The organism is Streptomyces sp. NPDC006283, from assembly GCF_040613325.1.
GTDB lineage: Bacteria > Actinomycetota > Actinomycetes > Streptomycetales > Streptomycetaceae > Streptomyces.
Window position 1 is genome coordinate 1 of record NZ_JBEXRZ010000010.1, and the last position, 57,671, is coordinate 57,671.

At 71.2% G+C, this 57,671-nt stretch carries 43 protein-coding genes (1 of these 43 running past the window's edge); 16 read left to right on the top strand and 27 right to left on the bottom strand.

Annotated features, from left to right (window positions below; translation table 11 throughout):
* The 3 genes from ABZ070_RS04000 to eccD all read right to left on the bottom strand — a co-directional run.
* A partial coding sequence (locus ABZ070_RS04000) for a polyribonucleotide nucleotidyltransferase (RefSeq protein ID WP_356629629.1) occupies positions 1 to 2,140 on the bottom strand: 2,140 nt, incomplete at its 3' end.
* Between the two features lie 271 nt (positions 2,141 to 2,411).
* The gene (gene rpsO / locus ABZ070_RS04005) at positions 2,412 to 2,702 is read right to left on the bottom strand and encodes a 30S ribosomal protein S15 (protein ID WP_356629631.1); all 291 of its coding nucleotides are present in this window, start codon (positions 2,700 to 2,702) and stop codon (positions 2,412 to 2,414) included.
* 222 nt (positions 2,703 to 2,924) lie between these two features.
* Positions 2,925 to 4,403, bottom strand: a complete 1,479-nt coding sequence (gene eccD / locus ABZ070_RS04010; RefSeq protein ID WP_356629633.1) for a type VII secretion integral membrane protein EccD — start codon at positions 4,401 to 4,403, stop codon at positions 2,925 to 2,927.
* A 186-nt stretch (positions 4,404 to 4,589) separates the two neighbouring features.
* On the opposite strand from eccD, the gene eccCa reads away from it, so the two are divergent.
* From eccCa to ABZ070_RS04030, 4 genes are all read left to right on the top strand, one after another.
* Entirely contained in the window at positions 4,590 to 8,543 is a 3,954-nt protein-coding gene (eccCa, locus tag ABZ070_RS04015) for a type VII secretion protein EccCa (RefSeq protein ID WP_356629635.1), read from the top strand.
* A gap of 21 nt (positions 8,544 to 8,564) precedes the next feature.
* Positions 8,565 to 8,864, top strand: coding sequence for a YrhB domain-containing protein (locus ABZ070_RS04020; RefSeq protein ID WP_356629637.1), 300 nt, complete (start codon positions 8,565 to 8,567; stop codon positions 8,862 to 8,864).
* A 771-nt stretch (positions 8,865 to 9,635) separates the two neighbouring features.
* Positions 9,636 to 9,992 (top strand): SseB family protein, encoded by a 357-nt coding sequence (locus tag ABZ070_RS04025; protein WP_356629639.1) that lies wholly within the window; start codon positions 9,636 to 9,638, stop codon positions 9,990 to 9,992.
* A gap of 62 nt (positions 9,993 to 10,054) precedes the next feature.
* Positions 10,055 to 10,300 carry a DUF397 domain-containing protein gene (locus ABZ070_RS04030; protein WP_356629641.1) on the top strand — a complete coding sequence of 82 codons (246 nt, stop codon included), beginning with the start codon at positions 10,055 to 10,057 and terminating at the stop codon, positions 10,298 to 10,300.
* Between the two features lie 63 nt (positions 10,301 to 10,363).
* Here ABZ070_RS04030 and ABZ070_RS04035 read toward each other — a convergent pair whose 3' ends face one another.
* The 4 genes from ABZ070_RS04035 to eccB all read right to left on the bottom strand — a co-directional run bounded on the left by ABZ070_RS04035 (position 10,364) and on the right by eccB (position 13,994).
* Positions 10,364 to 10,660: a WXG100 family type VII secretion target gene (locus ABZ070_RS04035; RefSeq protein WP_356629643.1), complete on the bottom strand. Its 297-nt coding sequence runs from the start codon at positions 10,658 to 10,660 to the stop codon at positions 10,364 to 10,366.
* A gap of 58 nt (positions 10,661 to 10,718) precedes the next feature.
* Positions 10,719 to 11,057, bottom strand: coding sequence for a WXG100 family type VII secretion target (locus ABZ070_RS04040; protein WP_356629645.1), 339 nt, complete (start codon positions 11,055 to 11,057; stop codon positions 10,719 to 10,721).
* A 138-nt stretch (positions 11,058 to 11,195) separates the two neighbouring features.
* Positions 11,196 to 12,440 (bottom strand): type VII secretion-associated serine protease mycosin, encoded by a 1,245-nt coding sequence (mycP, locus tag ABZ070_RS04045; protein ID WP_356629647.1) that lies wholly within the window; start codon positions 12,438 to 12,440, stop codon positions 11,196 to 11,198.
* Between the two features lie 9 nt (positions 12,441 to 12,449).
* Positions 12,450 to 13,994, bottom strand: coding sequence for a type VII secretion protein EccB (eccB, locus tag ABZ070_RS04050; protein ID WP_356629649.1), 1,545 nt, complete (start codon positions 13,992 to 13,994; stop codon positions 12,450 to 12,452).
* A gap of 221 nt (positions 13,995 to 14,215) precedes the next feature.
* On the opposite strand from eccB, the gene eccE reads away from it, so the two are divergent.
* The 8 genes from eccE (at position 14,216) to ABZ070_RS04090 (ending at position 25,947) form a co-directional block, all read left to right on the top strand.
* On the top strand, positions 14,216 to 15,511 hold the full coding sequence (eccE, locus tag ABZ070_RS04055) for a type VII secretion protein EccE (RefSeq protein ID WP_356629651.1): 1,296 nt from the start codon (positions 14,216 to 14,218) through the stop codon (positions 15,509 to 15,511).
* Positions 15,511 to 16,230, top strand: a complete 720-nt coding sequence (locus ABZ070_RS04060; RefSeq protein ID WP_356629653.1) for a hypothetical protein — start codon at positions 15,511 to 15,513, stop codon at positions 16,228 to 16,230. Before eccE ends, ABZ070_RS04060 begins: the two co-directional genes overlap by 1 nt.
* Before the next feature lie 284 nt (positions 16,231 to 16,514).
* The gene (locus ABZ070_RS04065; RefSeq protein ID WP_356629655.1) at positions 16,515 to 19,826 is read left to right on the top strand and encodes an SCO5717 family growth-regulating ATPase; all 3,312 of its coding nucleotides are present in this window, start codon (positions 16,515 to 16,517) and stop codon (positions 19,824 to 19,826) included.
* 199 nt (positions 19,827 to 20,025) lie between these two features.
* Positions 20,026 to 21,918 (top strand): ABC transporter substrate-binding protein, encoded by a 1,893-nt coding sequence (locus ABZ070_RS04070; protein ID WP_356629657.1) that lies wholly within the window; start codon positions 20,026 to 20,028, stop codon positions 21,916 to 21,918.
* Between the two features lie 3 nt (positions 21,919 to 21,921).
* A complete protein-coding gene (locus ABZ070_RS04075) occupies positions 21,922 to 22,971 on the top strand; it encodes an ABC transporter permease (RefSeq protein WP_356629659.1) in 1,050 nt (349 codons plus the stop codon).
* Entirely contained in the window at positions 22,968 to 23,939 is a 972-nt protein-coding gene (locus ABZ070_RS04080) for an ABC transporter permease (RefSeq protein ID WP_356629661.1), read from the top strand. Before ABZ070_RS04075 ends, ABZ070_RS04080 begins: the two co-directional genes overlap by 4 nt.
* Complete coding sequence (locus ABZ070_RS04085; protein ID WP_356629663.1) at positions 23,936 to 24,940, top strand: ABC transporter ATP-binding protein; 1,005 nt, start codon at positions 23,936 to 23,938, stop codon at positions 24,938 to 24,940. The genes ABZ070_RS04080 and ABZ070_RS04085 overlap by 4 nt, the downstream gene beginning before the upstream one ends.
* A gap of 14 nt (positions 24,941 to 24,954) precedes the next feature.
* Positions 24,955 to 25,947, top strand: coding sequence for an ABC transporter ATP-binding protein (locus ABZ070_RS04090; protein WP_356629665.1), 993 nt, complete (start codon positions 24,955 to 24,957; stop codon positions 25,945 to 25,947).
* 221 nt (positions 25,948 to 26,168) lie between these two features.
* Here the strand turns inward: ABZ070_RS04090 and ABZ070_RS04095 are convergent, their stop codons facing one another.
* The 9 genes from ABZ070_RS04095 to rimP all read right to left on the bottom strand — a co-directional run bounded on the left by ABZ070_RS04095 (position 26,169) and on the right by rimP (position 37,960).
* Positions 26,169 to 27,125, bottom strand: a complete 957-nt coding sequence (locus tag ABZ070_RS04095) for a bifunctional riboflavin kinase/FAD synthetase (RefSeq protein WP_356629667.1) — start codon at positions 27,123 to 27,125, stop codon at positions 26,169 to 26,171.
* Positions 27,026 to 30,757, bottom strand: a complete 3,732-nt coding sequence (locus ABZ070_RS04100; RefSeq protein ID WP_356629669.1) for a serine protease — start codon at positions 30,755 to 30,757, stop codon at positions 27,026 to 27,028. The genes ABZ070_RS04095 and ABZ070_RS04100 overlap by 100 nt, the downstream gene beginning before the upstream one ends.
* A gap of 203 nt (positions 30,758 to 30,960) precedes the next feature.
* Complete coding sequence (truB, locus tag ABZ070_RS04105; RefSeq protein ID WP_356629671.1) at positions 30,961 to 31,860, bottom strand: tRNA pseudouridine(55) synthase TruB; 900 nt, start codon at positions 31,858 to 31,860, stop codon at positions 30,961 to 30,963.
* A complete protein-coding gene (rbfA, locus tag ABZ070_RS04110) occupies positions 31,857 to 32,300 on the bottom strand; it encodes a 30S ribosome-binding factor RbfA (RefSeq protein ID WP_356629673.1) in 444 nt (147 codons plus the stop codon). Before rbfA ends, truB begins: the two co-directional genes overlap by 4 nt.
* A 27-nt stretch (positions 32,301 to 32,327) precedes the next feature.
* Complete coding sequence (locus ABZ070_RS04115) at positions 32,328 to 32,621, bottom strand: DUF503 domain-containing protein (RefSeq protein WP_264247582.1); 294 nt, start codon at positions 32,619 to 32,621, stop codon at positions 32,328 to 32,330.
* 180 nt (positions 32,622 to 32,801) lie between these two features.
* On the bottom strand, positions 32,802 to 35,864 hold the full coding sequence (gene infB, locus ABZ070_RS04120; RefSeq protein ID WP_356629675.1) for a translation initiation factor IF-2: 3,063 nt from the start codon (positions 35,862 to 35,864) through the stop codon (positions 32,802 to 32,804).
* A 151-nt stretch (positions 35,865 to 36,015) separates the two neighbouring features.
* Entirely contained in the window at positions 36,016 to 36,294 is a 279-nt protein-coding gene (locus ABZ070_RS04125) for a YlxR family protein (protein WP_356629677.1), read from the bottom strand.
* Between the two features lie 131 nt (positions 36,295 to 36,425).
* Positions 36,426 to 37,433 (bottom strand): transcription termination factor NusA, encoded by a 1,008-nt coding sequence (nusA, locus tag ABZ070_RS04130; protein WP_356629679.1) that lies wholly within the window; start codon positions 37,431 to 37,433, stop codon positions 36,426 to 36,428.
* A gap of 2 nt (positions 37,434 to 37,435) precedes the next feature.
* A complete protein-coding gene (gene rimP / locus ABZ070_RS04135) occupies positions 37,436 to 37,960 on the bottom strand; it encodes a ribosome maturation factor RimP (RefSeq protein WP_356629681.1) in 525 nt (174 codons plus the stop codon).
* 152 nt (positions 37,961 to 38,112) lie between these two features.
* On the opposite strand from rimP, the gene ABZ070_RS04140 reads away from it, so the two are divergent.
* From ABZ070_RS04140 to ABZ070_RS04150, 3 genes are read left to right on the top strand one after another with little or no spacing between them, the layout of a single operon-like run.
* Complete coding sequence (locus ABZ070_RS04140; protein ID WP_356629683.1) at positions 38,113 to 38,655, top strand: hypothetical protein; 543 nt, start codon at positions 38,113 to 38,115, stop codon at positions 38,653 to 38,655.
* Positions 38,655 to 39,101, top strand: coding sequence for a DUF4439 domain-containing protein (locus ABZ070_RS04145; protein WP_356629685.1), 447 nt, complete (start codon positions 38,655 to 38,657; stop codon positions 39,099 to 39,101). The genes ABZ070_RS04140 and ABZ070_RS04145 overlap by 1 nt, the downstream gene beginning before the upstream one ends.
* 23 nt (positions 39,102 to 39,124) lie before the next feature.
* A complete protein-coding gene (locus ABZ070_RS04150; RefSeq protein WP_356629687.1) occupies positions 39,125 to 39,988 on the top strand; it encodes an aminoglycoside phosphotransferase family protein in 864 nt (287 codons plus the stop codon).
* Positions 39,989 to 40,201: 213 nt separating this feature from the next.
* On the opposite strand, the gene ABZ070_RS04155 is transcribed toward ABZ070_RS04150, so the two are convergent.
* The 11 genes from ABZ070_RS04155 to ABZ070_RS04205 form a co-directional block, all read right to left on the bottom strand.
* Positions 40,202 to 41,896, bottom strand: a complete 1,695-nt coding sequence (locus ABZ070_RS04155; RefSeq protein WP_356629689.1) for a proline--tRNA ligase — start codon at positions 41,894 to 41,896, stop codon at positions 40,202 to 40,204.
* Positions 41,897 to 41,961: 65 nt separating this feature from the next.
* Positions 41,962 to 42,543 carry a GNAT family N-acetyltransferase gene (locus tag ABZ070_RS04160; protein ID WP_356629691.1) on the bottom strand — a complete coding sequence of 194 codons (582 nt, stop codon included), beginning with the start codon at positions 42,541 to 42,543 and terminating at the stop codon, positions 41,962 to 41,964.
* 50 nt (positions 42,544 to 42,593) lie between these two features.
* Entirely contained in the window at positions 42,594 to 43,439 is an 846-nt protein-coding gene (locus ABZ070_RS04165) for a GNAT family N-acetyltransferase (RefSeq protein WP_356629693.1), read from the bottom strand.
* 128 nt (positions 43,440 to 43,567) lie between these two features.
* Entirely contained in the window at positions 43,568 to 44,737 is a 1,170-nt protein-coding gene (gene ispG / locus ABZ070_RS04170) for a flavodoxin-dependent (E)-4-hydroxy-3-methylbut-2-enyl-diphosphate synthase (protein WP_356629695.1), read from the bottom strand.
* A 181-nt stretch (positions 44,738 to 44,918) separates the two neighbouring features.
* Positions 44,919 to 46,220, bottom strand: a complete 1,302-nt coding sequence (locus ABZ070_RS04175) for a site-2 protease family protein (RefSeq protein ID WP_356629697.1) — start codon at positions 46,218 to 46,220, stop codon at positions 44,919 to 44,921.
* Positions 46,217 to 47,467, bottom strand: coding sequence for a 1-deoxy-D-xylulose-5-phosphate reductoisomerase (gene dxr / locus ABZ070_RS04180; RefSeq protein ID WP_356629699.1), 1,251 nt, complete (start codon positions 47,465 to 47,467; stop codon positions 46,217 to 46,219). The genes ABZ070_RS04175 and dxr overlap by 4 nt, the downstream gene beginning before the upstream one ends.
* Before the next feature lie 117 nt (positions 47,468 to 47,584).
* Entirely contained in the window at positions 47,585 to 49,543 is a 1,959-nt protein-coding gene (locus ABZ070_RS04185) for an acyl-CoA dehydrogenase family protein (protein ID WP_356629701.1), read from the bottom strand.
* A gap of 177 nt (positions 49,544 to 49,720) precedes the next feature.
* On the bottom strand, positions 49,721 to 51,166 hold the full coding sequence (locus tag ABZ070_RS04190) for an aldehyde dehydrogenase family protein (RefSeq protein ID WP_356629703.1): 1,446 nt from the start codon (positions 51,164 to 51,166) through the stop codon (positions 49,721 to 49,723).
* A gap of 131 nt (positions 51,167 to 51,297) precedes the next feature.
* Positions 51,298 to 52,266, bottom strand: a complete 969-nt coding sequence (locus ABZ070_RS04195; RefSeq protein WP_356629705.1) for an EamA family transporter — start codon at positions 52,264 to 52,266, stop codon at positions 51,298 to 51,300.
* A gap of 496 nt (positions 52,267 to 52,762) precedes the next feature.
* On the bottom strand, positions 52,763 to 54,340 hold the full coding sequence (locus tag ABZ070_RS04200) for a PucR family transcriptional regulator (protein ID WP_356629707.1): 1,578 nt from the start codon (positions 54,338 to 54,340) through the stop codon (positions 52,763 to 52,765).
* Positions 54,341 to 54,514: 174 nt separating this feature from the next.
* A complete protein-coding gene (locus ABZ070_RS04205; RefSeq protein ID WP_356629709.1) occupies positions 54,515 to 56,626 on the bottom strand; it encodes an ATP-binding protein in 2,112 nt (703 codons plus the stop codon).
* Between the two features lie 339 nt (positions 56,627 to 56,965).
* Here ABZ070_RS04205 and gabT point away from each other — a divergent pair, with 339 nt between their 5' ends.
* Positions 56,966 to 57,671: the 5' portion of a 4-aminobutyrate--2-oxoglutarate transaminase gene (gene gabT / locus ABZ070_RS04210; protein WP_356629711.1), read on the top strand. 629 nt of this gene lie beyond the right edge of the window; 706 of the gene's 1,335 nt are visible here — the first part of the coding sequence; its start codon is at positions 56,966 to 56,968; the stop codon falls past the right edge of the window.

Consider the following 57,671-nt stretch of genomic DNA (forward strand, 5'->3'; position numbering starts at 1 on the left):
CGCTGGTCGAGGCCCTGGTGAACACACTGGACGTCGAGACGGGCGCGGACACCCTGGACACGCCCGAAGGCCGCGCGCGCTTCGACCTCACCGAGTGCGAGATGTGCAGCAGACCGTCCTTGCCCGGGAGCAGGGACACGAACGCACCGAAGGTGGTCGTCTTCACGACCGTGCCCAGGTAGCGCTCGCCGACCTCCGGCATGGTCGGGTTGGCGATGCCGTTGATCGTGGCGCGGGCGGCCTCTGCGGCCGGGCCGTCGGCGGCACCGATGTAGATGGTGCCGTCGTCCTCGATCGTGATGTCGGCGCCGGTGTCCTCCTGGATCTGGTTGATCATCTTGCCCTTGGGGCCGATGACCTCGCCGATCTTGTCCACGGGGATCTTGACGGTGATGATCCGCGGGGCGTTCGGGGACATCTCGTCCGGGACGTCGATGGCCTCGTTCATCACATCGAGGATGTGGAGGCGGGCGTCGCGGGCCTGCTTCAGCGCGGCGGCCAGGACCGAGGCGGGGATGCCGTCGAGCTTGGTGTCGAGCTGGAGCGCGGTGACGAAGGTCTTCGTGCCGGCGACCTTGAAGTCCATGTCGCCGAAGGCGTCCTCGGCACCGAGGATGTCGGTGAGCGCGACGTAGTGCGTCTTGCCGTCGATCTCCTCGGAGATCAGACCCATGGCGATACCGGCGACGGGGGCCTTCAGCGGCACACCGGCGTTCAGCAGCGACATGGTGGAGGCGCAGACCGAGCCCATGGACGTCGAACCGTTGGAGCCGAGGGCCTCGGACACCTGACGGATCGCGTACGGGAACTCCTCGCGCGTCGGCAGCACCGGCACGATGGCGCGCTCGGCGAGAGCACCATGGCCGATCTCACGGCGCTTGGGCGAGCCCACGCGGCCGGTCTCACCGACGGAGTACGGCGGGAAGTTGTAGTTGTGCATGTAGCGCTTGCGGGTCACCGGGGAAAGGGTGTCCAGCTGCTGCTCCATGCGGAGCATGTTCAGCGTGGTGACGCCCAGGATCTGGGTCTCGCCACGCTCGAACAGCGCGGAACCATGCACGCGCGGGATGGCCTCGACCTCGGCGGCGAGCGTACGGATGTCCGTGATGCCGCGGCCGTCGATGCGGACCTTGTCCTTGATGATGCGCTCGCGGACCAGCTTCTTGGTCAGCGCGCGGTAGGCGCCGGAGATCTCCTTCTCGCGGCCCTCGAAGGCCGGGAGCAGCTTCTCGGCGGCGAGCTCCTTGATGCGGTCGAGCTCGGTCTCGCGCTCCTGCTTACCGGCGATGGTGAGCGCCTGGGCGAGCTCGCTCTTGACGGCGGCGGTGAGCGCATCCAGGACGTCGTCCTGGTAGTCGAGGTAGACGGGGAACTCACCGGTGGGCTTGGCGGCCTTGGCGGCGAGGTCCGACTGCGCCTTGCACAGCACCTTGATGAAGGGCTTCGCGGCCTCGAGACCGGCGGCGACGACCTCCTCGGTCGGCGCCTCGGCACCGCCCTTGACGAGCTCGATCGTCTTCTCGGTGGCCTCGGCCTCGACCATCATGATCGCGACGTCGCCGTCCTCCAGGACGCGACCGGCGACCACCATGTCGAAGACGGCGTCCTCGAGCTCGGTGTGCGTCGGGAAGGCGACCCACTGGCCCTTGATCAGCGCGACACGGGTGCCGCCGATCGGACCGGAGAAGGGCAGGCCGGCCAGCTGCGTGGAGCAGGAGGCGGCGTTGATCGCGACCACGTCGTACAGGTGGTCGGGGTTGAGAGCCATGATCGTCTCGACGATCTGGATCTCGTTGCGCAGGCCCTTCTTGAAGGAGGGGCGCAGCGGCCGGTCGATCAGGCGGCAGGTGAGGATCGCGTCCTCGGAGGGCCGGCCCTCGCGGCGGAAGAAGGAGCCGGGGATCTTGCCGGCCGCGTACATGCGCTCCTCGACGTCCACCGTGAGGGGGAAGAAGTCGAGCTGGTCCTTGGGCTTCTTGGAAGCGGTGGTGGCCGACAGCACCATGGTGTCGTCGTCCAGGTACGCAACGGCGGAGCCGGCGGCCTGCTTGGCCAGGCGGCCCGTCTCGAAGCGGATGGTGCGGGTACCGAAGGCGCCGTTGTCGATGACAGCCTCGGCGTAGTGGGTCTCGTTCTCCACCAGCGGTTTCTCCTACATTCGTCTTTTCGTCCCCGCGCCCGTGTGGCCGGGGACCGTGGCGGAGAAGCGCGCCTTGTGTGCGGGCCGGTCTTCGATCGAAGCACCCGGGGTGATTGCGTCCGGGGGCCACTACCGAGGACCGGCGGCGAGGAGGCGGCTTCTCGCGCGATGTGGCGTTGTGCAGACCAGACTAATTGCCGTCCGGCACATCGCGCACGTACAGCAAAGGGAGCGGCCCCCTAAGAGTGGGAACCGCTCCCTTCACGGCGTCTTACTTGGCACCGCCGGCCGCACCGCGGCGGATACCGAGCCGGTCCACCAGCGTACGGAAGCGCTGGATGTCCTTCTTGGCCAGGTACTGCAGCAGACGGCGGCGCTGGCCGACCAGGATCAGCAGACCACGACGGGAGTGGTGGTCGTGCTTGTGCGTCTTGAGGTGCTCGGTCAGGTCCGAGATGCGGCGGGAGAGCATCGCAACCTGAACCTCGGGGGAGCCGGTGTCGCCCTCCTTGGTGCCGAACTCGGTGATGATCTGCTTCTTCGTAGCGGCGTCGAGAGACACTCGGTACTCCTCAATGGTTTCGATGCGCCCGCGAGTGCCCCTGGTCTCTGTCTCAGGGGAGCTTCCGTGACTCGGAGGCGGAGGTCCGTCGAGCGCTCCTCCCAGGTGATCCGGGGGGCGCGAACACAAACGGCCGTTGCACAGCGTACCAGCCTGGCGCAGCGCAGCCGCAGCGCCCGCCCGGCAGCCGCAGCGCCCGCCCGGCAGCCGCAGTGCCCCCGCCTAGCTGGTGAGCGAGCGTGCCGCGTTGTAGACGTCGAGAACGGCAAGGCAGAGCGGGACCAGTGCGAGCAGTACCGCGCCCTCCGCGATGTCGAGGAGGCGGCCCCAGAAGGGCGAGAGGCCCTTCTTCGGGATGACCAGGCCGATCGCGGTGATCAGCGCGGCGCCCGCGGCAACTGTGGCGGTCAGCCAGATCGTACGGATGTCCAGGCCTCCCCGGTCGCCGTACATCAGGAGGTCCTTCACCAGGTCGACCGGCGGGTTCAGCGAGAGGCCGAGCACCAGCAGGGCGATCGCGGCGATGCCCGCGACCAGGGCGCACGCCACCTGGGAGGTGTAGCGGAAGAGGCGGGCGCGCAGCAGCATCGCGAGGCCCGCGGCCAGCGCCAGCAGCTGGCCCCACACGTTGCTGGAGAAGCCGAGCACGGCGGCGCAGCCGACCACGACGGCGGCGCAGCCGCCGACCAGGCCGAGCAGCATCTCGTGGCCCCGGCGGGCCTGCGCGGCGATCCTCTCGGCGTCGACCGGCTCCGCCTCGGGTGTCTCGTTCGGGTCGGCGTAGGCGTCGCCGTCGAATTCGTCGGCGGCGCTGCGGGGGGAGGCGTAGCCGATGGGCAGCCGGGCGAAACGGGCGGAGAGGCCGGGCAGGAACGCGACCAGACCGATGGCGACGGGAGCGACGACGGCCGCGGTCCGTGTCGCGGACGACTCGGTCAGGATCGCCAAGAAGGTGGCGATCGTGCCGGTCACGGCGAGGAACGTGGCCGCGACGAACGGCGCGTCGCCACTGGGGGTGAGGGCGACGAGGACGACCGAGGCGACCAGGACGGTCACGCAGCCGAGGAGGAACTGCAGGCGGCCCGGACCGTGGCCCGCGTCCGCGCCGATGATTCCGGAGCCCGCGATGAGCAGCAGCGGCAGCGCGCCCAGTCCGAGACCGACGGCTGTGGCACGGTCGGCGTAGACCCGCGCCCGTACGCCCGCGAAGGCGGTGAGGAGCACACCGGCGGCACCCGCGATGATGCCGGGCAGGCTGTGCATGTCGTGGCGGACCGGATCGGCGAACCAGAGCACGAAGCCCATGAGGACGAGCAGCAGGACGCCACCGACGAGGCCGGCTCCGCGCAGCAGGTCGTCGCTCCACAGGTGCCGGTCACGGACCACTGCGGAGGCCACGGCGTCCGAGACGTCGTCGAAGACCGCGGGGGGCAGCGACTCGGCGAAGGGACGCAGGCTCAGCACTTCTCCGTCGAGCACCTGCTGGGCGGAGAGCGAGCGCGCGCCGTCAAGGACCGTGCCGTCCCGTCGGACCAGGTGGTAACCGGTCGGTGCGCCCGTCGCCTGGGTCTGACCGGTCAGGCGCAGGATCTCCGGATAGACGTCGGCGACGGCGATGTCCTCGGGGAGGGCGACATCGATACGGCTGTCCGGCGCCACCACTGTGACGCGGCAGAAGCCGGTCGCTGCGGTCGTACTCACGTGTGTGGACCCCCTGATTCGCGGTTGCGCACGATGCGCGCGCCACCCTACCGGGACACACCCGATGGGTCTGCAAGTAGGATCACCGTCGCGCGGAGGGGAGCGCGCCGAACACCCGGTCCTGGGAGTGTCGGTGGCGGAACCGGCCCATCCGTCTTCCGTCCGTCTCGAGGGATTGATGCTCCGGTGAGCCAGATCGTCGTGAAACGCCCGCCGAGGTCCCTGCCACCCGAAGTTCCCATGGGGGAACTGACACTGGAGGCACCTCCGGAGCTGCCGCGTGGCCAGCAGGAGGGCATGCTGATGCAGATCCTGCCGGTCCTCGGCATGGGCTCGTCGGTGGTCTTCTTCTTCTCGCCGCAGGCGCCTCCGTTCATGCGCATCATGGGTGTTCTGATGCTGGTATCGACCGTTGCGATGGTCGTGGCCCAGGTCGTCAGATACCGCAGGGGTACGCAGGGGCAAATGGCCGATGTCCGGCGGGACTACCTCAAATACCTCGCCCAGACCCGGCGTACGGTGCGCAAGACCGCGCGCAAGCAGCGCGACGCACAGCTCTATCTGCACCCCTCCCCCGAGCAGTTGTGGTCGGTGGTGGCCGAGGGTTCGCGCCTGTGGGAACGACGGGTGGGCGACAAGGACTTCGCGCAGGTGCGCGTCGGCCTCGGGGCGCAGCAGCTCGCGACACCCCTGATCGCACCGGAGACCGCGCCGGTCGACGAGTTGGAGCCGCTGGCGGCCGGTGCGATGCAGCAGTTCCTGGCCACCCACGGGTCGCTGGACGGGCTGCCGATGGCCGTCTCGATGCGCGCCTTCTATCACGTGACCGTCTCGGGCGAGCCCGAGTCGGCACAGTCCGCGGCGCGGGCGCTCGTCTCCCAACTGGTGACGCTGCACTCGCCCGACGACCTGATGCTCGCCGTGGTGGCTGCGCCGGGCGCGGTCGCGCGGTGGGACTGGACGAAGTGGCTGCCGCACACACAGGTGCACGGTCAGGTGGACGGTGCGGGCAGCAAGCGGCTGTTCGGTGACGACCTCGGGGAGCTGGAGCAGCTGCTGCACAGCCGGCTCGACGGCCGGCCGCGGTTCAGCCGCGAGAACCAGCCCGTGATGGACCAGCCGCACATCGTCGTTGTCCTCGACGGCGGCATAGTCCCGCCCGACTCGCTGTTCGCGGCGGCCGAGGGGCTGCAGGGCGTCACCATCGTCGAAGTGGTCTCCGGCGATCTGGACGAGCCGCGTGGCGGGCTGTCCGTGGTGGTAAGGCCGGGCCGGCTCCGTCTGGAGTCCGGGTCTCGGGTGGCGTACGAGGGCGTTCCCGACGGCATTTCGCTGCCGGCGGCCGAAGCGCTCGCGCGTCAGCTGGCTCCGCTGCGGATGGGCGGAGGCGACGACGACGAACCGCTGCTCGCCAACCTCGACTTCACCGATCTGCTCAACCTGGGCGACGCCGCCGGAATCGACGTGGCCCGCACCTGGCGGCCCCGTTCGGTCGCCGAACGGCTGCGGGTCCCGATCGGTGTCGGTGAGGACGGCCAGCCGGTCATGCTGGACCTCAAGGAAGCCGCGCAGGAGGGCATGGGCCCGCACGGCCTGTGCGTCGGCGCGACCGGTTCCGGAAAGTCGGAACTGCTGCGCACCCTGGTACTCGGCCTCGCGGTCACCCACTCCTCGGAAACGCTCAACTTCGTCCTCGCGGACTTCAAGGGTGGTGCGACGTTCGCGGGCATGTCGCAGATGCCGCACGTCGCCGCCGTCATCACCAACCTGTCGGACGACCTGACGCTGGTCGACCGCATGGGCGACGCGATCCGCGGTGAACTGCAGCGCCGTCAGGAACTGCTGCACAAGTCGGGCAACTACGCCAACATCCACGACTACGAGAAGGCACGCGCCGCCGGCGCCGCGCTGGAGCCGCTCGCCTCGCTGGTGCTGGTGCTCGACGAGTTCTCCGAACTGCTCACCGCCAAACCCGACTTCATCGACATGTTCATCCAGATCGGCCGGATCGGCCGTTCGCTGGGTGTGCATCTGCTGCTCGCCTCGCAGCGTCTGGAGGAAGGCAAGCTGCGGGGTCTCGACACCTACCTGTCGTACCGGATCGGTCTGCGGACGTTCTCGGCGGCCGAGTCGCGCACGGCGATCGGCGTGCCCGACGCCTACCACCTGCCGTCGGTGCCCGGTTCCGGCTACCTCAAGTTCGGCACCGACGAGATGACCCGCTTCAAGGCGGCGTACGTGTCCGGTACGTACCGGACCGGCGGGCCGGACCTGTCGGTGGGCCAGCTGCCCATCGAGCGGCGGCCCGCGGTGTTCACCGCGGCGCCGGTGCCGGTCGTGTACGCGGCTCCCGACCCGGCCGCGGGCGCCGGACCGAGCAGGTCCGACGACGAGGCACTCGCGGACACGGTCCTCGACGTGATCGTGCGCCGCCTGGAAGGACAGGGCGTGCCGGCGCACCAGGTGTGGCTGCCGCCGCTCGACCAGGCGCCGACGCTGGACCAGCTGCTGCCCGACCTCGCGCCGACCGCGGACCGCGGTCTGACCGCGGCCGAGTACACACGGCCCGGTGGTCTTGTCGTCCCGCTCGGCCTGATCGACAAGCCGTTCGAGCAGCGCCGCGAGGTGCTGTACCGGGACTTCTCCGGCGCAGCGGGTCACATGATGGTCGTCGGCGGCCCGCAGTCCGGCAAGTCGACGCTCATGCGGACCCTGATCTCGTCGTTCGCACTCACGCACACGCCCAGCGAAGTGCAGTTCTACGCGCTCGACTTCGGCGGCGGCGGCCTGTCGTCCCTCTCGGACCTGCCGCACGTCGGTGGCGTCGCCTCACGTCTCGACCCGGAGCGGGTGCGGCGTGCGGTCGCAGAGGTGCTGGGTGTGCTGAACCGGCGCGAGGAGTTCTTCCGGGCCAACGGCATCGACTCCATCCAGACGTACCGGCGCAAGCGCGCCGCGGGCGAACTGCCCGGCGAGGCATGGGGAGACGTCTTCCTCGTCATCGACGGCTGGGGCGGGTTCAAGAACGACTACGAGATGCTCGAGCCGATCGTCTCGGACCTCGCGGCACGTGGCCTCGGCTACGGCATCCACGTCGTGATCACCGCCGCCCGCTACATGGAGGTGCGCGCGGCGCTCAAGGACCAGATGCTCGGCCGGCTCGAGCTGCGCCTCGGTGACGTGATGGACTCCGAGTTCGACCGCAAGGTCGCGGCGAACGTCCCCGCGGGCGTTCCGGGCCGTGGCCAGGTCCCGGAGAAGCTGCACTTCATGACGGCGCTGCCGCGCATCGACTCCGTCAGCAGCTCCGGCGATCTCGCGGAGGGCGCCGAGGCGTTCGTGCAGGCCGTGAAGGGCCACTGGCCGGGGCCGGCCGCACCGACGGTCAGGCTGCTTCCCCGCCGGCTGCCCGCGGAGCAGTTGCCCAAGGGCTTCGAGTACCCGCAGCACGGCGTCGCCATCGGCATCGACGAGACGAATCTGGAGCCGGTGTTCGTCGACTTCGAGACGGACCCGTTCCTCATGGTCTTCGGCGAGAGCGAGTCGGGGAAGACCAACCTGCTGCGGCTCGTCGCCAAGCAGATCTGCGAGCGGTACACACCGGAGCAGGCGCGCATCGTGGTCGGCGACTACCGGCGCACCATGCTGGAGGCGGTCCCGGCGTCCCACCTGCTCGAGTACGCGCCGATGGCATCGGCCATGGAGATGCACATGGACGCGATCTCCACCGTCATGGAACGGCGGGCGCCGAAGCCGGACATCACGCCGCAGCAGCTGCGCGACCGGAGCTGGTGGAGCGGCCCGCAGCTGTTCGTCCTGATCGACGACTACGAGCTGGTCGCCACGAACTCGGGCAACCCGCTGGCGAAGCTGGCGGAGCATCTGCCCTTCGCACGTGACGTCGGTGTCCGCTTCATCGTCGCCCGCAACGCCGCGGGCGCCTCGAGGGCCATGTACGAGCCGTTCATGCAGCGCATGAAGGAGCTGGGCGCCCAGGGCGTCGTTCTCTCCGGAGACCCGAGCGAGGGCGACATCATGGGCAACGTGCGCGCCCGTCCGATGCCTCAGGGCCGCGGCACCTTCGTGTCGCGCAAGAGGGGCAACCCGCTGGTGCAGCTCAGCTGGTACCCCGGGCAGTAGGCAACATCGACAGGACATCGCATGCTCACCCAGGACGACGCCCTCGCGGCGGCACGCACCTACCTCGCCGAGGTTCTGGCCGATCGGCCCTACACGATTGTGCTGCTGTCGGAGCTGAGCCAGGAGCACCCGATCGCGTGGCTCATCAGGTTCGACTCACAAGAGCACCTCTCCACCGGTGACCCGACCAAGGCGCCGTTCACTCGGGTGGTGGTCGTGCCCAAGGACGGATCCCCCGTGCACTTCCCACCGTCGCATCTGCCGGTTGCCGAATACCTCGAGCTGCTCGTCCGCGGCGAGTGGCCGCCCCACAAGGCCTGATGCATGAAATTCGAACCGCAGCAGGCCGCCTTCAATGGCTCAACGCCACCTATCATGGCCTCGTCGAACTCGCCGCCCCCCACCCGGTGGCCGAGGACGCCCGGACCTGCCTCTTCGCCTGCCGGACGGTCGCACAGCCCGGCTATCCGCGTATCCCGATGCTCGCGGCTCGCTCGTCGTCCCCAAGGACGGCGGCGTGCAGAGACCTGCCCGGGGCGCTGCGGGACGTACGGATCCGTCTGGAGGGCAGTGGCTGGCTGCTGGCCGTCAACGGGGCCCGGGCAGAGGTGCGGCAGAGTGGGATGCTGGCCGGCAGCGGGAGCGACCGGGCGTATGTGCTGAGGCCCGGTGAGCCCGCCGATCCCGAGAACACGGTCGGTCTCTTCGACGACGCTCCGGTCGAGAGTGTGCTGAGCGTCCAGCAGCAGGAGGCCGCGTACCGAAGGCTGATGGACGAGTGGGACCGTCGGGCGGCGGAGCGGCGTGCCGCGGCAAAGGTGCAACCTCGGCCGCAGGCCCAGCCCCGACCCCAGCCGCAGGTCCCGCCGCAGCCGCAGTCCCGGCGGGGGGCGGAGCGGCCCGTGCCGGAGCTCTCCGAGGAGCTGCGGGCGCAGGCGCGGCGGGCGCCGGGCACGTGGCTGTACTCGATCGACCCGATGTACGACCCGGCCGGGGAGGTGCCTCCCTTCGCCGTGATCGGGGCCTGGCAGGTGGACGCCCAGGGGGAGCCCGGAGCGTTCCAGCACAACCCGAACTACCGCCCCTCCCCCCGTGAGTCTGGGCTGGCCGCGGCCGACCGACCCGGTGGACGCGTCCCTGCAGCTCGCGGCGAGCGGGCACGGTCCCGACGAGGCGGTTCCCGAGGCGCTCGCGGCGGCGACGGTGTACCTGCCGGACGAGGGCGCGGACATCGCCGTCTACACGGACGCCGACGGCCGGTTCGTCCCGGTGCTCACCCACGCCGACCACGCTCCGGCGAGCGTTCCGCGGCTGCGCCCGGTGAACGGTGCGGAGTTGGCCCGGCTGCTCCCGCCCGATCTGGCGCTCAAGCTCAACCCCGGTGGTCGGGTCTCCGTACGGGTTCCTGTCTCCGACGTAAGGGCCGCGGCGGAGCGGCTCGGCCACTAGGCTGAGCCACACGCTTGATCACAGCACGAGGCTCGTTCACAGCACAGATAAGGATCGCGCCGATGGCCGACGCCAGTGAGAAGGAACGTCAGAAGGACGAGCTGTACGCCCTCGACATCTCCGGGGTGGAGTGGCTCGGGGCCCCCGGCACCAGTCCTGATGAGGAGCGCGTCGAGATCGCGCATCTTCCGGGCGGCGCCGTGGCGATGCGGTCGTCGCTGGACCACGACACGGTGCTGCGCTACACGGAGGCCGAGTGGCGGGCCTTCGTCCTGGGCGCGCGGGACGGCGAGTTCGACCTCAGGTAGCCGACACGACGAAGGGGCTGCCCGCGGTGTCGCGGGCAGCCCCTTCGTCGTGCGATCGGCCGGTCAGCCCATCATCATGCGGAACCGGGCGGCGTTGCCCTTGTCGGTGTCCTGGTAGCCGACGACGGCGTCGCCGAGCAGACGGGCGATCGTCTGCAGGTCCTGGTTCATGCCGTCCATGTCGGTGGCGAGCTGGCGCTGGATGGCCACGTAGGCCTCCTTGGCCTCACCCTGCCACTGGCCGGCGACGCGGTTGACGTGCCCCAGTAGGGTGCGGAGTTCTCCGTCCAGGTCCGACGCGGTCTTGAGCGTGTCGCGGGCGGCCTGGGTCACTGTGTCGTAATTGACGGCAGTCGTCATTGTGTGCTCCTGGTGGCGAAGTTCGGCGAAACGAGTTCAGGCGGTCGGATCTGCCGGATCAGACGTCGAGAATGGCGCTGGTGTTGCCCTTGGCGTTCTCCATACCGGCGAACGACGACAGGCGCTTGCGCTCTTCCTCGTCGAAGCCGTCGGCGCTGATCTTCACCATGCGCTCGAGGTTTTCGAGGCTCTGCTGAAGGTTGCTCAGACGACGGTTCACCCGCGTCTGCACCGCGTCGTACTGCTGGCTCGCCGCACCCTTCCAGCCCGCCTGGATGGCGTCCACCACGCGGTTCAGGGAGGTGATCCGGTTGCCCAGCTCGATCTGGAAGCTCTGGATCTTGCCACTGAGTTCGGTGATATCACCGGTGGTTACGTCGAGATTCTTGTCCGACATCGTGCCCCTTCTTCCTGCGACAGTGACTGTAGACGGAAGCCGTTCGGATGCCGCCCCCGTGCCGGACCTATGGTCCGACGGTCACTCTATCCACTTGGTACTACAGTTCCAACTGCAAAGCGCCTACGGTCGTTTGGCTCAGCTCGACCGTTTTTGCGTGGTGTCCCTGATGACCGTCGCCGTGCCGGCGATCACCGCCACCAGTACGACGCAGATACCCACCGCGTAGGTTGCATAGCGCGCGTTGCGTTCCTGCGCCGTCTCCGTCATGGCCAGGTGGGCCGGTTCCGGCGCCGGCGGTTTGGCCGGGCCCGGGTCCGGGCGGGGGGCGGGCTGCGGTTTGTCGTCACCGCTCAGCGCGCGTACGGGGTCGATCACGCCCCAGCCGACGAAATTGTCGTGGCCGTTGATGCTGCGGGTGGCCGTCTGCTCGATCTCGGCGATGATCTCGGCCGGCGTCCACTTCGGGTGCTTGGCCTTCAGCAGCGCCGCCACACCGGCGACATAGGGCGCGGAGAAACTGGTGCCGTTGTCGATGCACTGCCCGTTTCCGGGGACGGTGGAGACGACGTCGACGCCCGGGGCGGCGACACCGACGAAGTCGCCGGCCTGCGAGAAGGCGGCGCGCTCGTTGTTGCGGTCGGACGATGCCACGGCGAGGACGCCCGGGAACGCGGCGGGGTAGGTGTTCTTGAGTTCGCCATCCATGCCGTCGTTGCCCGCAGAGGCGACGACAACGGTGCCCGCCCTGATCGCCCGCTGCACCGCCCTGTTGAGGACCGAGTCGAGCCCGAGCGGCTTGGTGGTGTCCTGGGAGATGTTGATGACGTCCGCACCCTTGGCGATGGCGTGGTCGATCGCCGTGGCCATGGTCCGGTCGTTTCCGCTGTTGTTCTCGTCGTTCTGCCGGATGGGGATGATCGTCGCCTCGGGTGCGATCCCGACGAAGCCGGTGCCCTTGCGGGGGCGTGCCGCGATGATGCCGGCGACCTTGGTGCCGTGGCCCACCAGGTCGACGGTGCCGTTGGTCTTGCCGCGCTTCTCGTCCCCGCTCTTCTTGTCGGGTTTGAGGAGGTCCTTGCCTGCGGAGGCGTCGACGGCCGGTTTCAGCTGGATGTTGTCGTTGTCGACACCGGTGTCGATCACGGCGACCCGCACGCCTTTGCCCTTGGTGTCCTGCCACAGCTCGTCGAGCAGGACCCGTTGGAGCGGCCAGGGAGTGCCCTCGATCTGCTCCTTCATGGGGAAGGTGCACTCGCCGCTGCCGTTGACGGAGAGTTCGTGCGGGTCATCGGCCGCCAGTGCGGCCGAAGGCGCGAGCGTGAGCGCGGTGAGCATCGACGCGGCGGCGAGCGCCGCGGCCCTGCGGAGCGGTTGCGACATCGGCCCCCCTCACGAACCCTGCGGCTGGCGTGCGCTGTTGGTGTCCAGACGTGGTCCCTTGGAGACGAACTCCGACCAGGTGATCGGCACCAGCGAAGGGACGATCTTTCCGTATCCGAGCCGGATCTGCGCCTGGCTGGGCTCAGGACGGCCGTCCTGCTGCTGCCCTCCCTGCTCCCCCGCACCGATGTCGGAGCGGTCGGAGTCGCTGTCGCCGTTCGCCTGGACCGCGTACCGCAGTCCCGTGTCGGTCACGAGGAAGAGAGAGCCGTCGGGCTTGGTCTGCTTGCCCTGCACCTGGGTGTAGAGCAGACCGGACCCCGGGGTGACGTAGGTGCTGGTGCCGCCCGCGGTGATCTCCGCGGGATAGGCGGACCCGGCCCAGGTGGAGAGCGTCGTACGGCCCTTGTCGTCGACCTTGCGGAGCACACTGCAGACGGTGTCACGGCCGCCGGTCGCGGAGTTGACCTGCTCGGCCTTCTCCTTCGGCCAGCGCTTCTCCGCGGCGAAGTCCTCCGGTTCGGGGGTGAAGGAGGCGGCGTCGACGACCGTCGCCTCGCCGCCCATGTCGAGCTCGTCCGTCTGGGGGGAGTTGATCAGAAGCCAGGCGGTGAAGTCCGACACCGGCCGGACCTTGCCGGCGAGGACGACGTAGTGCTGGGGGCCGGCACCCGTCTGTGCCTGGAGCACCATGCCCACCTTGTCCTGTTCGGCGGTCAGGCCGCCGCCGACACCGGCCGGTGCGCCCACGTCGCCGGGGATGACGGGGAAGTCGATCGGGCTTCCCTCGTGCAGAGTCGCCAGCCAGTCGTCGGTCACCGGCTGCGGCTGCGTCCGGTCGTCGACCAGCGCGCGTGTGAGGAAGTCCGCGTCGTCCTCGGTGCCGCGGACGAGGTACTTGGTGCCTGTGGCGTCGACGAGGTAGCGCCCGGTCTTCCCCTCGACGTACAGAACCTGACCACCCGCCAGTTTGCTCTTGCCCTCGGTCCTCTTGAGGTCGCGGTCGGCGAAGATGAATGTCGCCTTCTGCACGGAGGCGCCTTCACCCGCGCCCGGCTGCTCGCACACCGCCCAGCGCTTGGCCTTGCCCGCTTCCTTCTCGCTGGGCAGCCGGTCGGGTGCGTAGGGGATGCCGAGGATGGGACCGCGTGGGGGCTTGCCCGAGTCGAGGATGTCGTCGGCGACCTGGATGACCTTGAACTGGTCCGGCGTGAGGAGCAGTCGGGCGGAGGCCAGATTCAGCACCGGGTGCAGCAGGACCTTCTTGTCCTTGCCCTTGCCGGTCTGCAGCACCACATAGCGGGTGGTGGAATCCTTGCCGACGATCACTCTGGTGCCCGGCGTCGCCCAGTCCTTGGGTGCCTTGGGCTTGAACATGCCGAAGGCTCCGAAGCCCGCCAGGATCAGCACGCCCACGATCATGCCCGGGAGGATCGCGCGCAACGGCCGGGGCGCGCCCTCCTCCGTTCCGGACGGAGAGGGTTGGAGGAATGCCGCCACCGTGCGCTTCTTCGCAAAGGTGTACGCGTTGAGCTCATCCCGCCGTGATGCCATGAGTCCCCATTGGTAAAGAAGGCACTGTCTCCCCGCGGGGCCCTTGTGGTGAGTCCGGTCCCCGGGCCCTGCCTGTCGGACCGGCCCCCTACTATGCCTGTTGATCGATGGTGCTTGTGGGGCGGGTAGGGTGATCCAGCCGCCGGAAGCCTTGCTGGGCGGGGCTGGACAGGGGTGATCGGGATGAATTGGGGCCTAATGAACCGGGGGGTGCCGGAATAATGGCTTCCGCGACGCGCGCGCGGCCCACGGCTCGCAGACAGTCCTCGGCACCGCCCGCGACCGCTTCCTCCGGACCGGGCACTCCGCGCCTGCGTGCCCGGCCCGGTCACTTCGGGACGTTCCGACTGCAACAACTCGTGCTGGTGGAGACAGCCGGCGCCCTGCTGTTGGTGGCGTGGGTCGTCGACCCACTGCTCCTCGTGCCCGCGGGTGTACTGGCGGCTCTGCTGGTGCTGCTGGCCGTGGTGCGCCGGCACCGCCGTTCGCTGCCCGAGTGGCTCTCCATGGTGTTCGCTCTGCGCGCTCGTACCAGACGGGCCAAGTCCCTTGTCATCCCGCCGGACACGGAGCCGGGCCTGGCACCGGTCGTCGAGTGCGACCCGGCGCTGCGGACCTACACCTACAGCGACCGCGACCGCCGTCCGGTCGGCATGATCGGCGACGGCACGTTCCTGACCGCCGTGCTCCAGATCGAGGCGGACGCGACAGCGCTGCGGCCCGAACGCACGGCGCGGCCGCTTCCGATGGCCCTGATCAGGGACGTCCTGGACGTGGACGGCATCCGGCTCGAGTCGGCCCAGATCGTGCAGCACACACAGCCCGCGCCCGCACCCCATCTGCCGCAGCAGTCGATCGCCGCACGCAACTACGCGCCGCTGCAGGCCCAGACGGGCTCACCGGCGCTGCGGATCACCTGGGTCGCGCTGAAGCTCGACCCGGAGCTGTGCCCGGAGGCGGTCGCCGCCCGCGGCGGCGGCCTCGAAGGCGCACAGAAGTGTGTGGTGCGCGCCGCCGACCAGTTGGCAAGCCGCCTCACCGGAGCCGGTTTCCGTGCCATCGTGCTGACGGAGCAGGAACTGACGGCTGCCATCGCCACCTCGTCCTGCGCCAGCCCGATGGCCATCGCCCAGGCAGGCCGGTCCGACGCCCCCGTACGGCGCACCCAGGAGACCTCGCGCACCTGGCGCGTGGACGACCGCAGGCACACCACGTACTGGGTCGGCCGCTGGCCTCAACTCGGCGGCGGCGGCGCTCCGATGCCCCAGCTCGTCGCACTCCTGACCTCGATCCCGGCGCTGGCGACGACGTTCAGCCTGACGCTCGGCCAAGGGGATCGTCAGGGCGTGAGCGTCACCGGCCACGTCCGGATCACAGGACGCAGCGACGAGGAACTGGTCGCCGCCCGCCATGAGCTGGAGCGCGCCGCTCGTGGCGTCAAGACCGGGCTGGTGCGGCTCGACCGCGAACAGCTGCCGGGAATGCTCGCCACACTGCCGCTCGGGGGTGCCCGCTGATGTCCGCTTCCACCGCGAAGCCACGCCTTGGTTTCGGCCTCATCGGCCCCCGCCGCGACCGGCATGCGATGACCGTGGACCAACTGGCGGCACTCACCCTGCCGGTCGGCGACGACGGCGTGGTCATCGGTGTCGACGCCGAGGGCAGGCCCGCCGTCCTCGGCATCAACCGCCCCACGCCGTACGACGTGACACTGATCGGCGGACTGTGGACGGCGCAGGTCCTGGCGCTGCGCGCCGCGGCGACCGGCGCCCGGGTCACGGTCGAGACGGGCCGCGCACCCGCGTGGACGTCCCTCGCACAGGCAGCAGGCGGCGGACAGCAGTGCATCTCGTTGCACGACGTGGGGCGAGTGCCGCCGCAGGGCGCCTCCGCCGGCAGCCCTGTCGTCGTGATCCGTGACTGCGGAATGCGGCCGCCGCGCGGGCGCGTCGTCTCGGCGCCATGGCAGTCGGTGCTGACGCTGCTGCCCTATCTGAGCCCGGTCGCACCGCGTTTGATGGAAAAGTCCGGCCTGGTCGGCATCCAGCGCGTCTCGCCGGACGAGGCCCGGCAGATCGGGCGCATCATGCATCTGCCCCGGGTGGAGTCCGAGGCGCTTTCGACGCTGGCGGACGGGGTCACCCTCTGGTGCACGCCCAAGGACAGGCGCTTCGTCATGACGCAGGCCACCGACGCCGAGACCGGATTGTTGGGCAGCGCCCGACGGATGGACTGAGCGGCCCCGGTCCGTACGCAGTTGTACCGGTTTGACGCGCCGGATTCCTCACGCTCTGCCGTACCCGGGTCACCTGGGGGCAGGGCGTGACGTGCGCGAGCGCAGCCCACCGCCGGACGGGCCTGCCGGAGTGGTGTTGTTGGCGATTAGGCTGGGTCGGGGCGCGGCAGGAGAACCTACGGGAGGACCGTCCGCGTCCCAAGGGGAGAGCCGGGCCGATCCGAAGAAGGCGGTGGCCCCCACCCACGACGGCACAAGGGTGCTCGACCACACCAGGAGGCAAAGTGAACGGCGATCGGGACGACATCCACGGGGGCTGGAACATTCCCGTCGACGAGTCCGACGCGGAGCCCGCCGAGCTGACGGGTGAGTTCACCATCGACTACACCCCGCCTGCCTGGTACACGCAGAACGCGTCGGGTGACACCTCGGGCGGCGGCGCCGGACAGACGCCCCCGCCGCCTCCGCCGCAGGGTGCGCCCTTGGCGGTGCCGGGGCTGCCGGCGGGCAGCGGCTACGAGCCGAACTGGGCGCCGTCTGCGCCTGCGCCCGTGGCTGCGCCGCAGGAACCCGTGCCCACGCCGCAGCAGCCCGTGCAGCCGCCGGAGCCCGCTCCGGCCGGTGAGCCCGGGTCGGCCGCCGAGCCGGCTCCGGCCGGTGAGAACGCGAGCGCCCCGCAGGCTCCGCAGGAACCGGATTTGTCGTGGGAGTCCTTCGGAGGCGGAGATCTGGAGAGCGGCGCCACCATGCGCTTCTCCCCCGCCGCGCTGAGGCGCGAGATGGCCGAGCGGGCCGCCGCTGACGCTGCCGCAACGGACGCCGCAGGAACGGACGCGGCAGGAACGGACGCGGCCATCGCCGAGGGCACGTCGGAGCCGGACCCGGTGGCGTCGGCGCCCGTCGCCGCGCCCTTTGACGGTGCAGGCACCGACTCCGCCCCCACGGCCAGGGACAACGGCGACGGGGCCGGGGACGGGACCGGAGACGAGGAGACCGCGGCCCCGGCAGCGGACGTCGAGGACGACAGGCCCGGGGACGGCCACGACGCCCCCGAGGAGGCCGCCAAGGCCGAGGTGTCCGACACGTCCGTGCCTTCCGAGGGAACCGCTGACGCTGACGGGTCCGCCGACACCTCGGTGGCAGGTGACGACGACAACGACGGCGACAGCACCGTCGACGACGGCGACGCCGTTGCGACCGCCGGTCCGGCGGTCGGTGAAGGCGGCCCCTCCGACGCCGCTCCCCTGACCGCCACGCCTCAGGACGCCGTCCCCGCCGCGGCCGAGCCGCAGGACGCTCCCGCCGGCGGGCAGCCCTGGGCGCCGGTTCCACCGCCCGCCGCACAGGGCGGCGGACTACCGCCGCTGCCCCCGGCGTTCCAGCCGGCCGCGCCGACCGCCGCGCCGCAGTGGCCCGCGCCGAACACCGATCAGCCGGCGCCCACGCAGGCGCAAGCGCAGGCACCCGCTCCGGCGCAGTCGCCCGGCCATGGCTTCCCGCAGCAGCCGGGACAGCCCGCCCAGCCTGCCCCGTCGCAAGGCGGGTACGGGTTCCCGCAGACGAGCCAGGCCGTGCCCAACCAGGCTGCGCCCCAGGGCGGTTACGGCTTCCCGCAGCAGACAGGACAGCCGGGGCAGCCCGGCCCCGCTCCGCAGGGTGGTTACGGCTTCCCCCAACAGGCCGGCCCCCTACCCGGACAGCACGCCCAGCCCGGACAGCCCGCACACCCCCAGCCGGACCCCAACACCCCCGCCCCGCAAGGCGGTTACGGCTTCCCGCAGCAGACCGGACAGCCGGGGCAGCCCGGCCCCGCTCCGCAGGGTGGTTACGGCTTCCCGCAACAGGCCGGCCCCCTACCCGGACAGCACGCCCAGCCCGGACAGCCCGCACACCCCCAGCCGGGCCCCAACGCCCCCGCCCCGCAAGGCGGTTACGGCTTCCCGCAACAGGCCGGCCCCGTACCCGGACAGCCGGGGCAGCCCGGCCCCCACGCGGCCGCACCCCTGCCGCCCCAGGCGCAGTCGCCGCAGGCGCCCGACCCGGCCGCGCCCGCCAACCCGCAACTGCCCCCGCAGCAGGGACACCCGCAGGCCGGGCAGATGGCGCCGCAGGGGCAGCCGCAGCCGTCCGGCCCTCCGGTGGATCCGCGCACCGGTGGTGCCTGGCCCACGCCGGTCACCCACGACCAGCGCGAGCGTTCCGTTCCGGGCGCTCCGCTGGGATACACGGCCGCGGTCGAGCTTTCCTCCGACCGGCTGCTGCGCAACAACAAGCAGAAGCCCAAGTCGAGCCGTAACCCCTCCAGTGCCGCCCGCTTCAAGCTCGGTGGGAAGAAGGAGGAGGCGGAGCGGCAGCGCAAGCTCGATCTGATCCGTACGCCGGTGCTGTCGTGCTATCGCATTGCCGTCATCTCGCTCAAGGGCGGCGTCGGCAAGACGACGACCACCACGGCTCTCGGTTCGACGCTGGCGACGGAGCGGCAGGACAAGATCCTGGCGATCGACGCCAACCCGGATGCCGGCACGCTCGGCCGCCGGGTGCGCCGTGAGACCGGGGCGACCATCCGTGACCTGGTCCAGGCGATCCCGTACCTCAACTCGTACATGGACATCCGCAGGTTCACCTCGCAGGCGCCCTCCGGTCTGGAGATCATCGCCAACGACGTGGATCCGGCCGTCTCGACGACGTTCAACGACGAGGACTACCGGCGCGCGATCGACGTGCTGGGCAAGCAGTACCCGATCATCCTCACCGACTCGGGTACCGGTCTGCTCTACAGCGCGATGCGCGGTGTGCTCGACCTCGCCGACCAGCTGATCATCATCTCGACGCCGTCCGTGGACGGCGCGAGCAGTGCCTCGACGACGCTGGACTGGCTGTCGGCGCACGGGTACGCCGATCTGGTGCAGCGTTCCATCACGGTCATCTCCGGGGTCCGCGAGACCGGCAAGATGATCAAGGTCGACGACATCGTGCAGCACTTCCAGACCCGCTGCCGCGGTGTGGTCGTCGTTCCCTTCGACGAGCACCTCTCGGCGGGCGCCGAGGTCGATCTCGACATGATGCGGCCCAAGACCCGCGAGGCGTACTTCAACCTCTCCGCGCTGATCGCCGAGGACTTCGTGCGCGCCCAGCAGCAGCAGGGGCTCTGGACGGCGGACGGGAACCCGCCGCCCCAGGCGGCGCCGCCGATGCCGGGCCACGACCAGGGCCAGGGCCAGGGCCAGTGGCAGGGTCAGTGGCAAGGACAGGGCCACCCCCAGGGGCAGCCCCAGCCGTACCCCCAGGGGCAGCCGATGCCGGGACAGCCCGGTCCGGGCGTTCCCGGACAGCCGGTGCCCGGCCACCCGTATCCGCCGCAGCAGCCGCAGCAGCCGTACGGCGCCCCGCAGCAGGGCCACCCGCCGCAGGGATGGCAGCAGCAGCCTCCCTCGCAGGCCCAGCCGCCGGTGAATCCTGCCGGTCCGCCGCCCGCGGCGGGCGGCGGACCCGACGCTCAGGGACATGTTCCGCCGGGACATGTCCAGCCGGGTCAGGTTCCCCCGCCGGGCTGGCAGCAGCAGCCTCCGCAGGCACCGCCAGCCCCTCAGCAGTAACGCGACAGAGGTCTGAACCAATGAGGGCCCGCACCGTTTACACGGTGCGGGCCCTCGTCCTATTCCCGCAGCCCACACGGGGTTTGAGCGGCCGTTGACGCGGCATGACCACCCTGATAAACCTTCGCTTCACCAGCTGGCGAACCAAAGATCACCAACCCGCCCTCTCCGTGCGAGTAATGACGCGAGGTCACTGTCCATGGTCACAACGGCATCTCCCCAGAGCACCCGGCAACGCCCCCGCTTCCGATTGGTCCTCGCCACTGGCGCCGCGGCCTCCGCATTGGTGATGGCGGGGGCCGTCGCCCCCCAGGCCCAGGCCCAGCCGCAGGACCGCTCCCTGGCCGGATCACAGGCCCGGCCGCAGGCCAGGGCGGCCGCCGACGACGGCAAGCAGGTTCTCACCGTCGCCGTGTCGCAGAGCATCGACTCGCTGAGCCCGTTCCTGGCGCAGCGTCTGGTCAGCACCACGATCCACCGTCTGGCCTACGACTACCTGACGAACTACGACGTCAAGGACGGCCGCACCGTCCCTGGTCTGGCCACCGCGTGGGAGCCGTCCCCCGACAAGCTGACGTGGACGTACACCATCCGCGACGACTCCAAGTGGTCGGACGGCAAGCAGGCCACCGCCGAGGACGCGGCCTGGACGTTCAACAAGATGATGACGGACGAGAACGCGGCCACCGCCAACGGCAGCTTCACGGCCAACTTCAAGAAGGTCACGGCGCCCGACCCGAAGACACTGGTCATCGAGTTGAAGAAGCCTCAGGCCACCATGACGGCACTCGACGTCCCGATCGTGCCGAAGCACGTGTGGGAGAAGGTCGACGACTTCTCCAAGTTCAACAACGACAAGCAGTTCCCGATCGTCGGCAACGGCCCGTTCGTCATCACGGACTTCAAGGTCGACCAGTATCTGAAGCTGAAGCCGAACAAGGACTTCTGGCGTGGCGCGCCCAAGTTCGACGAGCTGGTGTTCAAGTACTACAAGGACGGCGACGCCGCGGTCGCGGCCCTGCAGAAGGGCGAGGTCTCCTTCGTCCAGGGCCTGACCCCGGCGCAGGCCGATGCGCTGAAGAGCGCCAAGAACATCAAGGTCAACGACGCCCCCGGCCGCCGTTTCTTCGCGCTCGCCACCAACCCCGGCGCCCAGGCGGCGGACGGCACGAAGTTCGGCAACGGCCACAAGGCGCTGCTCGACCCGGTCGTGCGCAAGGCTCTCTTCCACGCCACCGACCGCACGGCCATCGTCGACAAGGTCTTCCAGGGCCACGCCGTCGAGGGCGAGGGTTACATCCCGCCGCGCTTCCAGTCGTACTTCTGGAAGCCCGACGCGAGCCAGAAGATCGCCTACGACCCGGCGAAGGCCGCGCAGCTCCTCGACGACGCCGGTTACAAGAAGAACGGGCAGGGCAAGCGGCTCGGAAAGGACGGCAAGCCGCTCGACTTCCGCATCCTCTGCCACGCCACCGACCCGAACGACAAGGCGATCGGCAAGTACCTCCAGGAGTGGTGGGGCGAGCTGGGCATCGGGCTGAAGGTCGACTGCCTCGACAACGTCTCCGACCCCTGGCTCAAGGGCGACTACGACCTGGCCTTCGACGGCTGGTCCGTCAACCCCGACCCGGACTTCGTCCTGTCGATCCACACCTGCGCGGCGCTGCCCGCCACGTCCAAGGACAGCGGCGCGACGGACAACTTCATCTGTGACAAGCAGTTCGACGAGCTGTACGCGAAGCAGGCCGTGGAGTACGACGCGGCCAAGCGCGCCGACGTCGTCAAGCAGATGCAGTCGCGGCTGTACGACACGGGCTACATGAACGTCCTCGCGTACCCGAACGCCGTCGAGGCGTACCGTACGGACCAGATCAAGTCCATCACGACGATGCCGGAGGCAGCCGGCAACATCTACGGCCAGGACGGCTACTGGAGCTGGTGGTCGGCCGAGCCCGCAGCGGCGGAAGGCGCCTCCGACAGCGGCTCCTCCACGGGCGTGGTGATCGGTATCGGCGCGGCCGTGGTTCTCGCCGCCGCTCTCGGGCTGTTCGTCGTGATGCGTCGCCGTTCCACCGCGGAAGACCGTGAATAGTCGATGAGCACCACAAGTACGACCAGTACGACCGCTGTGGCGCGGGTCCCGGAGGCCCGCGCCGCGAGCGGCAGCGCACGCGCCTATCTCCAGTACGTGGCGGGGAAGCTGGGCGGTGCGGCGATCTCGCTGCTCGCCGTCCTCGTCACCAGCTTCTTCCTCTTCCGGATCATCCCGGGCGACCCGGTCAAGGCCATGACCCACGGCATGCCGACGTCGGCGGAGCAGATGGCGACGCTGCGCCGTCAGTTCGGTCTCGACAAGCCGATGTGGCAGCAGTTCACCGACTACTGCACCAGTGCCCTGACGGGCGACCTGGGCATCTCGTACCAGTTCCACGCCCCCGTGGGTGACCTGATCGCCCAGAAGGTACCGGCGACGCTGCTGCTCACCGGGGTGGCGGTCGTCGTCTACTCGGCGATCGGGCTCTGGCTGGGCACCCGATCGGCCTGGCGGCACGGCAGTCTGGGTGACAAGCTCAACACCGGTGTGGCGCTGACCCTGTGGTCCGTGCCGGGTTTCTGGCTCGGCCTGCTGCTGATCATCACCTTCTCGGTGGGGATCGGCCCCGTACCCGGCATCTTTCCCACCGGCGGCATGGAGTCGGGCAACGAGAGCGGCTTCGCCTACGTGGCCGACGTGGCGCATCACATGGTGCTGCCCGTGCTGACCCTGGTCGCCGTCGGGTACGCCCAGACGCTGCTGGTGATGCGTTCGTCGCTGCTCGACGAAATGGGCAGCGACTACCTGACGACTGCACGCGCCAAGGGGCTGCGGGACGACGTGGTGCGGCGCAGGCACGCCGTACCGAACGCGCTGCTGCCGACCGTCACCATGGTGTTCATCAACCTGGGCCATGTGGCGGCCGGTTCGATCCTGGTCGAGACGGTCTTCTCCTGGCCGGGGCTCGGCGGGCTGTTCTATCAGGCGCTCAGCGTGCCGGACCTGCCGCTCGTCCAAGGGCTGTTCGTCGTCTTCGCCGGGGCGATGATCATCATGAATCTCCTCGCCGACCTGATGTATCCGCTGCTCGATCCCCGGGTGGGCCGATGACGACGACACCGACGCCGCCGACGAAGACCACGACCGAGCCCGATGCGGCGCCGGCCGCCGAGGCCGGGCGGACCGCACAGACGGCGAGATCCTTGGCGTGGGCGCGCCGCCGGCACTCCGTCGCCCGTTTCTGGAGCGCGTACCGCACCCACCGTGCGGGCCTGTTCGGGCTGGCCGCGCTGGCGCTCATCGCGTTCACCGCGCTCGCCGCGCCGCTGCTGGTCGGCGGTGACGTGCAGAGCGTGACGAACGCTCCCGGAACGGCGATGGAAGAACCCAGCGGCGAGTTCCCGCTCGGCACTGACCAGTTCGGGCGTTCACTTCTCGGCCTGCTGGTTTGGGGGGCGCGGATCTCGCTCACCGTCGGGCTGCTGGCCGCCGCGCTGTCAGTGGCCATCGGGACGCTCGTCGGCATCATCGCCGGCCACTACGGCGGCTGGTTCTCGACGGTCCTGATGCGGATCACCGACTGGTTCCTGGTCATGCCGACGCTCGTGCTGGCGATCGTGCTCGCGACCGTCATGTCGCGGAATGTGTGGACGGTCGTCATCGCCATCGGCGTCGCCAGCTGGCCCACCACGGCACGGCTGGTGCGGGCCCAGACCATCGCCGTGGAGTCGCGTCCCTACATCGAGCGCGCCAAGGCCCTCGGCGGAGGGCACGGCCACATCATGAACCGGCATGTCCTGCCCAACGTGATGCCGCTGGTTCTGGCGCAGACCACGCTCGGGATCTCCAGCGCGATCCTCACCGAGGCGACGCTGGCCTTCCTCGGCCTGGGCGACCCGACCATCGTCTCCTGGGGCGGAATGCTCCAGGACGCGCGCGAGGCGGGTGCGGTGTCCTCGGGCCACTGGTGGTACCTGGCCCCTCCCGGAATCGCCATCGCCCTCGTGGCGCTCGCCTTCACCCTGTGCGGGCGTGCGATCGAGTCCGTACTCAACCCGAAGCTGGGAGTGGCGCGTTGAGCCTGCTCGAGGTCAGGGACCTCCATGTGACCTACGGCTCCGGTGCACGCGCCGTGCCCGCCGTACGCGGCGTCGACCTGTCCCTCGCCGCCGGGCAGAAACTCGGCGTCGCGGGCGAGTCCGGTTGCGGCAAGTCGACACTGGCGCTCGCGCTGCTGCGGCTGCTGCCGGCCTCCGCGAAGCTGACCGGCGAGATCCTCCTCGACGGCGAGGACGTCCTCACCATGAAGTGGGGACGGCTGCGGGCCGTGCGGTGGGCGGGCGCGTCGATCGTCTTCCAGGGGGCGATGCACTCGCTCAACGCGGTCCACCGCGTCGGCGACCAGATCGCCGAGCCGATCCTGCTGCACCGCGGATCGACCCCGGCGGAGGCGAAGCGACGCGTCGGCGAACTGCTCCAGCACGTGGGGCTGCCTGCCTCCCGCGCGGACGCGTACCCGCACGAGCTCTCCGGCGGGCAGCGGCAGCGGGTGATGATCGCCATGGCGCTCGCCTGCGACCCCCGGCTGATCGTCGCCGACGAGCCGACGACCGCGCTGGACGTGATGATCCAGGCGCAGATTCTGCGGCTGATCGAGCAGCTCGTCGCAGAGCAGGACATCAGCCTGCTGATGATCAGCCACGACCTGGGGGTGCTCGCCGACACCTGCGACCGCCTCGCCGTGATGTACGCGGGCCGCGTCGTGGAGGAAGGCCCCGCCCGGGCGGTCTACGACGCCGCGCAGCATCCCTACGGGCGTGCCCTGTCCGCGGCCTTCCCCCGCATCGGCGACCCCGCCTCGCGCCGGGCACCGCGCGGGCTGCCCGGCGACCCGCCCGACCCGGCGGCGCTGCCGGGCGGCTGCACCTTCCACCCACGCTGCCCCGTGGCGCTCGGCACGTGCGCCGAACAGGACCAGGAGCTGGTCACGGCGGGCGAGAGTCACCGGGCGGCATGCGTACTGGTGGGCGGTCCCGCGGAGCGTGCCGGGGCCGGAGCCGGGACGGAGAAGCAGCTGTGACACAGGAGCACGTCATGACCCCGACCACCACGGCCGCACCGCTGCTGTCCGCATCCGGGCTGCACGTCACCTTCCCCGGGCGCCGGGGCGGGCCGGCGGCGCGCGCCGTGGACGGCGTCGACCTCGACATCGGGGCCGGGGAGATCGTCGCGCTCGTCGGCGAATCCGGCTGCGGCAAGACCACGCTGGCACGCTCCCTGCTCGGCCTGGTACCGCCGAGCTCCGGGCGCGTCACCTTCGGCGGGGAACCCCTCGGCTACGGCTCACGCGCGCTGAAGACCTACCGCAAGCGTGTGCAACTGGTGCTCCAGGACCCGAGCGGATCGCTCAACCCACGTCACACGGTGTACGACGCCGTGGCGGAGGGCCTGCGGATCCACGGCTACGCCGGTGATGAACGCGCCGCCGTGGCGGAAGCGCTGTCCCGGGCAGGTCTTCGTCCGCCTGAGCGGTTCTTCCTCCGCTACCCGCACGAGCTGTCCGGCGGACAGCGCCAGCGTGTTGTCATCGCGGGAGCCCTCGTACTCGAACCGGAACTGATCGTCGCCGACGAGCCGGTGGCGTCGCTGGACGCCTCGGTACGCGGCGAGATCCTGGCGCTGCTGCTGCGGCTACGGGACGAACTGGGCCTGTCCGCACTGGTGGTGACGCACGACCTGGGTCTCGCGTGGAACATCGCGGACCGGGTGGCGGTGATGTACCTGGGGCGGATCGTCGAGTCGGGGCCGGTGGAGGATGTGCTGACGTCACCGCAGCACCCCTACACCAAGGCACTGTTGTCGGTGCTGCCGGAATCGGAGGAGACGCCGGTGGTCCTCACCGGTGAGCCGCCGGACCCGTCCCGCATCCCGGCGGGCTGCCGGTTCCACGCCCGCTGCCAGATCCTGTCGTCGGGCGAGGCGGACCGGGCCGGCGTGGCGGACCAGTGCCGCACCCTCGACCTTCCGGTCCTCCCGAACGCCCCGACTCCGCAGGTGGCGTGTCACTGGGCGTCGGCGTCCGGCTGAGGGAACCGAACACCGCGGCACAGGCTTCCCCGGGGGGAGCGAAACCGTCGGCCGGGCGCAGGGCGACGGGCAGGGGGTGGTGTACGGGACGTGAAGCGGCGCTCGACGCGCAGCGCGGTGCGCCGAGCAGTCCCGGACACGACCCCCGGACCGCGCCGCAGCCAAGCGGACCACCCGGGACGGGCCACGCCCGTACAGATCGACGGGCCGCGGCCGGATCGTCAGCGACGCGCGTCGTACGCCGCCGTGAGCTCCCGGCACTTCTTCACGTCGTCCCCGATCGCCACCAGCAGCGACTCGATGGAGTCGAACTTCTCCTGCCCCCGGACGTACGCCAGGAAGTCGACCTCCACGTGCAGGCCGTACAGGTCGAGCCCCACGCGGTCGATCGCGTACGCCTCCACCGTGCGCTCGGTGCCGTCGAACTGGGGGTTCGTGCCGACGGAGATCGCCGCCGGCATGCGTTCGCCGGCCGCGGTGAGCCAGCCCGCGTAGACGCCGTCCGCCGGGATCGCGGTGTGCGGGAGGGTCTCCACGTTCGCCGTCGGGAAGCCGAGCTCGCGGCCGCGCTGGGCGCCGCGGACCACGATGCCCTCGACGCGGTGCGGTCGGCCCAGGATCTCCGAGGCGCCCTCGATGTCTCCCTCGGCGATTAGCCGGCGGGTGAGCGTCGAGGAGAACGGCTCGCCGCCGCCCGCCTCCCCACGCACATACAGGTCGACGACCTCGACCTCGTAGTCGTACGTCGTGCCGAGCTCGGCGAGGAACGCGACGTTGCCTGCCGCCCGGTGGCCGAAGCGGAAGTTGGGGCCCTCGATGACCGCGCGCGCGTGCAGCTTGTCGACCAGGACCTTGACGATGAAGTCGGCCGGCGACAGCTGGGAGAACTCGGCGGTGAAGGGCAGGACGAGCACGGCGTCCACCCCGAGCTCGGCCATCAGGTCGGCTCGGCGGTGATGCGGCGCGAGCAGCGGGGGGTGGCTGCCGGGGCGGACGACCTCGCTGGGGTGCGGGTCGAAGGTGACGACGACCGACGGCACCCCGAGCTCGCGCGCCCGCTCCACCGCGCGGCCGATGATCAGCTGGTGCCCGCGGTGTACGCCGTCGTAGGAGCCGATGGTGACGACGCTGCGTCCCCAGTCCTGGGGGATGTCCTCCAAGCCACGCCAGCGCTGCACTGTGACCGCTCCTCGCCCGAACCTGTGTACGTGATTGCCGATAACGCAGGTCTAAGACTGCCATGCCCGGCGCTCCCGGTCGGCATCGGCACCGTGCTGCCCGGTGTGCACAGGGCCCGCCGGGCGCCCGGGCCCACGACCGCGGCCCATTCCTGGGGGTCGTCGGCCAGCCAGCGCCCCGCCAGGGTGGCGAAGCCGGGCACCTCGCGGGCAAGCTCCACCAGCCGCCGCTCGAGGCAGGCGGCGCCCTTGGGTGTGCGGACGAGCAGCAGGCCCGCACGGTGCACCAGCGCGCGGGTGTGTTCCTCGGGGCGCCGGTGGCAGCCGTGCGCGGCGGCGCGGAGCAGCGCGTCGAGAACGGCCACCTCGCGGGCCTCGTACTGCTCGTAGCGCAGCATCACGTCGAGCAGCTCTCCCCGCAGCGCCTGCGAGGAGGCGCCGCCGGGTGCGGCGAGGACGGGCGCGAGGGCGCTGCGTACCTGTGCGGGCCGGCCTCGTAGCAGGTGGGTGACGAGAGGGAACAGCACATCGCGGGCGTCCGGGCCGCCGTCGAGGCGGCGGTGGACGTAGGCGGCTGCGTGCACCGCGCCGTCGGGTCGGTGGTCGACGTACTCGCAGACCAGGGCGGCGGCGCGCCGCGCGGTCGCGGGGTCGGTGACGGCTCCGGCGAGCGTGGCGAGCAGTTCCCCCGCGTCGGCACCGCCGTCCGGCCGCAGGAGCCGGGTCCTGAAGGCGGCGAGCACCGGGCGGGCGTGGGTGGCGAGTGCGTCCGCGAGCGCGCCCGCCGGCACGTGCGGGTCACCTGCCGCGAAGAGGTCAAGGGCCAGGTCCAGATGTCGGGAGCGGCTGACCGGGTCGCGCACGAGGAGGGTGAGCGCCGCGCCGTGGTGCGCGGGGTCGGCGAGCAGCGCGCGTGCCGCGCCCCGCAGGTGTTCCCGGTCGCGGTCGGTCGTGGGCTCGGGGGCAAGGGCGTGGGTGGCGGCCGCGGCCCGGCGTTCGGGCCGCGGGTCGCGCGCCCAGCGGTCGACGGCCCTGCACAGCACGGACGGCTCGTCCTCGGCGAGCGCGGCGAGAAGCTCGGTGGCACGGGGGTGCGCGGTGTCGACGAGGGCCTCGGTCAGATCGTCCGGCGCGAGGCCACGCCGTGCGTACAGCAGCGCCTGCGCGGCAGCGCCGACGGTGGGCCGCACCCCGGCGTCGGGGTCCGCGGCCAAGGGGGTGTCGTCGTCGAACCAGCGGCACAGCAGGGGCTGTACGGCCACGGGGTCGGCCGCGAGCCGTTCATCGGCGAGCTCCAGGTAGCGGGGTGCGGCGGCGGCACCGTGCGCGGGCGGATCGGCGGGGACCAGGCGGCGCAGCAGGTCGAACCGGGCCAGGTCGCCGAGCCGCAGGCGTTCCCAGAAGCGGGGTCCGAACTCACCGTCGCCGCCCGGTCGTTCGGCCAGCCGGTGCAGCACGCCGAGATGCGGTTCCGCGTCCGGTACGCGCGGCAGAACCGCATGGAGGAGCCGGGCCGCCCACCACCGCGCGTCCTTGGGCCGCTCGTCCGGGTCGGGGTCGTGGAGCGCGTCCACGAGGCCGGTGAGCCGGTGCTCCAGCGCCGGCGGCCCGTGTCGCCGCCCGAGGAGGAGGAGAGCCTGCACGACGGTGCCGATGCGATGCCGCGGTACGGGCGCCGCCTTCCGCCCTTCCTGCCGCAGGTGCAGCAGGGAGCGCAGTGCGGCGTCGAGGTCGAGGTGCGCGCCCTGGATCCAGTCCGCGAATTCCTGGTGCGCGAAGCGGTAGCCGCTGCCGGCCGGGACGAGCAGGCCTTCCGTGAGGACGGCGGACGCCCATCCGGCGCGCCACGGGAACAGTTCCTCGAACGCCGTCCGGTCGAGTTGGCCGTGCCCGGGGCCGAGGCAGCGTCGGGCGGCCTCGTGCATGCGGCCGGCGACCGCGGCAACAAGTCCGCGGAGCACGGAGCCACGCGGCTCGGGGACGGCCTCTGAAGCGATGCGTACGGCCATCCGCAGACAGACCAGGTCCAGATGGGCGCCCAGGACCTCTTCTCGCCCTGGTCTGCCCGGCAGCGCGCCGGGCAGTGCGTGGTGCACCTCGGCGAGCAGCCGGAGCGTGAGCGGATGCCGCTCGTCGGCGGCGGCGACGGCACCGGGTGGCAGGCCGTACGCCTCCCGCACCCGGCGGGCCTGGTCGGCATCCAGGTCTCCGATGCGCACGGCCGGCGGTGGCTGGGTGCCCGTGCCGGATCCGCGCCCGGCAAGGGACTGGGCGGGCACCCGGCAAGCTTCGGACGCGGCCCAGGACGACACCGCTCCGGGACCACCGGGTGCACCGCTCGCGTGTCCTGCACGGACGTCGGCGGGGTACGTCGGGTCCGGCGCCCGGTCGTCGCCCGCGCCGCCGACGCCGGCGAGGGAGGCCACGCGCGCCGGCGTCCCCGCCCGCTCCTTCTGTGGGGGCGCCTGGCGGCCTGGACGGTGCAGCAGCTCCGGCGGGAAAAGTGCCCCGGCCTGCTCCCAGTACTCGGGGCGGCACGCCACCGCGAGCCTTGCTCCGCAGGCGTCCAGCCACTTCGTTGTTGCCGTCGTCCACTCCCGCAGGTTCCGCGCCAGTGCGGGCGGCATCTCCTCGGGACCGTCGAGCACGACGAGCAGCGGCCGTCCCGCGCCGTGGGCCAGACGGGCCACCCGGGCCGGGCCGATGTCCTGCTCCGGTACGGCGAGGAGGCGGGCGGCCCGGTGCAGGGTCCGGGCCACCGCGTCGGCCAGGGAGATGTCCCCGGCGTGCAGGTCGGCTCCGCGCAGCCACAGCGTGGGGGCCGGCTCGGGGCCTTGGGCGCGCCGGGCGGCGAGCATGCGCAGTTCCGTCGTACGGCCTGTTCCGGGGGTGCCCACGAGTCCGAGGACCAAGGGCGCCGCGTGGCGCTCGGTGAACTCGCCGAACTCCCCCGTGATGTCCGGGCGTTCGATGTGCTCCGGCCGGCTGCCCGAGAGGCCGGTCCGTGCGAGCGAGCCGCCGGTGAGCTCCAGTACGGCGGCCAGGTTCAGGTCCTGCCCGTAGGCGGAGGCGAGTCCCGCGTTGCGGCGCAGCAGGGCGGCAAGCGGTTCGGGCAGAGCGGCGTGCAGGGGTCGTGCACAGACGGCCGCGGGGGCACCGGCCGGCGGCACTGCGCCGAGCACGGCCAGGACCGCTCCGGTCGCGGCGTCGAGCACGGGTCCTCCGGCGGCGGCTCCCGCGAGGCGCAGTGCGTCGCTGCCGTCGGTGCCGATGGCGAGCTCGAGTATGCCCCTGGTCGCGGCGAGCACGCGGGCCTCGCGCCAGCCTCCGGCCACGAGCCGCACATAGGTTCCCGGCGTGACATGGTCCCGCGCGCCGATGGGCAGCGCGGGGACTCTCAGGCCGTTGCCGCGCAGGAGCGCGAGCCCGTGCTCCGGGCAGGCGGTGACGGAGTCGGCCTCGAGGACGGAGCCGCTGCCGTCCTGCGGCCGGAGGAGGGGGCGGGTGAGCCCGGCGATCACGTGGTGGCCGGTCACGACCGTGCCGAGATCGTCGGCGACGAAGCCGGTGCCGTGCGGCCGACCGGCCGGATCGCAGATCCGTACCAAAGTTGCCTGGTCAGCGCGTCCCATGGCGACGACGTTATGTCGATCATGATCAGCGAGAGAAGTCCGCATCATGAACGCGCCCCCCAGTGCACCCCGGTTCACTCCAAGCGCCTGCTCGTTGGGGTGAATCCCGGGTGTGCAGTGGATAGACCTAGTGCGGGGGAAACGAGGGGGGATCGTGGGGCGGGCGGCATCGCTGCCCGCCCCACGACGTGTCACGGCTCCGGTCAGCCGAAGACGGCGAGGCTCTTCGCCTTGCCCTTCTGCTCCTCGACGAGCGCCAGGAAGCGGCCGTCGGGTCCGAAGACGGCGACGGGCGCGCGGTCGTAGGCCGGCATGTCCAGGCGTACGCCGTTGGTGAGCAGCTTGGCCCGCCGCTCGTCCACGTCCCAGCGGGGGAAGGCGGCAGCGGCCGCATCGGCGATCGGCATCACGGTCAGCTCCTCCTGGAGCTGGTCGAGGGTCTTCGCCGCGTCGAGTCCGTAGGGCCCGACGCGGGTGCGCCGCAGGGCCGTCAGATGCCCGCCGACGCCGAGGTCGGCTCCGAGATCACGCGCGAGCGCCCTGATGTAGGTGCCGGAGGAGCACACCACGGACACGACCAGGTCGACGGCCCGGAGCCCGTCCTCCGTCGTGGTCTCCCGGACGTCGTAGACCTGGAAGGAGGAGACGGTCACCGGCCGGGCCGGGATGTCGAACTCCTCGCCGCCGCGCACCCGCGCGTACGACCGCTTCCCGTCGATCTTGATGGCGCTGACCTTGGACGGCACCTGCATGATGTCGCCGGTCAGCTTGGCCACACCCGCGTCGATCGCCTCACGGGTGACGCCGGAGGCGTCGGTGGAGGACGTGACCTCGCCCTCCGCGTCGTCCGTGACGGTGTTCTGCCCGAGCCTGACGGTGCCGAGGTACTCCTTCTCGGTCAGTGCCAGGTGCCCGAGCAGTTTGGTGGCCTTCTCGACGCCCAGCACCAGCACACCGGTGGCCATGGGATCGAGCGTCCCCGCGTGTCCGACGCGCCGGGTCCGTGCGATCCCGCGCATCTTGGCGACGACGTCGTGCGAAGTGAAGCCCGACGGCTTGTCCACGATGACAAGGCCGTCGGGCGGAGTCGTGCGCTGCGTCATTCCGAGGCTTCGTCCTCGTCTTCCGGCTTGCGGTACGGGTCGGCCTCGCCGGCGTACTTGGCACCGGAGGACGCCTCGCGCACCTTGGCGTCGGATGCCCGCGCCTTGTCGAGGAGGTCCTCGATCGTCTTGGCGTTCTCCGGAAGGGCGTCCGCCACGAACGTGAGGGTGGGCGTGAACTTGGTGCCCGCGGCCGCACCGACCGCGGAGCGCAGGACGCCCTTGGCGCTCTGCAGGCCCGCGGCCGCGCTCGCGCGGTCCTCGTCGTCGCCGTAGACCGTGTAGAAGACCGTGGCCTCCCGCAGGTCCCCGGTGACGCGGGTGTCCGTGATGGTCACGTGCGAACCGAGGCGAGGGTCCTTGATGCCGCGCTGCAGCTTCTCGGCGACCACCTCCCGGATGAGGTCTGCCAGTTTCTTCGCCCGCGCGTTGTCGGCCACTGGTCCTTCTCCTTCTTTGCCTTGCATTCAGTCTTCGTCGCTGTGGAGCCTGCGTCGAACCGACAGCAGCTCCACCTCCGGCCGGGCGGCGACCAGGCGCTCGCACCGGTCCAGCACGTCCGTCAGGTGCCCCGTGTCGCCGGACACCACGGCGAGGCCGATCTCGGCCCGCCGGTGGAGGTCCTGACCACCCACCTCCGCCACGCTCACCGCGTACTTCCGCTGAAGCTCGGCGACGATCGGGCGGACCACGGAACGCTTCTCCTTCAGCGACCGTACGTCGCCGAGAAGCAGATCGAAGGACAGTGTCCCCACATACATGTATGTCCGGATGTCCCGCCGGTCCGGGTTTGTTGTGCCGGGGGTCCGAAGGCTCGCCCCCCGAGCCGGCACAGTCCGGTCCCCGCCCAACTTGGCAGGGACATCCAAACCGTACACGCAACGGCCGGGGCCGATCGACGGAAATACTTCCGCCGACCGGCCCCGGACAGGTGCCGTGCGTCAGCCGCGCGGCTTCTCGCGCATCTCGTACGTCGCGATGACGTCGTCGATCTTGATGTCGTTGAAGTTTCCGAGGTTGATACCACCCTCGAAGCCTTCGCGGATCTCGGTGACGTCGTCCTTGAAGCGGCGCAGACCCTCGATGTTGAGGCTCTCCGCGATGACCTTGCCGTCGCGGATGAGCCGGGCCTTGGTGTTGCGCTTGACCTCGCCGGAACGGATGAGGACACCCGCGATGTTGCCCAGCTTGGACGAGCGGAAGACCTCTCGGATCTCCGCCGTACCGAGCTCGACCTCTTCGTACTCCGGCTTGAGCATGCCCTTGAGGGCCGCCTCGATCTCCTCGATGGCCTGGTAGATCACCGAGTAGTACCGGACGTCGACGCCCTCGCGCTCCGCCATCTGCGCGGCACGGCCGGCCGCACGGACGTTGTAGCCGATGACGATGGCGTCGGAGCCCATCGCCAGGTCGATGTCGGACTCGGTGACCGCACCCACACCGCGGTGCAGGACCCGGATGTCGACCTCTTCACCGACGTCGAGCTGGAGCAGCGAGGCTTCGAGGGCCTCGACCGCACCGGACGCGTCGCCCTTGATGATGAGGTTGAGTTCCTGGACCAGACCGGCCTTGAGCACCTTGTCGAGGTCCTCGAGGGACACCCGGCGGACGCGCTTGGCGAAGGCGGCGTTGCGCTCACGCGCGGCGCGCTTCTCGGCGATCTGGCGGGCCGTACGGTCCTCGTCGACCACCAGGAGGTTGTCGCCGGCACCCGGCACGTTGGTGAGACCGAGCACCAGGACGGGAGTCGACGGGGTCGCCGCCTCCACGTTGTTGCCCTTGTCGTCGAGCATCGCCCGGACGCGGCCGTACGCGTCGCCGACCACCACGGTGTCGCCGATGCGCAGCGTTCCGCGCTGGACCAGGACGGTCGAGACGGCACCGCGGCCGCGGTCGAGGTGGGACTCGATCGCGATGCCCTGTGCGTCCTGGTCCGGGTTGGCACGCAGGTCGAGCGAGGCGTCCGCGGTGAGGACCACGGCCTCCAGCAGGGAGTCGATGTGGAGACCCTGCTTGGCGGAGATGTCGACGAACATGGTGTCGCCGCCGTACTCCTCGGCCACCAGACCGAACTCGGTGAGCTGACCGCGCACCTTGGTCGGGTCGGCACCCTCGACGTCGATCTTGTTGACCGCGACCACGATCGGCACGTCGGCCGCCTTGGCGTGGTTCAGCGCCTCGATCGTCTGGGGCATCACACCGTCGTTGGCCGCCACCACGAGGATCGCGATGTCGGTCGACTTCGCACCACGGGCACGCATGGCGGTGAACGCCTCGTGACCCGGGGTGTCGATGAAGGTGATCGCGCGGTCCTCGCCGTTGACCTCGGTCGAGACCTGGTAGGCACCGATGTGCTGGGTGATGCCACCGGCCTCGCCCGCGACGACGTTCGTCTTGCGGATCGCGTCGAGGAGTCGGGTCTTACCGTGGTCGACGTGACCCATGACGGTCACGACCGGCGGACGGGAGACCAGGGCCTCTTCGCCGCCCTCGTCCTCGCCGAACTCGATGTCGAAGGACTCGAGAAGCTCGCGGTCCTCCTCCTCCGGGCTGACGATCTGGACGGTGTAGTTCATCTCGTCGCCGAGAAGCTGCAGCGTCTCGTCGGAGACGGACTGCGTCGCGGTGACCATCTCGCCGAGGTTCATCATGACCGCGACGAGCGACGCCGGGTTGGCGTTGATCTTCTCCGCGAAGTCGGTGAGCGAAGCACCGCGCGACAGGCGAATGGTCTCGCCGTTGCCGCGAGGCAGCATCACACCGCCGACCGACGGGGCCTGCATGGCCTCGTACTCCTGGCGCCTCTGACGCTTCGACTTGCGGCCACGGCGCGCCGGGCCGCCGGGGCGGCCGAAGGCGCCCTGCGTGCCACCACGGCCGCCGGGACCGCCCGGACGACCGCCGAAGCCGGGACGACCGCCGAAGCCGCCGCCACCACCGGGGCCACCGCCGCCGGGACGACCGGCGAAGCCGCCGCCGCCACCGGGACGACCGCCGCCGCCACCGCCGCCGGGACGACCGGCGAAGCCGCCGCCGCCACCGGGACGACCGGCACCGCCGGGACGACCGGCGCCGCCGGGACCGCGACCGCCGCCGCCGGGACCGCCACCAGGACGGGGACCGGCAGCAGGGCGCTGCGGCATCATGCCCGGGTTCGGACGGTTGCCGCCGGGGCCGCCAGGGGCGCCACCGGGACGCGGGGCCTGCGGACGAGGCATGCCACCGGGAGTCGGACGGGCACCGCCCTGACCCTGCGGACGCGGAGCGCCGCCGGGGCCGCCCTGAGGACGCGGAGCGCCGGGAGCAGCGCCGCCACCGGGACGCGGGGCGCCACCGGGACGAGGCGCCTGCGGGCGCGCCATGCCGGTGGAGCCACCGGACGTGAAGGGGTTGTTGCCCGGACGGGGACCGGCCGGACGACCGCCGGGACGCGGGGCGCCCTGGCCGCCGGCGGGACGCGCCGGACGCTCGCCGCCGCGGCCGCCGTCACGCTGGCCGCCGGCCGGAGCCGGTCGGGCAGGGCGAGGACCGGGAGTGGCACCCGCGGGACGCGGGGCCTGCGGTGCGGCGGGCTGGGCCGGAGCCGGAGCCGAGAACTCGGCTGCGGGCACCGGTGCCGCGGGCGCGGGCTTGGCCGGTGCGGGCTTGGGACCCGGTGTGGGACGCGGGCCCGGTGCCGGGGCCGCGGAGGGGGTGCTGCTCGCCGGGGCCGGCTTGGGGGCCGGTGCGCCGGGCTTGGGGGCAGCGGGACGTGCCGCCTGCGCCGGGGAGGGCGCCGCGGGCTTCGAGGGCGTCGCCTTGCGGGGCGCGCCAGGCTTCGCAGCGGACTTGCCGGCGTTGCCGCCGGGCCCCTGCAGTGCGTCAGTCAACTTGCGTACAACCGGCGCCTCGATCGTCGAGGACGCCGAACGGACGAATTCACCGAGTTCTTGGAGCTTGGCCATGACGACCTTGCTCTCCACGCCGAACTCCTTGGCGAGTTCGTATACCCGGACCTTAGCCACTTCGCTCCTTTTAGGTCCGGGTTACCGCCGGACCGTCGCTACTTCATGGGCGTACTCATCGCGTACTCATCGAGTGCTCATCGCAATCTCGACCTACTTCCAACTCGCGAGGTACCTGACCGCACGGGGTTCCGTGCCGTACTTCTTTCTCTTACGGTGCTGCCTGTTCGACATGCCGCCGCAGCGCGGCGGTCTCGAGCGCCCCTGTGACCCTGAAGGCCCTTGGGAACGCCCGGCGGCGGACCGCCAGGTCGAAACAGACCGAGGCGGGGTGCAGGTACGCACCCCGGCCGGGCAGCGTACCGCGATCATCGGGGACGCACTCGCCCTCGATGACCACGATCCGCAGCAGATCGCTCTTGGCCGCTCGCTCCCGGCATCCCAGACAGGTTCTCTCAGGGCACGCGCGGTCGTGCGTCCGGCCAGACACGGTTAAGTCTACCTCCCCGCACCGACCTCACCCCTTTGGGGCAAAAATCGAACGGTTGTTGTCCTGATCCTTCTGGGATCTTGCTTGGCCCTCGGCACGGGCGCAAACGGGATTCCGCCCCGAGGTGTTCCTCAGTGCCGGTCGGAGCCCTGTTCCGAGCCCTGCTCGGTGTCCGGCCGGATGTCGATACGCCAACCGGTGAGGCGTGCGGCCAGACGGGCGTTCTGCCCCTCCTTGCCGATCGCCAGCGACAGCTGGTAGTCCGGAACGGTGACCCGGGCCGAACGGGCGCCGAGGTCGACGACCTCCACCTTGCTGACGCGTGCCGGCGAGAGGGCGTTCGCCACCATCTCGGCCGGGTCGTCCGACCAGTCCACGATGTCGATCTTCTCGCCGTGCAGCTCGGCCATGACGTTGCGCACCCGGCCGCCCATCGGGCCGATGCAGGCGCCCTTGGCATTCAGGCCCGAACGGGTGGAGCGAACGGCGATCTTGGTGCGGTGGCCGGCCTCACGGGCGATGGCCGCGATCTCGACGCTGCCGTCCGCGATCTCCGGGACCTCCAGCGCGAAAAGCTTCTTCACGAGGTTCGGGTGGGTACGGGACAGCGTCACGGACGGGCCGCGCACGCCCTTCGCCACACGGACCACATAGGTGCGCAGCCGCAGACCGTGCGTGTACTCCTCGCCCGGCACCTGCTCCTGCACCGGCAGGATCGCCTCGAGCTTGTCGTCCAGCCTGACCAGGACGTTCTTGGGGTCCTTGCCCTGCTGCACCATGCCCGAGACGACATCGCCCTCACGGCGGGCGTACTCGCCGAAGGTGACGTCGTTCTCCGCGTCACGCAGCCGCTGCTGGATGACCTGGCGGGCGGTGGTGGCGGCGATCCGGCCGAAGTCCGACGGAGTGTCGTCGAACTCCTTGGGCTCCTGCCCCTCCTCCAGATCGGCCGCGTCCTCCTTGGCCCACACGGTCACATGACCGGTGTCCCTGCTGAGCACCACACGCGCGTGGCGGCGGCTGCCCTCGGTGCGGTGGTACGCGATGAGGAGGGCCGACTCGATGGCCTCGACCAGCAGGTCGAAGGCGATCTCCTTCTCCTGTGCCAAGCCCTTCAGGAGCTTCACGTCGATGTCCACGGCTACGCCTCCTCTTCCTTCTCGTCCTTGTCGCCTTGCTTGTCCTTGCGGCTGAACTCGATCTCGACGCGCGCCTTGGCGATGTCGTCGAACGCGACCCTGCGGGCCTTGGGCTTGCGCCCCTTCACGCCCGGGATCTCGAGGTCGAGCCCTTCGTCGTCCACCTCGACGATGCGCGCGACCAGTTCCTCGACTGCTCCGTCGGCGTTCAGCTGCAGCTTCACCAGGCGGCCGGTGGCGCGCACGTAGTGGCGGTGCTGGGTCAGGGGGCGATCGGCGCCGGGGGAGCTGACTTCGAGGACGTACTCGCCCTCGCCCATCACGTCCGTCTCGTCGAGCTTCTCGGAGATGGCGCGGCTCAGCTCCGCACAGGCGTCCAGCTCGACGCCCTCGTCGGAATCGACGATGATCCTCAGCATGCGGCGTCTGCCCGCCCGGGAGACCTCGATCTCCTCCAGATCCAGGTCCGCGGCGCTGACGAGCGGTTCCAGCAGCCCGCGCAGCCTCTCGCTCTGGGTGGTGCTCATCCGGGTGACTCCTCGGCCGCGTGTGCTGTTGTGGGATCGTCGCGTGTCGAAGAAAGGGTATCCGGTCCCGGGGGGTGTTGCCGTCCACCCACGCTGGGCCCGCAGGTACGCTCGCCTGCGGCGATGATCACTGCGAGCCCGAGGAGACACGTGTGGGGCGCACGGGGACGACACGAAGACGTGCGCTCTTGGCGACGGGGGTGGCGGCCGCCGGCCTGTTGACGGGCTGTTCGAGCGACCACCCCGCCGCGCGGCGCGAGCCGGGACGCTCCGCCGACTCCGCTCGCGCCGAGGCCGCGCTGCGCCGACGGCTCGCGGCCACGAGCACGGCGCTGCGCGACGAGTACGACGCGGTCATCGCCCGCCACCCGGCGCTCGCCGAACGGTTGACGCCGCTGCGGTCGGCGGTCGCGGAGCATGCCGCGGCGCTGGCGGGGCCGGCGGCGTCAGCCGCCCCTTCGCCGTCCGTTTCGGCCACTGCTTCTGCCGCTGCCGGCGCCACTGCTTCTGCCCCGGCCTCGGCTCCGGCCGAGCCCGGCGCCGCGCTGAAGTCGCTCGTCGCGGCAGAGCGCCGTACCGCCGACCGTCACACGGCGGCCCTCGCCGACGCGGAGCCCGAACTGGCCCGCCTGCTGGCCTCCGTGGCGGCTGCCGGTGCCGCGCATGCGTACCTGCTGGCGAAGGAGGACGCGTGATGAGCACGGTGGACGCGGCGGGGAAGCTGGACGCCCTGCAGGCGGCGCTCGCAGCGGAGCACGCCGCCGTCTACGGCTACGGGGTGGTCGGCGGCCGGGTCGGAGACGACCGGGAGAACGAGGCCGCCGCCGCGCACGCCGCGCACCGGGCCCGGCGCGACTCGCTGGTGCGGACGGTGCGCGACCTGGGCGGAGAGCCCTCGGCTGCCGCCGCCGCGTACGCCCTGCCCTTCTCCGTACCGGACGCCGCCGCCGCGATACGGCTCGCCGCGGTCCTGGAGGACCGGGTGGCAGGCGTCTACTCCGACCTCGTACGGGCCGTGGACGGGCCGTTGCGGCTGGAGGCCGCGGGCGCACTGCGCGAGGCGGCCGTGCGCGCGGTGCGCTGGCGGGGCAGCGGCGTAGCCTTTCCGGGGCTCGCCGAGCGGGCCGCCGACCAGGACTGACGGGGAAAGGGAACAACGGACGTATGGCTTTCGAACCGCCGCAGCGGCTGGTGCGGGCACTCGGTGAGGACGACGAGTGGCTCAGGCGGCTGCCCGGCACCGTCCAGGGGACGGTGGACCGGCGGAAGCTGGACGTCGAACGGACGGTCGTGCCGGGCGGCCGGAGCAGCCTCGTGCTGCTCGTACGGCAGCCGGACGGCACCCCCGCCGCCCTGAAGGTGGCTCCGCCGTCCGCCGCCCCAGCTCTCGAGCGGGCCGCACTGGAACATTGGAACGGCTGGGGCGCGGTACGGCTCCTGGACGCCGGGGATGACGGGCTGCTGCTGGAGCGGCTGCACCCGGAGATGTCGCTGCGGTCGCTGCCGGAGGCGAAGGCGCTGCTGGAGGCGGCGGGCACGGTCCAGCGGTTGTGGACGGAGCCGCCCGCGGGCCATGGCTTCGAGACGGTCACGGAGCGCACCGGCCGGCAGGCGGAGGCGATGCGGCTTTCCGACGAGCCGCTTGTGGCCCCGGCGCTGGCGGCACGGGAGGAGTTGGTCGCGCTCGCCGCCGAGGAGATGCTGCTGCACGGCAACTTCCGGCAGGGGAAGGTGCTTTCGGGCGACCGGACGCCGTGGCTGGCGGTGGGTCCGGAGCCGCTCGTGGGCGAACGCGCCTACGACCTGGCGCGTCTGGTCCGCGACCGGGTCGAGGACCTCGTCGCCGCCTCGGCGGGCGCGGCGGCGGCACGCCGCAGGGTGAACAAGCTGGCGGACTCCCTGGAGGTGGACCGCGAACGCCTGCGGGGCTGGACGCTGTTCCGGGCGGTCGAGTCGGGCACACGCGCGATTGCCGGGGGCCGGCGCGCCGAGGGTGAACTGGCGCTGGAGTTCGCGAGCTGGCTGTAGCCAAGGGGCGCCGCCGCGCGGGGCCTGACGCTTCCCCGGCCTGCCCGAACCGAGCCCCCGGCCCCGCGCGGTGTCCACGCGGGGCCACCCTGCCGGGACCCCCGAATCGCGCCCCGCGGTGCCTGTGCTCGAACGCCGGGCGGGCCCCGTCGGAGCCCGCCCGGCGTTGCAGGCGCAGGTGCCCGGGGCCGCGCCCCGGGGCAGTTCAGCGCGTCAGCCGCGCAGGCGCGCCACGGCCTCCGCCACCGGGAGCTCCTCGCGCTCGCCCGTGCGGCGGTCCTTCAGTTCGACGACGCCGTCGGCCGAGCGGCGGCCCGCCACCAGGATCTTGGGGACGCCGATCAGCTCCGCGTCGGTGAACTTCACGCCGGGCGACACGCCGGCACGGTCGTCGACCAGTACGCGCAGGCCCGCCTCGCCCAGTTGCCGTGCGACGTCGAGGGCCAGCTCCGTCTGGAGCGCCTTGCCTGCCGCGACCACGTGGACGTCGGCGGGGGCGATCTCGGCGGGCCAGCACAGGCCCTGCTCGTCCGCCGTCTGCTCGGCGAGCGCCGCGACCGCGCGGGAAACCCCGATGCCGTAGGAACCCATGGTCACGCGGACCGGCTTGCCGTTCTGGCCCAGTACGTCGAGCTGGAAGGCGTCGGCGTACTTGCGGCCGAGCTGGAAGATGTGGCCGATCTCGATCGCGCGGTCCAGCTTCAGGCCGGTGCCGCACGAGGGGCACGGGTCGCCGTCCTCGACGACCACGACGTCCAGGTGGTCGTCGACCTCGAAGTCCCGGCCCGCGACGACGTTCTTCGCGTGCTTGCCTTCCTTGTTCGCTCCGGTGATCCAGGCCGTGCCGGGCGCGATGCGAGGGTCGGCGATGTAGCGGACCTTCTCGAGTCCCTGCGGGCCGACGTAACCGCGGACGAGGTCGGGGCGGCCGACGAAGTCCTCGGCGGTGACCAGCTCGACCACCGCGGGGGCCAGGTGGTCGCCCAGCTTGCCGAGGTCGACCTCGCGGTCGCCCGGCACGCCCACGGCGACGATCTCGCCGTCGACCTTGACCAGCAGGTTCTTCAGCGTCGCGGAGGCGGGCACGCCCAGGTGGTCGGCGAGCGTCTCGATCGTGGGGGTGTCGGGGGTGTCGAGCTCCTCGAGCGGGCCGTGGGCGTCACCGTCGACCGGAGCGAGGGCGAAGGTGACGGCCTCGGTGTTGGCCGCGTAGTCGCAGGAGGGGCAGTAGACGAAGGTGTCCTCGCCGGCCGCCGCCGGGGCGAGGAACTCCTCGGACGCGGAGCCGCCCATGGCGCCGGAGACCGCGGAGACGATCTTGTGCTCGAGGCCGAGGCGCTCGAAGATCCGCACATAGGCCTCGCGGTGCAGGGCGTACGACTCGGCGAGGCCCTCGTCGGTGGTGTCGAAGGAGTACGAGTCCTTCATCTGGAACTCGCGGCCGCGCAGGATGCCCGAGCGGGGACGCGCCTCGTCGCGGTACTTCGTCTGAATCTGGTAGAGGATCACCGGCAGGTCCTTGTAGGACGTGCACTGGTCCTTGACGAGCTGGGTGAAGATCTCCTCGTGGGTAGGGCCGAGGAGGTAGTCGGCGCCCTTGCGGTCCTTGAGACGGAACAGCTCTGCGCCGTACTCCTCCCAGCGGCCCGTCGCCTCGTACGGCTCCTTGGGCAGCAGGGCCGGGAGCAGCACCTCCTGCGCGCCGATCGCGTCCATCTCCTCGCGTACGACGCGGGTGACGTTCTCGAGGACGCGCTTGCCGAGGGGCAGCCAGGACCAGATGCCCGCGGCGTTGCGGCGGACGTAACCGGCGCGCACGAGGAGCTTGTGGCTGAGCGTCTCTGCGTCCGCCGGGTCGTCGCGCAATGTCTTGACCATCAGACGGGACATGCGCTGGACCTGGGCCATGGTGAACTCCTGCTCGGAACGTGTGATGTGCAGGAGGTTAGCCGGGGCCTGCCTGCGGGCGGAAATCAGTTCCCCTGTCCGCTCCCCCGCCGCAGCGGCAGTGGGGCGCCCATCACCGCGTACGGGCTCGGTGCACTCGGGAACAGCACATGGCCCGCCAGGTCCTGGTAGCCGAGCGCGCGGTACAGGGCGCGGGCCGGGCTCTCGATGTCGATCGCGGAGAGGATGGAGCGCGGCTGGCCGACGCCGTCGGTGATGGTGGTGATCAGCCTGCGCCCGATGCCGCGGCTCTGGTAGGCGGGGTGCACATGGAGTTCGGTGATGACGAACGAGTCGTCGAGCCAGTGGTCGGTGCCGGTGCGCCGCAGGTACGGCTCGACGACGGTGGACCACCAGTGGGTGCGGTCGTTGGGCATGCCGTAGACGAATCCGACGAGCCGGCCGGCCGCGGTGGTGGCTCCGAGGGCGTGCGCTCCGGGGCTCTGCAGATGACGCAGCACGATGTAGCGGCGGATGTCGATCTCGTCGTCACTGAGGCCGAAGGCGAGCGCCTGGACGGCGAGCGCCTCGTCGACGTGTGCGGCGAGTTCGAGCGGTCCGACCACGATCTCGGGGGACTGGGAGCCTTCCCCGGTGAGTGCTGCCATGTGCCGAACCCTACTTGCCGTCGTGGCCGCTCAGTACGGCCCGCCGGGAATCAGAACAGCACGCTCATGAAGGCGCCGACCTCGCGGAAGCCGACCCGCCGGTAGGAGGCCCTGGCCGCGGTGTTGTAGTCGTTGACGTACAGGCTGACGACCGGTGAGACGTCCGCGAGGGCGTAACGCAGGACGGCGGCCATGCCGGTCTCAGACAGGCCCTGGCCGCGGTATTCGGGGGCCACCCAGACGCCCTGGATCTGGCACGCCTGGGGGGTGGCCGCGCCGATCTCGGCCTTGAAGACGACCTTGCCGTCGTCGATCCGTGCGAACGACCGTCCGGCGGCGACGAGTTCGGCGACCCGGGCCTGGTAGAGCAGTCCGCCGTCGCCGGCCATCGGCGAAATGCCGACCTCCTCGGTGAACATGGCGACGCACGCCGGCATGATCACCTCCATCTCGTCCTTGCGGATCCGCCGGACGCCGGGGTCGGGCTCGATGTTCTTCGGCAACTCCTCGGTGATCATGAGGGGCTGGTGGCTTCGTACGTCCCTGGCCGGGCCCCAGCTCGGTTCGAGCAGCCGCCAGAGCTGGGCGGTGGGTTCGGCGGGGCCGACGATGGACGAGCAGCGCCGGCCGGACCGGCGCGCACGGTCGGCGAAGGCGCGCACGGCTTCGGGGGTGGCGCAGATGGGGACGAGATTGGCGCCGGAGTAGCACAGGGAGCGCAGGTGCCCGTCCGCGTACCAGCCCCACATCTCACCGCCGAGACGCCATGGGTCGAGTCCCGCGACCTGAACACGCGCGGTGACGAAAGCATTCGTCACCGGCTCGCTCTCGAGGATGGCGAGCGCTGCGCCGAGTTCGCCGGGGTCGAGGACCCGGGTGGTGGTCTGCGTCAACACGAGGGCGCCTCATCACACGGTTTACTGGTCTGTGAACTGTACCTGGCGGGTCAGCGGCGTGGCGCGCCCACGCGAAGGCCCCGCGGACCCCGGGAGAGGGTCGGCGGGGCCTTGGACCGGCTGGACGATCAGGCGCCGGGCTCGCCCACGGCGACGACGTCCGGCGTGCCCGAGGCGACGCCGTCCTTCTCCATCTGCTCCGCGATCTTCAGGGCCTCTTCGATGAGGGTCTCCACGATCTTCGACTCGGGAACGGTCTTGATGACCTCGCCCTTGACGAAGATCTGGCCCTTGCCGTTGCCCGAGGCGACACCGAGGTCCGCCTCGCGGGCCTCGCCGGGGCCGTTGACGACGCAGCCCATGACCGCGACGCGCAGCGGCACCTCCATGCCCTCGAGGCCGGCGCTGACCTCGTCGGCGAGCTTGTAGACGTCGACCTGGGCGCGCCCGCAGGAGGGGCAGGAGACGATCTCGAGCCGGCGCTGGCGGAGGCCCAGCGACTCCAGGATCTGGATGCCGACCTTGACCTCCTCGGCCGGCGGGGCCGAGAGGGAGACCCGGATCGTGTCGCCGATGCCCTCGGAGAGCAGGGCGCCGAAGGCGACCGCGGACTTGATGGTGCCCTGGAAGGCGGGGCCGGCCTCCGTCACGCCGAGATGCAGCGGGTAGTCGCTCTGGGCGGCGAGCTGGCGGTAGGCGTTGACCATGACGACCGGGTCGTTGTGCTTGACCGAGATCTTGATGTCGCGGAAGCCGTGCTCCTCGAAGAGGGACGCCTCCCAGAGCGCGGACTCGACGAGCGCCTCGGGAGTCGCCTTGCCGTACTTCTCCAGAAGGCGGCGGTCGAGAGAGCCCGCGTTGACCCCGATCCGGATCGGGGTGCCGGTCTCGCCGGCAGCCTTGGCGATCTCCTTGACCTTGTCGTCGAACTGTTTGATGTTGCCCGGGTTCACCCGCACCGCGGCGCAGCCCGCGTCGATCGCCGCGAAGACGTACTTCGGCTGGAAGTGAATGTCCGCGATCACCGGGATCTGCGACTTCTTGGCGATGGTGGCCAGCGCGTCCGCGTCGTCCTGCGTCGGGCACGCCACGCGCACGATCTGGCAGCCGGACGCCGTGAGCTCCGCGATCTGCTGGAGCGTCGCGCCGATGTCGGACGTCCTGGTCGTCGTCATGGACTGCACCGAAACCGGTGCGTCGCCGCCGACCGCGACAGAACCGACCTGGATCTTCCGGCTGACCCTCCGGTCGGCGAGCTTCATCGGAACGGACGGCATTCCGAGAGAAATTGCAGTCATCTGCTGTGCAACCCCAAGGTGTGGATCAAGGTCCCGAGATCGGCGGGCTCCAGCACCCGAGATTACGGCACCGGCGTTCTCCCGGGCACATCGCACAGCGAAGTCCACCCAAAGAGGATGGCCGGACACAAACCGTGTCCGGCCATCACACGAGGCGGCGGGCCGGGCCGCCCCCGCAGGCTCAGCTGATCTTCACCGGGTTGACGATGTCCGCCACCAGCACGAGCAGCGTGAAGCAGATGAAGATCCCCGCCACCACGTAGGCGACCGGCATCAGCTTCGCCACGTCGAACGGGCCCGGGTCGGGACGCCGGAAGACCTTGGCGATGTTGCGCCGCACCGACTCCCACAGCGCTCCCGCGATGTGCCCGCCGTCCAGCGGCAGCAGCGGCAGCATGTTGAAGAGGAACAGGGAGAGGTTGAAGCCGGCGAGCAGCATCAGGAAGGTTGCGACGATGTTGGTCGTCGGTACGTCCAGGTTGAGCACTTCGCCGCTGAGGCGTGCGGCGCCGACCACGCCGACCGGCGAGTCGTCCTTGCGCTCGCCGTCGCCGAAGGCGGCGTCCCACAGGTCAGGGACCTTGGACGGCAGAGCGATGATGGACTCCGCGCCGTTCTCGATCATGTCGCCCATGCGGTCGACGGAGTCGGCGAACGACAGCGGCAGGATCTCCGTCTTCGCCGCGAAGCCGAGGTAGCCGGCCGGGACGAACTTCCCGGGGACGACCTCCCCGTCCTCGTCCTTCTTCGCCACCATGTTCTCGATCAGCGTGGCCTCGAGGACCTGCTGGGCGCCGTCTCGCTCGACGGTGAGGGTGGCCGGGCCGATCGTGTCCCGGATGCGGGTCGACAGGGCGGACCAGTCCTCGACGGGCCTGCCGTTGAACGCGACGATCGTGTCGCCCTCCCGCAGCCCGGCGGCGAACGCCGGCGACTCGGGGTCGCTCTTGGCGCAGGTGTCGCGGTCCTCGCTCTGGGCGATGACGCACTTCTGGACGCCGGCGACCTCGGTGGTCTGGGTCGGCGAGCCGAACGTCATCATCACGCCGAGGAAGATCGCCACGGCGAGCACCAGATTCATGAACGGTCCCGCAAACATCACGATGACGCGCTTCCACGGCTTGCGCGTGTAGAACAGCCGCGTCTCGTCGCCGGGCTTCAGCTCCTCGTAGGCCGCGGAGCGGGCGTCCTCGATCATCCCGCGCCACGGCGACGTGGAACGGGCCTCGATCCGGCCGTCCTCCCCCGGCGGGAACATCCCGATCATGCGGATGTAGCCGCCCATGGGGATGGCCTTGATGCCGTACTCGGTCTCGCCCTTGTGCCGCGACCAGAGCGTCGGACCGAAGCCGACCATGTACTGGGGCACGCGGATGCCGAAGAGCTTGGCCGTGGAGAGGTGGCCGAGCTCGTGCCAGGCGATGGAGAAGAGCAGCCCGACGGCGAAGAGCGCGATGCCCAGAATGGTCAACAGAATCGTCATGCGCGAGCCTCCGCCGTTGCTTTCGCTGCCGTCTCACGGGCCCTGGCCCTGGCCCAGGTCTCCGCTTCGAGGACGTCCGCCACCGTCAGGGAAGTTCCCGACGCGGGGGTGCCGTGCTCGGCGACCACCTCGGTGACCGTATCCATGATGGCGTTGAACGGCAGCCTTCCGGCGAGGAATGCCTCCACGCACTCCTCGTTCGCGGCATTGAACACCGCGGGCGCCGTTCCGCCCAGCTCCCCCACGTGGCGGGCGAGACCCACCGATGGGAACGCCTCGTTGTCGAGCGGGAAGAACTCCCAGGTCGAGGCCGTCGACCAGTCGAAGGCGGGAGCCGCGTCCGGGACCCGCTCCGGCCAGCCGATGCCGATGGCGATGGGACCGCGCATGTCGGGCGGGGTGGCCTGGGCGAGCGTCGAGCCGTCGGTGAACTCCACCATGGAGTGAACGTACGACTGCGGGTGGACGACGACCTCGATGCGGTCGAAGGGGATGTCGTAGAGCAGATGCGCCTCGATGACCTCGAGCCCCTTGTTGACGAGCGTGGCGCTGTTGACCGTGATCACCGGGCCCATGGCCCAGGTCGGGTGCGCGAGGGCGTCCTCGCGGGTGACGTTCGCCAGCTCCGCCTTCGTGCGGCCACGGAAGGGGCCGCCGGAGGCCGTCACGACCAGCTTGCGCACATCGGCGCGGGTGCCCGCGGCGAGCGCCTGGAAGAGCGCGGCGTGCTCGGAGTCCACGGGGATGATCTGCCCGGGCTTGGCGAGCGCCTTGACCAGCGGCCCGCCGACGATGAGCGACTCCTTGTTGGCCAGGGCGAGGGTGCGTCCGGCTTCCAGGGCGGCGAGCGTGGGGGCGAGACCGATCGAGCCGGTGATGCCGTTGAGCACGGTGTGGCAGGGGGAGCCGGCGAGCTCGGTGGCGGCGTCGGGGCCTGCCAGGACCTCCGGCAGCGGCTCGCCGCCGTACTGCTCGGCCAGCGCCTCGCGCAACGCGGGCACGGCGCCCTCGTCCGCCACCGCGACCGTGTCGACACGCAGCCGCCGCGCCTGCTCGGCGAGCAGACGGACCCGCCCGCCCGCGGCGGACAGCGCGGTGACGCGGAAACGGTCGGGATTGCGCAGGACGAGGTCGATGGCCTGCGTGCCGATGGACCCGGTGGAGCCGAGGACGACGATGTCCCGGCGGCCTTCGGAGGCGTCGAAGACGAGATGCGGGTCTGCGAGGGGAGATGGGCTGTCGCTCATCCCCCCATTGTGGCTGCACTGCCTGTCGGTCCGGACAGGGAGCCCCGGCGACCGGACGGGAGCGGCGCACGGGAGCGGGGCACGTCCGGCGTGCGGACGCGCCCCGCTCCGGCTTCGTCAGCGGATCGGGCGGTGCACGTTCTCCCGTTCGGTCGGTCCGGGCGTGGCGTCCGCGATCCACGGGCCTTCACCGCTGGCATCGACGATGCCGTCCTCCAGCCAGGTGTAGGTGCCGGACAGCACACCGTTCACGACCTTGCGGTCGAGGTCGTCGGTGTTCGACCAGAGGCGGGTGAACAGTTCCTCGACGCGGATGCGGGCCTGCCGGCAGAACGCGTCCGCGAGCTGGTACGCCTCACGGCCGTGCTCTTCCGAGGTGCGCAGCAGCTCCGCTCGCACGCAGGCGGCGCTCATCGCGAAGAGTTCGGCACCGATGTCGACGATCCGGCCGAGGAAACCCTGCTTGGTCTCCATCCGGCCCTGCCAGCGGGACATGGCGTAGAACGTCGAGCGGGCCAGCTTGCGGCTGTTGCGCTCCACGTACCGCAGATGCGTGGACAGGTCCCGGTGCCCGGCGGGGTGGAACTCCGCGTACGTACGGGGCAGTTGACCAGGTCCGGTGACGAGTTTGGGCAGCCAGCGGGCGTAGAAGGCCGCCGCGTTGGCGCCCGCCTTCGCCTTGGCCGACATCGGCTTGTCGGGGTCGATGATGTCGCCGGCGACGGCGAGATGCGCGTCGACGGCCTCGCGGGCGATGAGCAGGTGCATGATCTCGGTCGAGCCCTCGAAGATGCGGTTGATGCGCAGATCGCGCAGCAACTGCTCGGCGGGGACGGCCCGTTCACCGCGCGCCGCGAGCGAGTCCGCGGTCTCGAAGCCTCGGCCGCCGCGGATCTGGACCAGCTCGTCGGCCATCAGACAGCCCATCTCCGAGCCGAAGAGCTTGGCGAGGGCGGCCTCGATGCGGATGTCGTTGCGGTCCTCGTCGGCCATCTGGGAGGACAGGTCGACCACGGCCTCGAGCGCGAACGTGGTCGCGGCGATGAAGGAGATCTTGGCGCCGACGGCCTCGTGCCTGGCGACCGGCTTGCCCCACTGCTCACGTACCTCGGACCACTCGCGGGCGATCTTCAGGCACCACTTGCCGGCGCCGACGCACATCGCGGGCAGCGACAGCCTGCCGGTGTTGAGGGTGGTCAGTGCGATCTTCAGGCCCGCGCCCTCGGGGCCGATCCGGTTCTCGGCGGGGACCCGGACCCGGTGGAAGCGGGTCACGCCGTTCTCGAGGCCGCGCAGGCCCATGAAGGCGTTGCGGTTCTCGACGGTGATGCCCTCGCTGCCCGCCTCGACGACGAAGGCGGTGATACCGCCCTTGTGCCCCTCCGACTTGGGGACGCGGGCCATGACGACGAGCAGGTCGGCGACGACGCCGTTGGTGGTCCACAGCTTCACGCCGTCAAGGACGTACGAGTCGCCGTCGGGGACGGCAGTCGTGGCGAGCCGGGCCGGGTCGGAGCCGACGTCCGGCTCCGTGAGCAGGAACGCGGAGATGTCCGTGCGGGCCAGCCGGGGCAGGAACCGCTGCTTCTGCTCGTCGGTGCCGAACTGCTTCAGCGGCTGCGGGACTCCGATCGACTGGTGCGCGGACAGCAGCGCGCCGATCGCCGGGCTCGCGGTGCCGACGAGCGCCAGCGCCTTGTTGTAGTACACCTGGGTGAGGCCGAGTCCGCCGTACCTGGGCTCGATCTTCATGCCGAGCGCGCCGAGCTCCCGCAGGCCGTTGATCACCTCGTCGGGGATCCTCGCCTCCCGCTCGATGAGCGCGCCGTCGATCTTCGTGTCGCAGAAGTGGCGCAGCTTCGAGAGGAACTCCTCGCCGCGCCGGGTCGCCTCACCGGTAGGCATCGGATGGGGGTGGATCAGGTCGAGACGGAAACGGCCCAGGAACAGCTCTTTGGCGAAACTGGGCTTCCGCCAGTCCTGTTCGCGCGCCGCCTCCGCGACCTGTCGTGCCTCGCGCTCGCTGATCTTCGGGGGGTGGGGCTGATGCAGGGGCTTGTCCGTTGGAGCGGACATGAGGCTCACCTCGCCGCGAATCGGGGGCCCGCCGGGGCATTTACCGGCCGGTGCTACCCGTTCGTACTACCCGATTCCCGGCACTCCCACCAGCCCGCGTACGGCAGTGGGAGCAACGACGGGACGGCCGGAGCCCCCGCACAGTGGGCTCCGGCCGTCAGTTCGTCGCGTACGGCGCTACAGCGCCAGTCCGGTGAGGACCAGCACCCGCTCGTACGTGTAGTCGTCCATCGCGAAGGCGACGCCCTCGCGGCCGACGCCGCTCTGCTTCGCCCCGCCGTACGGCATCTGGTCGGCGCGGTAGGACGGGACGTCGCCGACGATGACACCGCCGACCTCGAGGGCGCGGTGGGCACGGAACGCGGTCTGCACGTCGTGCGTGAACACACCCGCCTGCAGGCCGTACTTGGAGTCGTTGACCGCCGCGAACGCCTCGGCCTCGCCGGCGACCTTCGTCACGGTCAGCACCGGCCCGAAGACCTCCTCGCAGGCGAGGGTGACATCGGCGGGCACGTCCGTGAGGACGGTGGGCGCGTAGCTCGCGCCGTCGCGCTTGCCGCCGGTGAGCAGCTTGGCGCCGCCCTGCACGGCTTCGTCCACCCAGGACTCCACACGCTTGGCGGCGTCCTCGCTGACGAGCGGGCCGACGTCGGTGGCGGAGTCGGACGGGTCGCCGGTGACCTGGGCCTCGACGGCCGCGACGATCTTCGGCAGCAGCCGGTCGTGGACGACCGCGTCGGCGATCACCCGCTGCACGGAGATGCAGGACTGGCCGCCCTGGTAGTTGGAGAAGGTGGCGATCCGGGTCGCCGCCCAGTCCAGGTCCTTCTCGGACGCGAAGTCGGCGAGGACGACCGCAGCGCCGTTGCCGCCGAGCTCCAGAGTGCAGTGCTTGCGCGGGACCGAGTCCATGATCGCGTAGCCGACCTTGTCGGAGCCGGTGAAGGAGATGACCGGCAGGCGCTCGTCCTTGACGAGGGCGGGCATCTGCTCGTTCGGGACCGGGAGCACGGACCACGAGCCGGCCGGCAGATCGGTCTCGGCAAGCAGCTCGCCGAGGATCAGCCCGGAGAGCGGGGTCGCCGGTGCGGGCTTGAGGATGATCGGCGCGCCGACGGCGATCGCCGGGGCGATCTTGTGGGCGCACAGGTTGAGCGGGAAGTTGAACGGCGCGATGCCGAGCACGACGCCCTTGGGGAAGCGGCGGGTGAGGGCGAGGCGGCCCTGGCCACCGGCGTCGGTGTCGAGGCGCTGGGCCTCGCCGCCGTTGAAGCGGCGGGCCTCCTCGGCGGCGAACCGGAACACCGAGACCGCGCGGCCGACCTCGCCGCGGGCCCACTTGACGGGCTTGCCGTTCTCCGCAGAGATCAGCTGCGCGATCTCCTCCGTCCGCTCCACAAGACGCTTCGACACATGGTCGAGGGCGGCCGCGCGGACGTGCGCCGGGGTGGCGGAGAAGTCGTCGATCACGGCGTGGGCGGCGGCGACTGCCTCTTCGACCTGGGCCTCGGTCGGTACGGAGACCGTGCCGACGAGACGGCCGTCCCACGGGGAGGTGACGTCGAAGGCGGTCTCGCCGGTGGCCTGGCGGCCGGCGAGCCAGAAGGCGTGGGTGGAAGTCATGCGGGTCCCGGCCCTTCCGAAGTAGTGGGATTTGCGCTCGGTTGCTCTCTCCACACGGTAGGGCCGCATGCCTCTGAGGTCGTTTGTCCGGCATGGAGTGGTCGCGCGCCCCGGCTGGCCGCTTTGGCGGGTCAGCGGCGTCGCTCCGTGGACACGATCAGGCACACGCCCGCCACGACGACGGTGCCGCCCACCGCGATCGGCCAGGACAGCCGCTCGTCGAGCACCAGCGCGCCGAGCAGCACGGCGACGACGGGGTTCACGTACGCGTAGGTGGCGACCAGCGAGAGCGGGGCGGTGTGCAGCAGCCAGGCGTACGCGGTGAACGCGAGCAGCGAGCCGAACACGACGAGGTAGGCCAGCGCGACCCAGGATCGGGTGGAGACGTCGCCGGGATCGAAGCCATGGTGTTCACCCCGGCCCAGCGCCACGAGAGCGCAGCCGATACCGGCCGCCACCATCTCGTACGCACTGGCGGCGAACGGGTTGGCCGGCATGGGCAGGCGCGACGACGAGAAGGAGCCCACGGACCACATCATGGTCGCGGCGATCACGGTGAGGACTCCGCCGATGCGCACGTCACCGCTGAGCCCCGGCAGGGTCAGCACGGCGAGGCCGGCGAGCCCGAGCGCCACACCGGCGTAGGCCCCGAGACCGGGACGCTCGCCGAAGGCCCCGCGCAGGACGACGACCCAGGCGGGGACCACGGCGATGAGCAGCGCGGCGAGGCCGGAGGGGACGGAGGTCTCTGCGAGGACGACCAGGCCGTTTCCGCCGAGGAGCAGCAGCAGACCGACGGTCGCCGCGGAGGCGAGCTGCGGCTTCGTGACCTTGAGCGCCTTGGGGCCGTGCCGCCAGGCGACGAGCGCGCCGAGAATCAGACCGGCGACGACGAATCGCCCTGCCGCGGAGATGAACGGCGGCATCGTCTCGACGACGATGCGAATGCCGAGGTAGGTGGATCCCCAGACGACGTACACGATGGCGAGGGCGGCCCAGACGGCCCCGGATATCCGGCGAGGGCCGGATGGAAAGGCGCCGGAAGGGGCCGGGGAGGAACCTCGGACATCGGGTGCCGGCTCGGCGGCGGGGCTTGTCATGCGCAGGAGATTAGGGATTCCGGGGACTCGAAGCCAACAATCCTGCCCGCCTTCGGGCAGGATTCAGCGTTTTCGCTGCGCTGTGCACGCGACGGGTCGGGCCGGGCGGGGGTCGCTGCCGCGGATTGCCGGCGCGACCGTTGCGGTGCCGTGACCCGCCCTCGTGGCGAGCGCGGCCGCTGTGACTTTCGGTCTCGGCATGCCGCCCCGACGGTCGCAGCGGTGCTGACGCGACTGCGGCGACTCGCTGCCGCGGCGGTCGCGGCGGTCGCGGCGGCTGCCGCACGTTGCCGACTCGGCCGTTGACGGCGAGGCCCGCCATCACAGCGAGCGCGGCCGGCTGCCGCGACGCGGGCGCGGCGGTACGGGCGCTGACGCGGCGGTAGCAGCGGTGCGGCTCGCTGACGGGGCGGTCGCGGCGGCTGCCGCGGGTTGCCGACGCGGCCGTTGCGGTGGCGTGGCTCGCCATCACAGCCGGCACGGCCACCGTGGCTCGCTACCGCGACTGCGGCGGCTCGCCCGTCGCCTTCAGCGCCAGCCACAGCTCCATGCGGACATCCGCGTCGTCCAGCGAACGCCCCAGGATCTCCTCCACCCGGCGCATCCGGTAGCGCAGCGTGTGCCGGTGCACGCCCAGGTCGGCGGCGGCCGCGTCCCACTGGCCGTGGCGCGAGAGCCAGGCGCGCAGCGAGGCGACGAGGTCGCCGCGTCCCGTCGCGTCGTGCTCGTACAGCGCGCGCAGCATGCCGTCCGCGAAGGCGCGCACCGCGTCGTCGGCGAGCAGCGGCAGGATCGAACCCGCCGCCAGTTCCTCGTGCTCGACCAGGGCGCGACCGCGCCGCCGTGCCACGGAGAGCGCCTGTTCGCACTGCTTGTACGCCCCAGCGGCCGCTATCGGGCCGGTCGGCGCCGAGAGTCCGACGTAGACCTGGGCCTCGTCCGCGTCCTTGGCCGCGTACGCGGCGGTGCACGCGGCGGCCACAGCGCCGCCGTCCACGGCGAGCACCACGACCCGGTCCTCGGTGCCGTCGGGGACGGCGAGGACGGTCTCGCCGGCACGCGCGGCCGCCGATTCGAGAGCTTCGGTGAAGCCGCCGAGCGCGCTCGACGCGCCGTCGCCGTCCGGTTCTCCGGCGGGTTCGGCGATGAGCAGCCGGAACGGGGCGTCGAGCAGGCCGCCGTACAGATCGCCGGCGACCGCGCGGGCGTGGTCCGGCTGCCCGGACAGCAGCATCCGCAACACCGCTGCGCCCAGGCGCTGTTCGGCGGCCTGAAGCGAACGGGACCGCTCGGTGGACAGGGTCAGCAGGGCGACCGCGGAGTGCACGGCGTAGCGCTCGGAGGTGCCCAGCGGGGCTCCCGTGCCGACCGCGAGGGCGCCGCGGACCCGGCGTCCGGTGCCCAGCGACTGGAGCTCGACCCGGTCGTCCTCGTCCGTGCCGCCGACCACGGCGCTCGCGGGCGCGGCGCGCTCGCGCAGCCGCTCGACGTCGGCGGTGAGCCGGGCCGCGCGGCGGGCGGCCCACTCGGGCGCCGCGGCGACGACCGCGCCGGAGGTGTCGTACAGGGCCGCCCATCCGTCGACGTACGCGGCGAGCCGTGCCAGGACGGCGACCGGTCCCTCGGCGAGCGCGGCCCGGGTGAGCTCGCGCTGGGCCTCGAAGCCGGCCGTCACGGCCCGGTACTGGTCGGCCGCGATCGCAGCGGAGACGGCTTTGCTGATGGCGAGGAAGGGCGTGCGGCGCGGTACGGCGAGGAGCGGCAGCCCCTCCTCGCGTGCGGCCTCGACGAGGGCGTCCGGGATGTCCTCGTAGTACACGCCGACCGCGAAGCCGAGGCCGACCACTCCCGCACCGACCAGCCGGCGTACATACCGCCGCATGGCCTCGCGGTCCTCCGCGTCCAGGGTCATGGCGGTGACGAGCAGCAGCTCGCCGCCTTCCATGTACGGCACGGGGTCGGCGAGTTCGCTGACATGGGCCCACCGCACGGGCGTCTCCAGCCGGTCCTCCCCGGCGCGCACGGTGAGCTTGAGCGCCGAGTGCTGGACGAGCGAGGCGAGGGTGGGCGGCATGGGACCAGGGGCCCTTCGAGGCAGGGAACGACGGTTCGGATTTCGCCGTCCCGTACGAACGGCATACGTCGATTCTGCCAGGGCGTAGCAGTCGGTGACGCCCCTCGGCCGGTCGCGCACCCCGCGACCCCTCAGCCGATCACCTCGGTGACCTGGCCGGCCCGGTCACATGCCTCAGGTCCGCAGATCCACCAGCAGTGGCGGCGCGTGCTCTCCCCTGACGGTCGTCAGGGACAGCACCGCGTGACCGGCCGGTACGGCGTGGGCGAGATCGGACGCCGACCAACGGGCCCGTTCGACCTCACGTACGGTGATCGCCTCCGCGGTGGCCGCCTTGCCGGTGACCAGGCGGCGCATCATGTGCAGCGCCTTGGTGAGGGGCTCGTCGGAAATGATCTGCCGGTTGGTCACGTCACGCGTCTGGACCCACTCCGTGCCCCAGGTCTCCGCGAACCGGCCGCCGTCCCAGGGCGCGAGCCCGGAGAAGGCCATCCGGCAGCCGACCGCGCCGAGCAGCGGACCGCGCAGCGGCTCCGGCACGTCCTCCAGGGTGCGCAGCGCGAGGACGACCCCGGCGTGTGCGGAGCGCAGCCGCTGCAACGCGCGGACCGAGTCGGCGGTGACGGTGTAGGTCGCGTCGTCGAGGACCAGGCAGGCGAAGAGGGAGCGGTCCGAGCGGGTGAGCGCGGCCTCCGTGAACTGGGCCAGCACCAGCCGGGCGATGATCCGTGAGGCCTCGGCGTGGCCGCGCTCGGGGAGGTCGACGCGGACCCGCAGGGGGTGCTCGATGGCGCGCAGCGAGAAGGGCCGCCCGCCGCCGTCGGTGCGGAAGAACTGCGCGAACGCGGGCCGGTCGAGGAAGGCGATCCGTTCGGCGAGCAGCACGCCGATGTCGTCGGCGCGGGCCGACTGACGTTCCCGGGCGTCCAGTTCACGCAACTGCGAAGCCTCCCCGGCCTCCTCCAGGGCGGTGCGCAGCGCACTGATCGCGGCGGGCGCACCGCCGAGCAGCTCGCGGAGCTCCGCGACGGCGGGGAAGTGCCCGTGCACACACCGGTAGGGCCCGATCAGCTGGGCCAGGGCGGTGGCGGCGCGCCGGCTGTCGCCCCCGGGCAGACCGGCGGCGAGGTCACCGACCAGGGCCTCCGCGAGCAACCGGGCGGCCTCGTCGGGGTCCTCCGCTCCGCCGTAGAGGTCGAGGTCGTGGGTGGAGTCGGGTCGGCCGACGGAGATCACCAGGTCGAAGTCGCCGTCGGGGGCGACCGCCGTGCCGTGGGCCGTGACGGCGACGACGGCGGCGCGGTTGGCGAGCGCCAGCAGGCACAGGGACTCGACGACCGGCCGCACGAGCCGCACACTCTTGCCGGATCCGGAGGGGCCGACGGCGAGCAGCGACGTACCGAGCAGGGCGGGTTCCAGGGCCACGCCGGTGGTGCGGCGGGCGTAGGGGTTCCGGGCGTCGTCGACGACGGTACCGATCTTGACCTGGCCGGTCGCGAGGTCATGTGTCGCGGTGCGCACCGGCAGGTCCCGCACGCCGGACGGGTGGGCGCAGGCCGCGGGACCGTGCCTGCGCACGGTGTCGGCGAAGGCGGAGAGCCGCTCGGGCCGCGAGTGAACCCCCTGCCAGGCACGCCGGATCCTGGCGTAGTCCACGTCCCCCAGCGTTCCGGCGCGTGCGGCCTCGGCGAGGTGCCCGGCGGCCTCTGCCAGTCCGGCGCCGCGCAGCTCGGGCCAGTCGGCCGGGTCCGCGTCGGGGGTGGGCGGCGGCGGGGTGGCGGGCTTGTCACGGCGGACGACGTAGCGCCGCCAGATCTCCGGCAGATTGCCGATGCGGGCGAAGAACACCAGCATGGCGCCGCCGATGATCGCGTAGTAGACGTAGCTGGCGTTCGCCCAGGTCGTCGCGTCGGCGCGCCAGGAGTCCGGGGTGAGGACCAGGAGTGGCCAGAGCCAGTAGCGGCCCAGGTAGCCGTTCCACAGCAGGGACCACAGCAGCCACCCGGTCAGCAGGGCGATGAGGGCCCCGGAGAACAGCCGCCTGGCGGGAACGAGCTCCGGTTCCTCGTCGGGGCGCGGCCGGTGACCGAGCCGCCACACGCCGGGCTCGGCGGGCGGCCGGGGCGTCCGCAGCCACTCGAGCAGTGCGGGGCGGGTGGTGGGCGCGTGGCCGGGCAGGGCTGGTGTTCCCGGCGGCACGGACGGTACCTCCGCCGGTGGTCCGGCGGGACGAGGCACGGGATTGGCGCGTGTGCCGCGTGCGTCGAATGTGCCTTCGGATTCCATGAACCGCTGCCCCCTGACCAGCCAGGCCCGCTCTGTGCACGGTCAATCTAGTGCGTAAGCCCTTGCGCGGGCGGCACTCCGGTCAACGCTTCGCGGCGTGACCCGGCCCGCCGCCCCAAGCCGGCCCCGTCCGGTTGACGGCTCGAGGTACCCGAGAAGACGACCGCGGGCCGGGCACGAGGGCCACGTCAGCGAAGGGCTCCCGACGGGAGGCCTATGGCCGTCGCGGACAACGACACACCCCCAACACTCCCGAACGGCGCATGCCCGCATCCCCGCCCCGCACCTAGCCTGCGGAGAAAGACAACAAGCGTCCGGATACACCCCCAGGAGCCCCGCATGACCGCAATCCCGCAGGAGCGCCGCGTCGTCACCGCCATCCCCGGCCCGAAGTCGCAGGAGCTTCAGGCCCGCCGCACGGCCACGGTCGCCGGCGGTGTGGGGTCCGTACTGCCCGTCTTCACCGCCCGCGCGGGCGGCGGGATCATCGAGGACGTCGACGGCAACCGTCTGATCGACTTCGGCTCCGGCATCGCCGTGACCTCGGTCGGCGCCTCCGCCGAAGCCGTCGTACGCCGGGCGAGCGCCCAGCTGCAGGACTTCACCCACACCTGTTTCATGGTGACCCCGTACGAGGGTTACGTGGAGGTGTGCGAGGCCCTGGCGGAGCTGACGCCGGGTGACCACGCCAAGAAGTCCGCCCTGTTCAACTCGGGCGCCGAGGCCGTCGAGAACGCCGTCAAGATCGCCCGTGCGCACACCAAGCGCCAGGCTGTCGTGGTCTTCGACCACGGCTACCACGGCCGTACGAACCTGACGATGGCGCTGACCGCCAAGAACATGCCGTACAAGCACGGCTTCGGCCCGTTCGCGCCCGAGGTCTACCGCGTCCCTGTCGCCTACGGCTACCGCTGGCCGACCGGCCCGGAGAACTGCGGGCCCGAGGCCGCCGCCCAGGCCATCGACCAGATCACCAAGCAGATCGGCCCGGAGAACGTCGCCGCGATCATCATCGAGCCGGTCCTCGGCGAGGGTGGCTTCATCG

Excerpts from the sequence above, each read along its gene's own strand:
- ABZ070_RS04020 (WP_356629637.1), top strand. The coding sequence starts at position 8,565 with ATGCTCACCCAGGACGACGCCCTCGCGGCGGCACGCACCTACCTCGCC.
- ABZ070_RS04030 (WP_356629641.1), top strand. The coding sequence starts at position 10,055 with ATGGCCGACGCCAGTGAGAAGGAACGTCAGAAGGACGAGCTGTACGCC.
- ABZ070_RS04035 (WP_356629643.1), bottom strand. The coding sequence starts at position 10,660 with ATGACGACTGCCGTCAATTACGACACAGTGACCCAGGCCGCCCGCGAC.
- ABZ070_RS04040 (WP_356629645.1), bottom strand. The coding sequence starts at position 11,057 with ATGTCGGACAAGAATCTCGACGTAACCACCGGTGATATCACCGAACTC.
- mycP (WP_356629647.1), bottom strand. The coding sequence starts at position 12,440 with ATGTCGCAACCGCTCCGCAGGGCCGCGGCGCTCGCCGCCGCGTCGATG.
- eccB (WP_356629649.1), bottom strand. The coding sequence starts at position 13,994 with ATGGCATCACGGCGGGATGAGCTCAACGCGTACACCTTTGCGAAGAAG.
- eccE (WP_356629651.1), top strand. The coding sequence starts at position 14,216 with ATGGCTTCCGCGACGCGCGCGCGGCCCACGGCTCGCAGACAGTCCTCG.
- ABZ070_RS04060 (WP_356629653.1), top strand. The coding sequence starts at position 15,511 with ATGTCCGCTTCCACCGCGAAGCCACGCCTTGGTTTCGGCCTCATCGGC.
- ABZ070_RS04070 (WP_356629657.1), top strand. The coding sequence starts at position 20,026 with ATGGTCACAACGGCATCTCCCCAGAGCACCCGGCAACGCCCCCGCTTC.
- ABZ070_RS04075 (WP_356629659.1), top strand. The coding sequence starts at position 21,922 with ATGAGCACCACAAGTACGACCAGTACGACCGCTGTGGCGCGGGTCCCG.
- ABZ070_RS04080 (WP_356629661.1), top strand. The coding sequence starts at position 22,968 with ATGACGACGACACCGACGCCGCCGACGAAGACCACGACCGAGCCCGAT.
- ABZ070_RS04090 (WP_356629665.1), top strand. The coding sequence starts at position 24,955 with ATGACCCCGACCACCACGGCCGCACCGCTGCTGTCCGCATCCGGGCTG.
- ABZ070_RS04100 (WP_356629669.1), bottom strand. The coding sequence starts at position 30,757 with ATGGGACGCGCTGACCAGGCAACTTTGGTACGGATCTGCGATCCGGCC.
- truB (WP_356629671.1), bottom strand. The coding sequence starts at position 31,860 with ATGACGCAGCGCACGACTCCGCCCGACGGCCTTGTCATCGTGGACAAG.
- ABZ070_RS04115 (WP_264247582.1), bottom strand. The coding sequence starts at position 32,621 with ATGTATGTGGGGACACTGTCCTTCGATCTGCTTCTCGGCGACGTACGG.
- rimP (WP_356629681.1), bottom strand. The coding sequence starts at position 37,960 with ATGAGCACCACCCAGAGCGAGAGGCTGCGCGGGCTGCTGGAACCGCTC.
- ABZ070_RS04145 (WP_356629685.1), top strand. The coding sequence starts at position 38,655 with ATGAGCACGGTGGACGCGGCGGGGAAGCTGGACGCCCTGCAGGCGGCG.
- ABZ070_RS04150 (WP_356629687.1), top strand. The coding sequence starts at position 39,125 with ATGGCTTTCGAACCGCCGCAGCGGCTGGTGCGGGCACTCGGTGAGGAC.
- ABZ070_RS04155 (WP_356629689.1), bottom strand. The coding sequence starts at position 41,896 with ATGGCCCAGGTCCAGCGCATGTCCCGTCTGATGGTCAAGACATTGCGC.
- ABZ070_RS04160 (WP_356629691.1), bottom strand. The coding sequence starts at position 42,543 with ATGGCAGCACTCACCGGGGAAGGCTCCCAGTCCCCCGAGATCGTGGTC.
- ispG (WP_356629695.1), bottom strand. The coding sequence starts at position 44,737 with ATGACTGCAATTTCTCTCGGAATGCCGTCCGTTCCGATGAAGCTCGCC.
- ABZ070_RS04175 (WP_356629697.1), bottom strand. The coding sequence starts at position 46,220 with ATGACGATTCTGTTGACCATTCTGGGCATCGCGCTCTTCGCCGTCGGG.
- dxr (WP_356629699.1), bottom strand. The coding sequence starts at position 47,467 with ATGAGCGACAGCCCATCTCCCCTCGCAGACCCGCATCTCGTCTTCGAC.
- ABZ070_RS04185 (WP_356629701.1), bottom strand. The coding sequence starts at position 49,543 with ATGTCCGCTCCAACGGACAAGCCCCTGCATCAGCCCCACCCCCCGAAG.
- ABZ070_RS04190 (WP_356629703.1), bottom strand. The coding sequence starts at position 51,166 with ATGACTTCCACCCACGCCTTCTGGCTCGCCGGCCGCCAGGCCACCGGC.
- ABZ070_RS04195 (WP_356629705.1), bottom strand. The coding sequence starts at position 52,266 with ATGACAAGCCCCGCCGCCGAGCCGGCACCCGATGTCCGAGGTTCCTCC.
- ABZ070_RS04200 (WP_356629707.1), bottom strand. The coding sequence starts at position 54,340 with ATGCCGCCCACCCTCGCCTCGCTCGTCCAGCACTCGGCGCTCAAGCTC.
- ABZ070_RS04205 (WP_356629709.1), bottom strand. The coding sequence starts at position 56,626 with ATGGAATCCGAAGGCACATTCGACGCACGCGGCACACGCGCCAATCCC.